Source organism: Bordetella genomosp. 5, from assembly GCF_002261315.1.
Taxonomy (GTDB): Bacteria; Pseudomonadota; Gammaproteobacteria; order Burkholderiales; family Burkholderiaceae_B; genus Bordetella.
The window spans coordinates 1-55,367 of the sequence record NZ_NEVP01000005.1 but is presented as its reverse complement, the minus strand read 5'-3'; the positions used below and the strand labels follow the sequence as shown (position 1 = coordinate 55,367).

57 protein-coding genes (1 of these 57 running past the window's edge) are annotated in these 55,367 nt (G+C 67.3%); 29 read left to right on the top strand and 28 right to left on the bottom strand.

What is annotated here, in order from left to right; translation table 11 throughout:
• A protein-coding gene (gene ppsA / locus CAL25_RS08520; protein ID WP_094799547.1) for a phosphoenolpyruvate synthase crosses the window boundary here: on the bottom strand, positions 1 to 1,150 show its 5' portion. It extends 1,214 nt beyond the left edge of the window; the window shows 1,150 of its 2,364 coding nt (coding positions 1–1,150); the start codon lies at positions 1,148 to 1,150; its stop codon lies beyond the left edge, outside the window.
• Positions 1,151 to 1,332: 182 nt separating this feature from the next.
• Between ppsA and ppsR the strand changes: the two genes are divergently transcribed.
• The gene (gene ppsR / locus CAL25_RS08515) at positions 1,333 to 2,157 is read left to right on the top strand and encodes a posphoenolpyruvate synthetase regulatory kinase/phosphorylase PpsR (protein WP_094799546.1); all 825 of its coding nucleotides are present in this window, start codon (positions 1,333 to 1,335) and stop codon (positions 2,155 to 2,157) included.
• Positions 2,158 to 2,326: 169 nt separating this feature from the next.
• Here ppsR and CAL25_RS08510 read toward each other — a convergent pair whose 3' ends face one another.
• The 17 genes from CAL25_RS08510 to rpsB all read right to left on the bottom strand — a co-directional run bounded on the left by CAL25_RS08510 (position 2,327) and on the right by rpsB (position 18,911).
• Positions 2,327 to 2,731: a hypothetical protein gene (locus CAL25_RS08510; RefSeq protein ID WP_094799545.1), complete on the bottom strand. Its 405-nt coding sequence runs from the start codon at positions 2,729 to 2,731 to the stop codon at positions 2,327 to 2,329.
• Positions 2,732 to 2,832: 101 nt separating this feature from the next.
• On the bottom strand, positions 2,833 to 3,612 hold the full coding sequence (locus CAL25_RS08505; protein ID WP_094799544.1) for a TrmH family RNA methyltransferase: 780 nt from the start codon (positions 3,610 to 3,612) through the stop codon (positions 2,833 to 2,835).
• Positions 3,609 to 4,283 carry a ribonuclease HII gene (rnhB, locus tag CAL25_RS08500; RefSeq protein ID WP_432759232.1) on the bottom strand — a complete coding sequence of 225 codons (675 nt, stop codon included), beginning with the start codon at positions 4,281 to 4,283 and terminating at the stop codon, positions 3,609 to 3,611. Before rnhB ends, CAL25_RS08505 begins: the two co-directional genes overlap by 4 nt.
• Entirely contained in the window at positions 4,270 to 5,466 is a 1,197-nt protein-coding gene (gene lpxB / locus CAL25_RS08495) for a lipid-A-disaccharide synthase (protein WP_094799543.1), read from the bottom strand. Before lpxB ends, rnhB begins: the two co-directional genes overlap by 14 nt.
• Complete coding sequence (gene lpxA, locus CAL25_RS08490; protein ID WP_094799542.1) at positions 5,463 to 6,257, bottom strand: acyl-ACP--UDP-N-acetylglucosamine O-acyltransferase; 795 nt, start codon at positions 6,255 to 6,257, stop codon at positions 5,463 to 5,465. Before lpxA ends, lpxB begins: the two co-directional genes overlap by 4 nt.
• Positions 6,258 to 6,713: a 3-hydroxyacyl-ACP dehydratase FabZ gene (fabZ, locus tag CAL25_RS08485; protein WP_094799541.1), complete on the bottom strand. Its 456-nt coding sequence runs from the start codon at positions 6,711 to 6,713 to the stop codon at positions 6,258 to 6,260.
• 109 nt (positions 6,714 to 6,822) lie between these two features.
• Entirely contained in the window at positions 6,823 to 7,914 is a 1,092-nt protein-coding gene (lpxD, locus tag CAL25_RS08480) for a UDP-3-O-(3-hydroxymyristoyl)glucosamine N-acyltransferase (protein ID WP_094799540.1), read from the bottom strand.
• 6 nt (positions 7,915 to 7,920) lie between these two features.
• Positions 7,921 to 8,505 (bottom strand): OmpH family outer membrane protein, encoded by a 585-nt coding sequence (locus tag CAL25_RS08475; protein ID WP_094799539.1) that lies wholly within the window; start codon positions 8,503 to 8,505, stop codon positions 7,921 to 7,923.
• A gap of 149 nt (positions 8,506 to 8,654) precedes the next feature.
• Positions 8,655 to 11,018 carry an outer membrane protein assembly factor BamA gene (bamA, locus tag CAL25_RS08470; RefSeq protein ID WP_432759231.1) on the bottom strand — a complete coding sequence of 788 codons (2,364 nt, stop codon included), beginning with the start codon at positions 11,016 to 11,018 and terminating at the stop codon, positions 8,655 to 8,657.
• 52 nt (positions 11,019 to 11,070) lie between these two features.
• On the bottom strand, positions 11,071 to 12,405 hold the full coding sequence (gene rseP / locus CAL25_RS08465; protein ID WP_094799537.1) for an RIP metalloprotease RseP: 1,335 nt from the start codon (positions 12,403 to 12,405) through the stop codon (positions 11,071 to 11,073).
• A 243-nt stretch (positions 12,406 to 12,648) separates the two neighbouring features.
• Positions 12,649 to 13,848, bottom strand: a complete 1,200-nt coding sequence (locus CAL25_RS08460; RefSeq protein ID WP_094799536.1) for a 1-deoxy-D-xylulose-5-phosphate reductoisomerase — start codon at positions 13,846 to 13,848, stop codon at positions 12,649 to 12,651.
• A complete protein-coding gene (locus CAL25_RS08455; protein WP_094799535.1) occupies positions 13,845 to 14,702 on the bottom strand; it encodes a phosphatidate cytidylyltransferase in 858 nt (285 codons plus the stop codon). The genes CAL25_RS08460 and CAL25_RS08455 overlap by 4 nt, the downstream gene beginning before the upstream one ends.
• A gap of 24 nt (positions 14,703 to 14,726) precedes the next feature.
• Entirely contained in the window at positions 14,727 to 15,488 is a 762-nt protein-coding gene (gene uppS, locus CAL25_RS08450) for a polyprenyl diphosphate synthase (RefSeq protein WP_094799534.1), read from the bottom strand.
• A 172-nt stretch (positions 15,489 to 15,660) separates the two neighbouring features.
• Positions 15,661 to 16,221, bottom strand: a complete 561-nt coding sequence (frr, locus tag CAL25_RS08445; RefSeq protein ID WP_094799533.1) for a ribosome recycling factor — start codon at positions 16,219 to 16,221, stop codon at positions 15,661 to 15,663.
• A gap of 16 nt (positions 16,222 to 16,237) precedes the next feature.
• Positions 16,238 to 16,954, bottom strand: coding sequence for a UMP kinase (pyrH, locus tag CAL25_RS08440; RefSeq protein ID WP_094799532.1), 717 nt, complete (start codon positions 16,952 to 16,954; stop codon positions 16,238 to 16,240).
• 104 nt (positions 16,955 to 17,058) lie between these two features.
• Entirely contained in the window at positions 17,059 to 17,937 is an 879-nt protein-coding gene (tsf, locus tag CAL25_RS08435; protein ID WP_094799531.1) for a translation elongation factor Ts, read from the bottom strand.
• A 224-nt stretch (positions 17,938 to 18,161) separates the two neighbouring features.
• A complete protein-coding gene (rpsB, locus tag CAL25_RS08430) occupies positions 18,162 to 18,911 on the bottom strand; it encodes a 30S ribosomal protein S2 (protein ID WP_094799530.1) in 750 nt (249 codons plus the stop codon).
• 783 nt (positions 18,912 to 19,694) lie between these two features.
• Between rpsB and map the strand changes: the two genes are divergently transcribed.
• From map to CAL25_RS08410, 4 genes are all read left to right on the top strand, one after another.
• Entirely contained in the window at positions 19,695 to 20,516 is an 822-nt protein-coding gene (map, locus tag CAL25_RS08425) for a type I methionyl aminopeptidase (RefSeq protein ID WP_094799529.1), read from the top strand.
• Between the two features lie 28 nt (positions 20,517 to 20,544).
• The gene (locus CAL25_RS08420; RefSeq protein ID WP_094799528.1) at positions 20,545 to 23,142 is read left to right on the top strand and encodes a [protein-PII] uridylyltransferase; all 2,598 of its coding nucleotides are present in this window, start codon (positions 20,545 to 20,547) and stop codon (positions 23,140 to 23,142) included.
• A gap of 51 nt (positions 23,143 to 23,193) precedes the next feature.
• Positions 23,194 to 23,910: a MarC family protein gene (locus CAL25_RS08415; protein WP_094799527.1), complete on the top strand. Its 717-nt coding sequence runs from the start codon at positions 23,194 to 23,196 to the stop codon at positions 23,908 to 23,910.
• A gap of 74 nt (positions 23,911 to 23,984) precedes the next feature.
• On the top strand, positions 23,985 to 24,467 hold the full coding sequence (locus tag CAL25_RS08410) for a disulfide bond formation protein B (RefSeq protein WP_094799526.1): 483 nt from the start codon (positions 23,985 to 23,987) through the stop codon (positions 24,465 to 24,467).
• A gap of 100 nt (positions 24,468 to 24,567) precedes the next feature.
• Here the strand turns inward: CAL25_RS08410 and purF are convergent, their stop codons facing one another.
• The 4 genes from purF to folC form a co-directional block, all read right to left on the bottom strand.
• Positions 24,568 to 26,088 (bottom strand): amidophosphoribosyltransferase, encoded by a 1,521-nt coding sequence (gene purF / locus CAL25_RS08405; protein WP_094799525.1) that lies wholly within the window; start codon positions 26,086 to 26,088, stop codon positions 24,568 to 24,570.
• Between the two features lie 56 nt (positions 26,089 to 26,144).
• Positions 26,145 to 26,633 (bottom strand): CvpA family protein, encoded by a 489-nt coding sequence (locus tag CAL25_RS08400; RefSeq protein ID WP_094799524.1) that lies wholly within the window; start codon positions 26,631 to 26,633, stop codon positions 26,145 to 26,147.
• Positions 26,630 to 27,496, bottom strand: a complete 867-nt coding sequence (locus tag CAL25_RS08395) for an SPOR domain-containing protein (protein ID WP_094799523.1) — start codon at positions 27,494 to 27,496, stop codon at positions 26,630 to 26,632. Before CAL25_RS08395 ends, CAL25_RS08400 begins: the two co-directional genes overlap by 4 nt.
• A gap of 97 nt (positions 27,497 to 27,593) precedes the next feature.
• Positions 27,594 to 28,901, bottom strand: coding sequence for a bifunctional tetrahydrofolate synthase/dihydrofolate synthase (gene folC, locus CAL25_RS08390; protein WP_094799522.1), 1,308 nt, complete (start codon positions 28,899 to 28,901; stop codon positions 27,594 to 27,596).
• A 163-nt stretch (positions 28,902 to 29,064) separates the two neighbouring features.
• Between folC and CAL25_RS08385 the strand changes: the two genes are divergently transcribed.
• The 4 genes from CAL25_RS08385 to CAL25_RS08370 all read left to right on the top strand — a co-directional run bounded on the left by CAL25_RS08385 (position 29,065) and on the right by CAL25_RS08370 (position 32,996).
• A complete protein-coding gene (locus tag CAL25_RS08385) occupies positions 29,065 to 29,448 on the top strand; it encodes a cupin domain-containing protein (protein ID WP_094799521.1) in 384 nt (127 codons plus the stop codon).
• Positions 29,449 to 29,603: 155 nt separating this feature from the next.
• The gene (locus tag CAL25_RS08380) at positions 29,604 to 30,590 is read left to right on the top strand and encodes a Bug family tripartite tricarboxylate transporter substrate binding protein (RefSeq protein ID WP_094799595.1); all 987 of its coding nucleotides are present in this window, start codon (positions 29,604 to 29,606) and stop codon (positions 30,588 to 30,590) included.
• Positions 30,587 to 31,816 (top strand): CaiB/BaiF CoA transferase family protein, encoded by a 1,230-nt coding sequence (locus CAL25_RS08375; RefSeq protein WP_094799520.1) that lies wholly within the window; start codon positions 30,587 to 30,589, stop codon positions 31,814 to 31,816. The genes CAL25_RS08380 and CAL25_RS08375 overlap by 4 nt, the downstream gene beginning before the upstream one ends.
• 13 nt (positions 31,817 to 31,829) lie before the next feature.
• Positions 31,830 to 32,996: an acyl-CoA dehydrogenase family protein gene (locus CAL25_RS08370; protein WP_094799519.1), complete on the top strand. Its 1,167-nt coding sequence runs from the start codon at positions 31,830 to 31,832 to the stop codon at positions 32,994 to 32,996.
• Between the two features lies 1 nt (position 32,997).
• On the opposite strand, the gene CAL25_RS08365 is transcribed toward CAL25_RS08370, so the two are convergent.
• A complete protein-coding gene (locus CAL25_RS08365; protein WP_094799518.1) occupies positions 32,998 to 33,735 on the bottom strand; it encodes an IclR family transcriptional regulator in 738 nt (245 codons plus the stop codon).
• 182 nt (positions 33,736 to 33,917) lie between these two features.
• Between CAL25_RS08365 and CAL25_RS08360 the strand changes: the two genes are divergently transcribed.
• The 7 genes from CAL25_RS08360 (at position 33,918) to CAL25_RS08330 (ending at position 38,764) form a co-directional block, all read left to right on the top strand.
• On the top strand, positions 33,918 to 34,301 hold the full coding sequence (locus CAL25_RS08360) for a flagellar protein FlaG (RefSeq protein ID WP_094799517.1): 384 nt from the start codon (positions 33,918 to 33,920) through the stop codon (positions 34,299 to 34,301).
• A gap of 131 nt (positions 34,302 to 34,432) precedes the next feature.
• Positions 34,433 to 35,809 carry a flagellar filament capping protein FliD gene (fliD, locus tag CAL25_RS08355; RefSeq protein WP_094799516.1) on the top strand — a complete coding sequence of 459 codons (1,377 nt, stop codon included), beginning with the start codon at positions 34,433 to 34,435 and terminating at the stop codon, positions 35,807 to 35,809.
• Between the two features lie 9 nt (positions 35,810 to 35,818).
• Complete coding sequence (gene fliS, locus CAL25_RS08350) at positions 35,819 to 36,247, top strand: flagellar export chaperone FliS (protein ID WP_094799515.1); 429 nt, start codon at positions 35,819 to 35,821, stop codon at positions 36,245 to 36,247.
• A 47-nt stretch (positions 36,248 to 36,294) separates the two neighbouring features.
• On the top strand, positions 36,295 to 36,645 hold the full coding sequence (locus tag CAL25_RS08345) for a flagellar protein FliT (protein ID WP_094799514.1): 351 nt from the start codon (positions 36,295 to 36,297) through the stop codon (positions 36,643 to 36,645).
• Complete coding sequence (locus CAL25_RS08340; RefSeq protein WP_094799513.1) at positions 36,642 to 37,982, top strand: flagellar hook-length control protein FliK; 1,341 nt, start codon at positions 36,642 to 36,644, stop codon at positions 37,980 to 37,982. The genes CAL25_RS08345 and CAL25_RS08340 overlap by 4 nt, the downstream gene beginning before the upstream one ends.
• A 13-nt stretch (positions 37,983 to 37,995) precedes the next feature.
• Positions 37,996 to 38,337: an EscU/YscU/HrcU family type III secretion system export apparatus switch protein gene (locus CAL25_RS08335; RefSeq protein ID WP_094799512.1), complete on the top strand. Its 342-nt coding sequence runs from the start codon at positions 37,996 to 37,998 to the stop codon at positions 38,335 to 38,337.
• Positions 38,338 to 38,350: 13 nt separating this feature from the next.
• Positions 38,351 to 38,764, top strand: a complete 414-nt coding sequence (locus tag CAL25_RS08330; protein WP_094799511.1) for a hypothetical protein — start codon at positions 38,351 to 38,353, stop codon at positions 38,762 to 38,764.
• A 177-nt stretch (positions 38,765 to 38,941) separates the two neighbouring features.
• Here the strand turns inward: CAL25_RS08330 and fliE are convergent, their stop codons facing one another.
• A complete protein-coding gene (fliE, locus tag CAL25_RS08325; protein ID WP_094799510.1) occupies positions 38,942 to 39,292 on the bottom strand; it encodes a flagellar hook-basal body complex protein FliE in 351 nt (116 codons plus the stop codon).
• 297 nt (positions 39,293 to 39,589) lie between these two features.
• Here fliE and fliF point away from each other — a divergent pair, with 297 nt between their 5' ends.
• The 13 genes from fliF (at position 39,590) to fliR (ending at position 50,930) form a co-directional block, all read left to right on the top strand.
• Positions 39,590 to 41,269, top strand: coding sequence for a flagellar basal-body MS-ring/collar protein FliF (gene fliF / locus CAL25_RS08320; RefSeq protein ID WP_094799509.1), 1,680 nt, complete (start codon positions 39,590 to 39,592; stop codon positions 41,267 to 41,269).
• The gene (gene fliG / locus CAL25_RS08315; RefSeq protein ID WP_094799508.1) at positions 41,259 to 42,272 is read left to right on the top strand and encodes a flagellar motor switch protein FliG; all 1,014 of its coding nucleotides are present in this window, start codon (positions 41,259 to 41,261) and stop codon (positions 42,270 to 42,272) included. Before fliF ends, fliG begins: the two co-directional genes overlap by 11 nt.
• On the top strand, positions 42,265 to 43,011 hold the full coding sequence (fliH, locus tag CAL25_RS08310; protein ID WP_094799507.1) for a flagellar assembly protein FliH: 747 nt from the start codon (positions 42,265 to 42,267) through the stop codon (positions 43,009 to 43,011). Before fliG ends, fliH begins: the two co-directional genes overlap by 8 nt.
• 35 nt (positions 43,012 to 43,046) lie before the next feature.
• Positions 43,047 to 44,480 carry a flagellar protein export ATPase FliI gene (fliI, locus tag CAL25_RS08305; RefSeq protein WP_094799594.1) on the top strand — a complete coding sequence of 478 codons (1,434 nt, stop codon included), beginning with the start codon at positions 43,047 to 43,049 and terminating at the stop codon, positions 44,478 to 44,480.
• Entirely contained in the window at positions 44,473 to 44,922 is a 450-nt protein-coding gene (gene fliJ, locus CAL25_RS08300) for a flagellar export protein FliJ (protein ID WP_094799506.1), read from the top strand. Before fliI ends, fliJ begins: the two co-directional genes overlap by 8 nt.
• A gap of 26 nt (positions 44,923 to 44,948) precedes the next feature.
• On the top strand, positions 44,949 to 46,331 hold the full coding sequence (locus CAL25_RS08295) for a flagellar hook-length control protein FliK (RefSeq protein WP_094799505.1): 1,383 nt from the start codon (positions 44,949 to 44,951) through the stop codon (positions 46,329 to 46,331).
• A gap of 143 nt (positions 46,332 to 46,474) precedes the next feature.
• Entirely contained in the window at positions 46,475 to 47,086 is a 612-nt protein-coding gene (fliL, locus tag CAL25_RS08290; protein WP_170948439.1) for a flagellar basal body-associated protein FliL, read from the top strand.
• A 2-nt stretch (positions 47,087 to 47,088) separates the two neighbouring features.
• Positions 47,089 to 48,099, top strand: coding sequence for a flagellar motor switch protein FliM (gene fliM, locus CAL25_RS08285; RefSeq protein WP_094799503.1), 1,011 nt, complete (start codon positions 47,089 to 47,091; stop codon positions 48,097 to 48,099).
• Positions 48,092 to 48,634, top strand: a complete 543-nt coding sequence (gene fliN / locus CAL25_RS08280) for a flagellar motor switch protein FliN (RefSeq protein WP_094799502.1) — start codon at positions 48,092 to 48,094, stop codon at positions 48,632 to 48,634. The genes fliM and fliN overlap by 8 nt, the downstream gene beginning before the upstream one ends.
• Before the next feature lie 2 nt (positions 48,635 to 48,636).
• Complete coding sequence (gene fliO, locus CAL25_RS08275; RefSeq protein WP_094799501.1) at positions 48,637 to 48,969, top strand: flagellar biosynthetic protein FliO; 333 nt, start codon at positions 48,637 to 48,639, stop codon at positions 48,967 to 48,969.
• A gap of 51 nt (positions 48,970 to 49,020) precedes the next feature.
• On the top strand, positions 49,021 to 49,833 hold the full coding sequence (fliP, locus tag CAL25_RS08270; protein WP_432759230.1) for a flagellar type III secretion system pore protein FliP: 813 nt from the start codon (positions 49,021 to 49,023) through the stop codon (positions 49,831 to 49,833).
• 16 nt (positions 49,834 to 49,849) lie between these two features.
• On the top strand, positions 49,850 to 50,119 hold the full coding sequence (gene fliQ, locus CAL25_RS08265) for a flagellar biosynthesis protein FliQ (RefSeq protein WP_094799499.1): 270 nt from the start codon (positions 49,850 to 49,852) through the stop codon (positions 50,117 to 50,119).
• Positions 50,120 to 50,141: 22 nt separating this feature from the next.
• Positions 50,142 to 50,930 (top strand): flagellar biosynthetic protein FliR, encoded by a 789-nt coding sequence (gene fliR / locus CAL25_RS08260; RefSeq protein ID WP_094799498.1) that lies wholly within the window; start codon positions 50,142 to 50,144, stop codon positions 50,928 to 50,930.
• A 36-nt stretch (positions 50,931 to 50,966) separates the two neighbouring features.
• Here fliR and CAL25_RS08255 read toward each other — a convergent pair whose 3' ends face one another.
• The 4 genes from CAL25_RS08255 to CAL25_RS24310 form a co-directional block, all read right to left on the bottom strand.
• The gene (locus CAL25_RS08255) at positions 50,967 to 52,565 is read right to left on the bottom strand and encodes a methyl-accepting chemotaxis protein (RefSeq protein WP_094799497.1); all 1,599 of its coding nucleotides are present in this window, start codon (positions 52,563 to 52,565) and stop codon (positions 50,967 to 50,969) included.
• 178 nt (positions 52,566 to 52,743) lie between these two features.
• Positions 52,744 to 54,477: a methyl-accepting chemotaxis protein gene (locus CAL25_RS08250; protein ID WP_094799496.1), complete on the bottom strand. Its 1,734-nt coding sequence runs from the start codon at positions 54,475 to 54,477 to the stop codon at positions 52,744 to 52,746.
• A gap of 156 nt (positions 54,478 to 54,633) precedes the next feature.
• Positions 54,634 to 55,077 carry a hypothetical protein gene (locus CAL25_RS08245; protein WP_094799495.1) on the bottom strand — a complete coding sequence of 148 codons (444 nt, stop codon included), beginning with the start codon at positions 55,075 to 55,077 and terminating at the stop codon, positions 54,634 to 54,636.
• 80 nt (positions 55,078 to 55,157) lie between these two features.
• Positions 55,158 to 55,367 (bottom strand): hypothetical protein (locus CAL25_RS24310; protein ID WP_212590885.1); only part of this gene is annotated, 210 nt, incomplete at its 5' end.

Below are 55,367 nucleotides of genomic sequence, written 5' to 3'. Positions count from 1 at the left end.
GCTGGACCTTGTCCATTTCGGACACGTCGGCCACGATGCGGACCGGACCCGCGCCGATCTTCTGGCCGATCGCGCGGCCGGTGATCAGCACCTGGCCCGTCGCCTTCAGGCGATAGCGCAGTTGCACGTCGTTGACGCCCTGCTGCGACTTCACGGTTTCGGGACGAGCCTGCAGGATGTAGATCTTGCCGTCGACGCCGTCACGGCCCCACTCGACGTCCATCGGACGCTTGTAGTGCTGCTCGATGATCACGGCGTAGCGCGCGAGTTCGGCGACCTCGTCGTCGGTCAGCGAATAACGGTTGCGCTCGGACACGGGCACGTCGACGGTGCGCACGGCGCGGCCTTCGGTGCGCTCGGGATCGAACTCCATCTTGATGAGCTTGGAGCCGATGCGGCGGCTGACGATCGGGTAGTGACCGTTGGCGAGCGAGGGCTTGAAGACGTAGAACTCGTCGGGGTTGACGGCGCCCTGCACGACGGTTTCGCCCAGGCCATACGACGAGGTGATGAACACGACGTCCTGGAAGCCCGACTCGGTGTCGATGGTGAACATCACGCCGGCGCTGCCCTTGTCGGAACGCACCATGCGCTGGATGCCGGCCGACAGCGCGACGTCGGCGTGGGCGTAGCCCTTGTGCACGCGATAGGAGATCGCGCGGTCGTTGTAGAGCGACGCGAACACGTGGCGGATCTTGTCGAGCACGTCGTCGATGCCGACGACGTTCAGGAAGGTTTCCTGCTGGCCGGCGAACGAAGCGTCGGGCAGGTCTTCGGCCGTGGCGGACGAGCGCACGGCGAACGAGCCCTTGCCGTCGGCGTCGAGCGCGGCAAAGGCAGTGCGGATGGCGGCTTCGAACTCGGCCGAGAACGGCGCGTCGATCAGCCACTGACGGATCTCGGCGCCGGCCGAGGCCAGTTCGCGTACGTCTTCGGGGTTGAGGGTGGAGAGACGATCGGCGATGCGCTTGTCCAGACCGCTATCCTTCAGGAAGTCGCGGAACGCATCGGCGGTGGTCGCGAAACCACCCGGCACGCGCACGCCGGCGCTTGCCAATTGACTGATCATTTCACCCAGTGATGCGTTCTTGCCTCCTACCGAGTCCACATCCGTCATGCGGAGCTGCTCGAACGAAACGACGTACGACATTAAAGTCACCTTTTACAATGGAAAGAAAGCGAGTTTGGTAAGTGCAGCGAGGACGCGGTTTTGACCGCTCCGACTGCGCTGACCAAACTGGCCTTGGACCGCCCTTGGGGTGACTCTTACAGGGGAGGAATTGTACCCGCTCGGGTAGACCCGAACCCTGATCTGGTTGGAATTTTTTACATATGACGCAAACGCCCATCGAACGCACCGTCTACATCGTTTCGGACAGCACCGGCATCACGGCTGAGACCTTCAGCCACTCGGTCCTGTCCCAGTTCGATCAGGTGCAATTCAAGCCGGTCCGCCTGCCCTATATCGACACCCTCGAGAAGGCCAACGAGATCGCCGCCCGCATCGACCGCAACGCCCAGGAAACCGGGGTGCCGCCGATCGTCTTCAGCACGCTGGTCAACCCCGAAATCCTGGCCCGCGTGCGGCAGGCCAACGGCGTGTTCCTGGACCTGTTCGGCACCTTCGTGAGCCACATCGAACAGGCCCTGGGTCTGAAATCGAGCCACTCGATCGGCCGCTCGCACATGGCCGCCAACTCCGAGAAATATAGGAACCGGATCGACGCGATCAACTTCAGCCTGGCCCACGACGACGGCCAGTTCGTGAACCAGCTCGATCAGGCCGACGTGATCCTGGTGGGCGTGTCTCGCTGCGGCAAGACCCCGACCAGCCTCTACCTGGCGATGCAGTACGCCATCAAGGCGGCCAACTTCCCGCTCACGCCGGACGACTTCGAGCGCGGCACGCTGCCCAAGACCATCGCGCCGCATCGGGCCAAGCTCTTCGGCCTGTCGATCCAGCCGGAGCGCCTGGCCGAGGTGCGCAACGAACGGCGTCCGAACAGCGCCTACGCGCAGCTCGAACAATGTCGCTACGAGGTCGCCGAGGCCGAACGCATGATGCGCCGCGAGGGCATCTCGTGGCTCTCGAGCACGACCAAATCGATCGAAGAGATCGCCACCACCGTGCTGCAGGAAGTCGGGCTGGGCCGCTGATGGCCAGGTGGTGGGGCCGCTGACGCCCCGCTGAGTGGCCGCTGAGTGGCCGCTGAGGGGCCGGCTGATGGGCCGCTGAGGGCCCGCTGAGTGGCCGCTGGAAGCCCCAGACGGGCCGCTGATCGGGAGCTTTCAGGCGGGCGGCGCCGTCGGGCGCCGCCCGCCGGCCCTATTGGCGCATCTCGACGGGCAGCGCCACCGGTGTCTTCAGCGGCGCGAACGCCTGCTCGCCGGGCAGGTAAAAGCCGACCAGCCTGGCGCGGGCGATCACCAGCCAGGCCTCGACCTGGCGTGCGCCCTGCAAGGTGAAACCGCGGTCCAGCGGGCGATACACGTCGCCCTGCACGATGGCACCCACGCGGCGCCACTGCGAGCCGGAGGCAATGGTCTGCACCGCGCCGCCGGACAGCGTCGCCGTCACTTCGCGCGAGACCGCGATCTGGCCGCGCGAATCCAGGTCCGCCACCGGGATCAGGCGCGCACGCTGCGTGTCGAGCGAAATGCATCCGCTCAGGGCCACCAGGCCCGTCAGCGCCAGCACCAGGCGCGCCACAAACAACGAAGATCCACGCATGCCAACTCCTGGGGACGGAACGCCGCCAGTATAGGCGGACTGTTGCGCGAAGGGATCGGATTTCTGATCCGCGGACCATCCGGCCCGTGCCGGAGCCGCCGTCAGCCCGCCAGACGCTGGCGGCGCTGCTCGAACAGACAGATGGCGGCCGCCGCGCCGACGTTGAGCGACTCGACCGCCTCGGTATCGTGGGGGATATAGACCTTCAGGCCCGCGCGCGCCAGCAGGGACGCCGCGACGCCCTGCCCCTCGTGACCGAACACCCAGGCGCAGGCGTCGGGCAGCGCGGCGCGGTACAGGCTCTGGCCGCCGTCCAGGGCCGTGGCCACCAGCGGCGCGGCGAGGCGATCCAGCACCGCATCCAGATCGAGATGTTCGTGGATGTCCAGCGCGAAATGTGCGCCCTGGCCGCTGCGCAGCACCTTGGGCGACCAGGCCGCGGCGCAGCCCGTGGCCAGCAGCACGCGCCGGATGCCGGCGGCCGCGCAGGTGCGCAGCAAGGTGCCGACGTTGCCGGGATCCTGGATGCGGTCGAGCAGCACGCAGTCGCCCTCGATGCGCTCGGGCAGATCCGGAGCCGGGGGATCGACCACGAACATGACGCCCTGCTCCGCTTCGACCGTGGCGACCGCGTGCAGCAGGCGCGTGTCGAGCGCGAGACAGCTTTCGGGCGGCACGGCGTGCGCCAGCTTCGCCAGCGCGGGCTGATCCAGCCGCGCCACATCGAAGATCGCCTGACGCGGCATGCCGACCTGGGCGAGCCAGGCTTCGCACAGATGCACGCCGTCGAGGATCGCGGGCGCGCCGCGCTTGCCCGCGCCCTGCGCGAGCTTGGCGAGCGCCTTGACGGCGGGATTGTCGCGCGAGGTGATGTGTTTCATGCGGGCAGCACGGCGGATTCGCCGGTGAGCACCGTCACGACCGGCGCGCCCGGGATCAGGCAGGCCTTGATCGGCGCGAAGCTGCGGCGGTGCGCGGGACACGGGCCGTGCTCGCGCAGGCGCTCGAGATGCAGCGCCGTGCCGTAGCCCTTGTGCTGATCGAACGCGTATTGCGGATACTCGAGATGCAGACGCAGCAGATCGGCGTCGCGCGCGGTCTTGGCCAGGATGGAGGCCGCCGAAATCGCGGGCACCAGCGCATCGCCTTTGACTACGGTCTGGATCGCGCAGCGCAGCCGCGGCGACTGATTGCCGTCGACCATGGCGAGCTCGGGCGCATGCGCCAGACCCAGCACCGCGCGCTCCATCGCCAGCATCGTCGCCCGCAGGATGTTCATCGTGTCGATCTCGTCGACCGTGGCGCTGGCGATGCACCAGGCATGCGCGTGCGACTGGATCTCGGCCGCGAGCGCCTCGCGCCGCGCGGCGTTCAGCACCTTGGAATCGGCCAGCCCGTCGATCGGGCGGTCGGGATCAAGAATCACCGCGGCGGCGTAGACGGCGCCCGCCAGCGGGCCACGGCCCGCCTCGTCGACACCGGCGACCGCGCGCGGCGCGAACACCGGCGCGCCGAACATATCCGCCTGGACGGTGACCTCAACGCGCGCCATGGGCGACCTCGAGAATGGCCTGGGCGGCGAGTTGGGGCGTGTCGCGCAGCAGCTCCTGGTGCATGGCCGTGAAACGCGCCTCGACCCGGTTGCGGTTGGCGTCGTCCGTCAGCGCGATCCAGGTGGCGTCGGCCAGCGCCTGCGGCGTCGCGTCGTCTTGCAGCACCTCGGGCACGGCGAAATCACGCAGCAGCACGTTGGGCAGGCCGACCCAGGGCAGATACGGGCGCTGCTGGCCGGACTTCCAGGCCATGATGCGCCGCATCCACGGCGACAGCACGTAGGAAATGACCATGGGACGCTTGTACAGCGCGGTCTCGAGCGTGGCGGTGCCGCTGGCCACCAGCACCGCGGTGCTGGCCTCCATGACGCTCCACGCGACCGGCGCACCGCCTCCGCCCTGGCCATCGGCCAGATCGTCGGACGTCACGACGCGCAGATTCTTGACGGGATGCTCGGCCAGCAGCGCCTCGAACTCGGCGCGGCGCTGGGCGTTGACCATGGGCACCACGCACTGCAGGGCCGGATCGCGCGCCTGCAGCAGACGCGCGGCCTCGAGAAAGCGCGGCGCCAGCAGCCGGATCTCGGAAGAGCGGCTGCCGGGCAGGATCGCGAGAATCCTGGCGTCGGCATCGAGGCCGAGGCGGCGGCGCGCGGCGGCGCGGTCGGGTTCCATGGGAATGGCGCCCGCGAGCGGATGCCCGACGTAGGTCACCGGTATGCCTTCCTTGCGGTAGATCTCTTCCTCGAACGGAAAGAGCACCAGCATGTGCGACACCGATGCACGGATCTTGTGGATGCGCTCGTAGCGCCAGGCCCAGATCGAGGGCCCGACGAAATGCACCGTGGGCGTGCCGGCCTCGCGCAACTGCTGCTCGAGGCGCAGGTTGAAATCGGGTGCGTCGATGCCGACGAACACCGACGGCGGCTCGGCCAGCCAGCGCTTCTTTACGTTGCCATAGATCGAGAGCAGGCTCGGGATGCGCTTGAGCGCGTCGACGTAGCCGAACACCGTGAGCGCGTGCATCGGATGCCAGGCCTCGAAGCCACGTGCCAGCATCTGCGGCCCGCCGATGCCCGCGCAATGCACATCGGGGGCTTGCGCATGCAGGCCCCCGATGATCCGACCGGCCAGCAGATCGCCCGAAGGCTCTCCGGCCACCATGCCGATGCGCAGACTCATGGCCGGATGATGCCCCGGTTGGACGAGTCGAGGAAGTCGAGCAGCGTCTGGAGGTGCTCGGCCACGGCGGGCTCGGCTTCCTGGCGCGCACGCAGTTCGGCGCGGGCCAGATCGAGCGACAGCCCGCGGCGGTAGATGATCTTGTAGGCGTCGCGCAGCGCGGAAATCTGCGCCGGCGTGAAGCCACGGCGCTTGAGGCCTTCGGTATTGATGCCCACCGGCCGGCACGGATTGCCCGCGCCCAGCACGAACGGCGGCGTGTCCTGCATGAGCGAGCTGTTGCCGCCCGTCATGCTGTGCGCGCCGATCTTGGAGAACTGATGCACGCCGGTCAGGCCACCCACGATCGCCCAGTCGCCCACGTGCACGTGGCCGCCCAGCTGGACCGAGTTGGCCAGGATGGTGTTGCTGCCGATGTGGCAGTCGTGCGCGATGTGCACGTACGCCATGATCCAGTTGTCGTCGCCGACCGTGGTCAGTCCGCCGTCCTGCACCGTACCGGTGTTGAGGGTGGTGAACTCGCGCACCGTGTTGCGGTCGCCGATCACCAGACGCGTGGGCTCGCCCGCGTACTTCTTGTCTTGCGGCATGCCGCCGATCGAGCAGAAGCGGTAGAAGCGGTTGTCGCGACCGATGGCGGTCACGCCGTCGACCACGCAGTGCGGACCGATCTCGGTGCCGGCGCCGATCGTGACGTTCGGCCCCACCACCGCGTACGCGCCGATGACTGCCGAGCTATCGATTTGCGCGGCGGGATCGACCACCGCGGTGGGATGGATGTTTCCTGACATTTACTCTTCCAGGCTACGGATCGCGCACATCAGCTTGGCTTCCGCCACGAGCTGGCCATCGACCAGTGCACGGCCCTGGTACTTGCAGATCGCACGCGAGAGGCGCTCGGCTTCGACTTCGATGCGCAGCTGATCGCCGGGCACCACCGGGCGACGGAAACGCGCGCCGTCGACACCCACCAGATAATACGCGGTCTTGGCGCCGTCGCATTTCAGGCCGCCGTTTTCATCGGTGAACGAGAACAGCGCGGAGGCCTGCGCCATCGCTTCGATGATGAGCACGCCGGGCATCACGGGGTGATGGGGGAAATGGCCTTCGAAGAACGGTTCGTTGATCGAGACGTTCTTGAGCGCCACGATGGACTTGCCGGGCACCATTTCGAGCACGCGGTCGATGAGCAGCATCGGATAGCGATGCGGCAGACGTTCCATTATCCCCTTGATGTCGAGTTCCATTTTCTTTCCTGCGATATGAGTAAAGTGATGGCGCGAATCGTCAGACGCACGTCCTCTCGGCCCGGCCTGCTCGGCACGGACTGCGGACGTGCTTCCGGCGCCTCGCGCCTTATTCCTGTTCCAGCGTCCGCACGCGGCGGCGCAGTTTTGACAGCTGTTGTATCACGGCGGCGTTGCGCTGCCATTCGCCGTGGTCGGCGTAGGGATACACGCCGGTGTAGCGGCCGGGCTTGTTGATGTTCGAGGTCACGGCCGTGCCACCCGAAATGTGCACGTCGTCGACCAGGACCAGGTGACCCGAAAGCATAGCCGCCCCGCCGATGGTGCAGCGCTCGCCAATACTCGTGGAACCGGCCACGCCCACGCACGCGGCAATCGCCGTGTGCGCGCCGATTCGCACGTTGTGCGCGATCATGATCTGGTTGTCGAGCTTGACGCCGTCGGCAATGACGGTGTCGTCGAGCGCGCCGCGATCGATCGTGGTGTTGGCGCCGATCTCGACGTCGTTGCCCACGCTGACCGCACCGAGCTGAGGAATCTTGCCCCAGGCGCCCTTGCCCAGCGTGGGATCGGGCGCGAAGCCGAAACCATCGGCGCCGAGCACCGCGCCGCTGTGCAGAATGCAGCGCTCGCCCACCTTCACGCCCTCGTACAGCGTGACGCGCGGGTGCAGCACGGTGTCCGCGCCGATCTGCGCGCCCCGGCCGATCACACAGGCCGGACCGATACGGGCATCACGACCGATGCGGACGCCGGCTTCGATGACGCATTGCGCCGCGATGCTGGCACCCGGCTCGATCACCGCGTCGGCGGCCACGATGGCACTGGGATGCACGCCAGGCGGCGCCGGCGGACGACGCGCGGCGTCGAACCACTGAGCCAGGCGGGCGTAAAGCAGATAGGGATGCTTGCAGACGACACGGACGAACGCCGCGTGGCCCTCTTGCTGGAGGGCCGCGGCGACATCGGGTGAGACGATCACCGCGCCGGCGCGCGTCGCGGCCAGCTGGCTTTGATAGCGCGGGTTGGACAGGAAGCTGATTTCCTGCGGACCTGCGCCGGACAGCGTGCCCAGGCCAAGGATCTGCGGGAGATCGCCAGCCTGGGAGGCATCGAGCTGCCAGTCCAGCCCTTGGGTGTTGGCCCCGGCGAGCAAAGCGTCAAGCTTGGGCGCCCGGGCGATATCCAGCAGAACCGGCATGGGCGATTAGCGACCCAGGCTCTGGATGACCTTGTCGGTGATGTCGACACGCGGATTGACGGTGACGGCATCCTGGACGATCAGGTCGTAGTTTTCCTGCTCGGCGATACGCTTGATGGCGTCGTTGGCCTTCGTGACGATGCCCGAGAATTCTTCGTTGCGGCGACGGTTGAAGTCTTCCTGGAATTCACGGCGCTTGCGCTGCAGGTCCATGTCGAGGTTCGACAGTTCGCGCTGGCGCTTGACGCGATCCGATTCGGACAGCACGGGGGCGTCCTTGTCGAAACGCTCGGCCTGGCTGCGCAGCTTCGAGGTCAGGCTGTCGAGCTCGTCGCTGCGACGCTTGAACTCGGATTCGATCTTGCTCTGGGCGGCCTTGGCCGGGCCCGACTCACGCAGGATCCGTTCCGTGTTCACGAAGCCGATCTTCGTGGCTTGCGCTTGCGCATGCGCCGTCGAGACGACGGCGGCCTGGCCGAGCACCAGCGCACCCATCAGCGCCAGCGAAGTGCCCAGCTTGCGACCGGCGCGCGTACCGGCGACGGCAGCGCGCATGGAACCCGAGTTGTTGAGTGCGAAATCAGACATCATGAAAATCTCACCTTCGAATGAGGTAAAGCAAAACAATATTGTGCCACTAAACCACGATGGAGCCAGTCCAGGGCCCAAATCGCGATGTTTCAGGCGTAACCAATCCAGGCAAACGCGCGGCGCACCGAAGTGCGCCGCTGCGAGTCAGATCAGAAACCGGTACCGATCTGGAACTGGAAAGCCTGGGTATCGTCGCCCGGCTTCGAATTGAGCGGACGGGCATACGACAGCTGCAGCGGGCCCAGCGGCGATTGCCACGACAGGCCGACACCGGCCGAGTAGCGCCAGCCGCAAGGATCCTCGACCTCGGAGTTGTTCTTGCCGGCCGTGCAGGCCATGCCGCTGCCCGCGGACACCTGACCCGCGTCGGCGAACACGAACCAGCGCAGCGTGCGATCTTTGGAAGCACCCGGGAACGGCAGGTAAAGCTGCGCGTTGGCCACGATACGGCGCGAACCGCCGAGGTAGTCGCCCGTGAGCGAGTCGCGCGGACCCAGCGAGGCGCCTTCGTAGCCACGCACGGTACCGATGCCGCCGCCGTAGACGTTCTTGATGACCGGGTAGTCGAGGCTGCCGTAGCTGCGGCCGTAATCGATCATGCCGTTGAGCGCGAGCGTGTAGGCGCGGCCCAGCGGGAGGTAGTACTGCTGCTGCGCGGTGAGCAGGTAGTACTTCAGGTCCATGGTCGACAGGTCGCCCTTCAGGCGCGTGTACGAACCCTTGGTCGGGGCCAGCGCGCTATCACGGGTGTCCTTGGACCAGCCCGTGTTGAAGATGAACGCGTTGGTCGAATCGCCGTACTGGTCGACGAAGTTGCGATACGCGAGCGGCGAGTTGTTGTACAGGTCGATCTGGTTGCGCTCGAACGTGCCGCCCAGGAAGATCCGGTCGTATTCCGAGATGGGCACGCCGAAGTTCATGCCCAGGCCCATGGCCTTGACGCGGTAGTCGCCGTCGTTGTTGTTCCAGGGCTCGGTCACGCGGTAGTAGGCCGACGTGGTGCGGCTGATGCCGTCCGTGGTGAAGTACGGATCGGTATGCGAGAGCACCACCGCGCGGTTGGTCTTGCTGGTGTTGAGCTGCAGCGTCAGGTTGGTGCCGCTGCCGAACACGTTGTCTTCGCTGATACCGGCCGACAGAATCGCCTTTTCGGAGGAGCCGTAGCCCACGCCGAGGTTGATCATGCCGGTGGGCTTTTCCTTCACGTCGACGTTGACGTCGACCTGGTCGGGCGAACCCGGCACCGGATCGGTCTTGACGTTGACTTCGTTGAAGTAGCCCAGGCGGTCGACGCGATCGCGCGAGACCTTGATGTCGCCCGCGTCGTACCAGGCGGCTTCCTGCTGGCGCACTTCGCGGCGCACGACTTCGTCGCGCGTGCGGGTGTTGCCGCCGATCTGGATGCGGCGCACGTACACGCGGCGGCTCGGGTCGACGTAGAACGTGACGTCGGCCTCGTGCTTGGCGCGGTCGAGCTGCGGGTTCGGGTTGACGTTGGCGAACGCGTAACCGAGCTCGCCCAGGTAGTCGGTGATGGCCTTGGCGGAGTTGTTGGCCTTGGCGGCCGAGAACGTCTCGCCTGCCTTGAGCTCCACCAGCTTGTTGATCTCGCCGTCGAGGCCGAGCAGGTTGCCCGCCATCTTGATGCTGCGAACCTTGTAGGGCTCGCCTTCATGCACCGTGACGGTGATGTAGATGTCCTTGCGGTCGGGCGAAATCGTGACTTGCGGCGGCTCGACGGTGAACTCGAGGTAGCCCTGGTCGAGGTAGAACGAACGCAGGCGTTCGATATCGCCTTCGAGCTTTTCGCGCGAGTACTTGTCGGTGTTGGTGTACCAGGTCAGCCAGCCCGGCGTGGAGAGGTCGAACTGATCCATCAGCTCGCTCTCGGAGAAGGCCTTGTTGCCGACCACGCGGATCTCGCGGATCTTGGCGACTTCGCCTTCGAACACGTCGAAGCTCACGCCCACGCGGTTGCGGGGCAGCGGCGTGACGGTCGCGGTGACTTCCACGCCGTACTTGCCCTTGCCCAGGTATTGTTCCTTGAGCTCGTATTCGGCGCGCTCGAGCATCGACTGATCGAAGATGCGGCCTTCGCCGAAGCCGACCTGCGCCAGCGACTTGGTGATGTTCTTGGAATCGAACTCACGCATGCCGTTGAAGCTGATCGACGCGATCGTGGGGCGTTCCTGGACGACCACGACCACGACGTTGTTGTCGGTCTGGATCTGGACGTCGCTGAAGAAGCCCGTGCCGTACAGGCGGCGCACCGCTTCGGTGGCGTCCTGTTCGGTGAACTTCTCGCCCACTTTCACGGGCAGATAGCCAAAGACGGTACCGGCATCGGTACGTTGAATGCCTTCGACGCGGATATCGCGCACGACGAAGGGATCGAAGGCATGGGCAAGCGCCGGCAAGAGCAGAGCGGCAAGCAAGCTCGGCAGTTTGGCCTTCTTGAAGAGACCCTTTTCTTGCATATCGCTCCTGGAATTCATCATCCGGCGAAAAAACATCCTTGGCTTTCCTCGGTCGTGCAAATGGCGGGGGATTTTATTCGATTCGCGTCTAAGTGAATAGCCGCGCAAAATCATTGAAAAGCGCGAGGCCCATCAGGCAGGCCAGCAAACCGACGCCGGCGCGTTGGCCGATGTCGATCCACCGATCAGGCACGGGACGCCCTCGTACGATTTCGACGAGATAGTACAGCAGATGCCCTCCATCCAGCATGGGAATGGGAAGCAGATTCAGGACACCCAGGCTGATGCTGATCAGCGCGAGATAGGCAATGTAGGCTTCGAGGCCGATACGCGCGGTCTGGCCAGCGTAGTCGGCGATGGTGACGGGGCCGCTCACATTGCGCCACGACACGTCGCCGGTGACCATGCGGCCCATCATGCGCAGCGACAGCCAGGCGGTGTCCCAGGTGCGCTGGGCGCCACGGGCGATGCTCTCGAAAAAGCCGTAGCGCTGCGTGACCATGGGCACGTCGCCGCCAAGTTGCACGCCAATGCGGCCGATCTGCTTGCCCTGCACCTGCTCGGCGCGCGGCACGATCTCGAGCGAGACCTGGGCGCCGTCGCGCACCACGGTGATCGGCATGGCCTGATCGGGATGCTGCTGAATGAGTGCGACGAGCGCGCCGGCATCAAGGCCCTGGGCGTCGCCCGCGCGCACGATCAGATCGCCCGCGCGCAGGCCGGCGGCCTCCCCTGCCCCGCCCGCGATCACTTCGCGCACGATGGGCTTGGCCTGTGCCAGGCGCAGACCGAGCGCCACGAGCGGATCGCCGTCGGCGGGATCCATGCGATTGCCGGCCGGCGCGGTCAGGCGCAGCTCGCGTTCGCGGCCGGCCTCGTCGCTCACCCGCACATCGGTGCTGCCGCCCGACGAGAGCAGGTCCAGCAGGCGCCAGCGCGCGTCGGACCAGGATTCGATCTGCTGGCCACCCACCGACTGAATGCGATCGCCGGCGCTGAAGCCTGCCTGGGCCGCCGGGGTATCGGCGACGGGCGCGCCGACGATGGCGGCGGGCACCTGCGTGCCGACCATGTTCAGGCCGGCATAGAGCGCGATGGCGAGGATCAGATTGAAGATGGGGCCGGCGGCGACGATGGCGATGCGGCGGCCGACCGGTTGCGCGTTGAAGCTGCGCTTGACCTCGGCCAGCGGCGCGCCCGGCGGCGCGTCGTCCTGCATCTTGACGTAGCCCCCCAGCGGAATGGCGGACAGCGCCCACTCGGTGCCGTTGCGATCGTAGCGGCGCAGCAGCACGCGGCCGAAGCCCAGCGAGAAACGGAGCACGCGCACGCCACACAGGCGCGCCACCCAGTAATGCCCCAGCTCATGGAAGGTGATCAGGGTGCCCAGCGCGACCACAAAGGCCAGCAAGGTGAAAATCATGGTGCGAAAGCCTACTCAGATGCCGGCGCGCGCCTGCCGGAGAAACCGAGGCGGCGCATGCCGTGAGCCGATCGCATGCCGGGTGGACGATGCATCGGGTACCGTGTTTCGGGAGCGAGGCGTAGGGGCGGAACGGGCCGGCCAGGCGCAAACGGATGCGCGGCAGGCCAGGCGCCACACCGGGCCGCGCTTGCCTGGCCGACGTGGGGCGGCGCCGGGCGCGCATCGCGCGCCGGCGGCTGCTCAGGCGGTGCCCAGATCGCCGGCAAACCGGCGTACGGCCACGTCCAGTGCAAGCACGTCGTCCAAGCCGGCGAGCGTAACAGATGACAGCCCGGCCTGCCACTCCAGCGCGGCGGAGATCACGCGCGGAATCCAGGTGTAGGGCAGCCGTCCTTCGAGGAACGCGGCGACCGCGACCTCGTTGGCCGCGTTCAGCGTGATGCAGGCGGCCTGCCCGGCCCGCAGGGCCTGGAACGACAGGTCCAGACAGGGAAAGCGTTCGAAATCGGGCTTTTCGAAGTCGAGCCGCCCCCAGCGGGTCAGGTCGAGCGGGCCGACCCCGCTTTCGAGGCGCTCCGGAAAACCGAGGCCATACGAAATCGGGGTGCGCATGTCGGGCTGGCCGAGCTGGGCCAGGACCGAACCGTCGTCGTACTCGACCATCGAGTGCACGACGCTCTGCGGATGGATCACCACCTCGATCCGGTCGGCCGGCATGGCGAACAGCCAGTGCGCCTCGATGACCTCCAGGCCCTTGTTGAGCATGGTGGCCGAATCGACGGAGATCTTGCGGCCCATGCTCCAGTTGGGATGGGCGCACGCCTGCTCGGGCGTGACGTTTTCGAGGTCCGCCGGATCGTGGCGGCGGAACGGCCCACCCGACGCGGTCAGGATGAGCTTGCGCACGCCGCGCGCGGGCGCTTGCGGCGCACCGGCACGCCCGCCGTGCGGCAGACACTGGAAGATGGCGTTGTGTTCGCTGTCGATCGGCAGCAGCTCGGCACCGGCGTCGCGCACGGCGGCCATGAACAAGGCGCCGGCCGCGACCAGGGCTTCTTTGTTGGCCAGCAGCACGCGCTTGCCGGACCGGGCGGCGGCCAGCGCCGCGGGCAACCCGGCCGCGCCGACGATCGCCGCCATCACCGTGGTGCACTCGGGGGCCGCGGCCACCTCGGCCAGGGCCTCGCTACCCACGCGCACGTCGGGCTGGCGCGCCGCCGCCGGCCACGCGGCCAGAAAACGCGCACGCGCATCGTCGGACGGCACGACCACGACGGCGGCGCCGGTCGCCACGGCCTGCTCGGCCAGGCGCTCCATGCGGCTGTAGGCCGACAGCGCGTAGACCCCGAGCCGGTCGGGATGACGCGCGATCACGTCCAGGGTACTTTCGCCGATCGAGCCCGTGGAGCCCAGCACGGCGATGCGTTGAAAACCGGTCAAAACAACACTCCAGTCAAGAGCAGCGCGATCGGTGCCACCGGCAGGATGGCGTCGATGCGGTCATAGACGCCGCCATGGCCCGGCAGCAGCGCGCTCGAATCCTTGACGCCCGCGCGGCGCTTGAGCAGCGACTCGAACAGATCGCCGACGATCGACACCACGCCGAGGATCACGCCGGCGGGCAGCGCGAGCAGCCACGATCCGCGTGCGAACAGGTCGGCCGCATAGGTGCCTTGATACTGGCCGGAGATCACGATCCAGAGTACCGCGCCGCCGACGCCGGCCACGGCGCCCGCGATGGTCTTGCCGGGACTGACCTTGGGAGCCAGCTTGCGCTTGCCGAACGCACGACCCGCGAAATAGGCCGCGATGTCGGCGATCCAGACCAGCGCCAGCAGCGAAATCACATACAGGCCGCCGCGCGTCATGAACCACAGCGCCAGCACCGACCAGGCGGCGAACACGGCCAGCACCGAAAACACCGACCAGCCCAGGCTGGCGGGAGGCGCGTCGGAGCGCCCGCGATAGACGGCCGTCCAGGCGCCGACCAGCCACACCAGCGCGACCACCGGCACCAGGCCCTGCAGCAGCCAGACCGCCACCTGGGCGCCGGCGGTGGCGCCGCCGAGCCAGAGATGGGTGAGACCGAGCATGAGGCCGAACAGCACGACGGGCACGCCCACGGCCACCGCCTTGCTGGGCGGGCGCGGCAAGGTCAGGCGCAGCCACTCCCAGTTGGCGCAGGCGGCGCCGAGCGCCAGCAGCGCAACGAACCACCAGGGGTTGGGCGCGGCGAGCGCGCCGGCCAGGATAGCGAGAAGAACGATGGCGGTGACGATACGCTGGCCGAGCATGAGGCGGACTCCGATGAAAGAGGTTTAACGCTTGGCGTCGCGCAACTGCGCGCTGGTGCGGCCGAATCGGCGTTCACGGGTGCGATACCACTCGAACGCGGCATCGAGCGCTTCGGCGTCGATGTCGGGCCAATACTTATCGGTGAAGAACAGCTCGGTATAGCTGAGCTGCCAGATGAGGAAGTTGGAGATGCGCTGCTCGCCGCCGGTGCGGATGAACAGGTCGGGCTCGGGAGCCCATGCCATCGAGAGATGCTCGGCCAGCGCGGCTTCGTCGATCGCGTCGGGATCGGCGGCGAGCTCGGGCCGGGCGCGGAGCATGGCGCGGGTGGCCTGCAGGATGTCCCAGCGGCCGCCGTAGTTGGCGGCCACGGTCAGGTGCAGGCGGTCGTTGCCGGCGGTGCGGTCCTGCGCCTGAGCGATGAGTTCGCGCAGACGCGGCTCGAAGGGCGAGAGATCGCCCACCACGTGCAGCCGCACGCCCTGCTCCTGCAGCTTGTCGACTTCGCGCTCGAGCGCCTGAACGAACAGGCGCATCAGCAGCGAGACCTCGTCGGCCGGCCGGCGCCAGTTTTCGGAGCTGAACGCGAACAGCGTGAGATAGCGCACGCCGCGGCGACCGCAGGCCTCGACGGCGCGGCGTACCGCCTGCACGCCCTTTGCATGGCCCGCCGTGCGCGGCAGATGCCGACGCGTGGCCCAGCGCCCGTTGCCATCCATGATGATGGCAACGTGTTGCGGTACGGCCTCGGTATCGGGAATCGCCTGGGTGGAACTGATTACCATGAATGAAAGCCTAGCGGAGTGACGAACGCTGGCGCTCGGGATAAGGCCTGCAAAAAACTGCGCCGTCCCGGTGTCGCGCACCGCCGGGCCTGGCGGCAGCGCGGCGGTGACGGCGCCTGGGCAGTAATCACGGCGTCGGTCCCGCCTGGGCGGGACAGACGCCAGTCCGCAATTATACGGTCATGATTTCCGCTTCTTTGGTCGTCACGAGCTTGTCGATGTCGGCCACGAAACGGTCGGTCAGCTTCTGCACGTCGTCCTGGGCGCGACGCTCGTCGTCTTCGGAGATGGTCTTGTCCTTGACCAGCTTCTTGAGCGTTTCGTTGGCTTCACGACGCAGGTTGCGCACGGCGACCTTGGCGTCTTCGCCTTCGCTCTTGACGACCTTGGTGAGGTCACGACGACGCTCTTCGGTCAGGGCGGGCATCGGCACGCGGATGGTCTCGCCCATCGAGATGGGGTTCAGACCCAGATCCGATTCGCGGATCGCCTTTTCGATGGGGCCGGCCATCTGCTTCTCGTAGGGCTGCACGCTGATCGTGCGGGCGTCGACGAGGTTGACGTTGGCGACCTGGCCCACCGGGACCGGCGAACCGTAGTACTCGACCTGCACGTGGTCCAGGATGCCGGTGTGAGCCCGGCCGGTGCGGATCTTGGACAGGTTGGTCTTGAGCGTGTCCAAGGACTTGCTCATCCTGGTCTCGGCGGATTTGCGGGTTTCTGCAACGCTCATGGCTATTTCCTTTTTCTCAAACGTGTACCAACGTGCCTTCGTCTTCGCCGCCGACCACGCGCTTGAGCGCGCCCGACTTGTTGATCGAAAACACCTTGATGGGCAGCTTCTGGTCGCGGCACAGCGCGAAGGCCGTGGCGTCCATCACCTCGAGACGGCGCACGATGGCTTCGTCGAAGCTGATGCGCGCATAACGCGTGGCGGTCGGATCCTTGTTGGGATCCGCGCTATAGATACCGTCGACCTTGGTGGCCTTGAGCACGATCTCGGCACCGATCTCGGCGCCACGCAGGGCGGCGGCGGTGTCGGTGGTGAAGAACGGATTGCCCGTGCCCGCCGCGAAAATCACGACCTTGCCCTCTTCGAGGTAACGCAGGGTCTTGGGACGGATGTAGGGTTCGACCACCTGGTCGATATTGAGGGCCGACTGCACGCGGGTGTCGACACCCTTGTGCTTGAGCGCGTCTTGCAGGGCAAGCGCGTTCATGATGGTGGCCATCATGCCCATGTAGTCGGCGGTGGCGCGGTCCATGCCCTGCGCACCGGGCGCGACGCCACGGAAGATGTTGCCTCCGCCGATGACAATGGCCAGCTCGACGCCCATGGCGGCGACCTCGGCGATTTCATCGGTCATGCGGACGATGGTGGAGCGATTGATGCCGAAAGCATCGTCGCCCATCAGCGCCTCGCCGGAAAGTTTGAGAAGAACCCGTTTATATGATCTGCTGCTCATAGGTGATATCCCGAGGAACGATCCGACGAAAGTGTAAGACAAGAAATAGGCCGGTCACAGGGGTTTCAGGCAACCCTGCGCCGGCCCGTCATCACGATAACGCTTTATGCGCGGCCAGCGGCGGCGGCAGCGACTTCTGCGGCGAAATCAGTGGTCTTCTTCTCGATGCCTTCACCAACGACGTACAGAACGAATTGCTTGATCGACGCGCTCTTTTCCTTGAGCATCTGTTCGACCGTCTGCTTGTCGTTCTTGACGAAGGGTTGCGACAGCAGGGTCACTTCCTTCAGGAACTTCTGCACCGAACCTTCGACCATCTTGGCGACGATGTCGGCCGGCTTGCCCGATTCGGCAGCCTTCTGCTCGGCAACCGAACGCTCGGTGGCGATGTCGGCGGCGCTCACGCCCGATGCGTCCAGAGCCTTGGGCTTGGTCGCGGCGATGTGCATGGCCAGGTCCTTGCCCACTTCTTCGGCGCCGGCGAATTCGACCAGCACGCCGATGCGGCCACCGTGCACGTACGAAGCCAGTGCGTCGGGGGTCTGGATGCGCTGGAAGCGGCGGATCGAGATGTTTTCGCCGATCTTGCCGACCAGAGCGGTACGGGTGGTTTCGACGGTGCCTTCACCGAAGGGCAGCTCGGACAGCGCGGCGACGTCGGCCGGGTTCTTCGAGGAGACCAGTTCGGCCAGGGCGTTGACGTAGGCGACGAAGTCGGGGTTCTTGGCGACGAAGTCGGTTTCGCAGTTGACTTCGATCACGGCGCCTTGCTTGCCATCGGCAGCAATGAACAGGCCGATCAGGCCTTCGGCGGTCACGCGGGCAGCGGCCTTGCTGGCCTTGTTGCCCAGCTTGACGCGCAGGATTTCCTCGGCACGATCCAGATCGCCTTCGGCTTCCGTCAGGGCCTTCTTGCACTCCATCATGGGTGCGTCGGTCTTTTCGCGCAGTTCCTTGACCAGGGCAGCGGTAATTTCAGCCATGTTAGCTCCAGTTTCGCTTATGACATGCCCCGACAGGGCCGGGGCAATGATATGAATTCAGTGTGACACCCGGGCGATGCGCTGGCGCGGACGGCCCGCTGGGGTCGTCGCCGCGTCAGGCCATGAGGCCACGGGCTGCGGGACGCGAGCTGCGCGCGTGCGCCCGACTTGGGAATGGGCGCGGCGCGGCGGCTCGAGGCCGGCGCGCGCCGCGCAGCCTGGCTTTAGGCCTGGCCGTCTTGCACTTCGACGAACTCTTCCTGACCTTCGCCGATCTCTTCGACCAGACCGTTCAGGTTTTGTTCGCGGCCTTCCAGCACGGCGTCAGCGATGCCCTTGGCGTACAGAGCGATGGCGCGAGCCGAGTCGTCGTTGCCGGGGATCACGTAGTCGACGCCGTCGGGCGAGTGGTTGGTATCAACCACGGCAACCACCGGGATACCCAGGGTGCGGGCTTCGGCCACGGCGATCTTGTGGTAACCCACGTCGATCACGAACAGAGCGTCGGGCAGACCGTTCATGTCCTTGATGCCGCCGATCGACTTGTTCAGCTTGTCGAGTTCGCGTTGGAACAGCAGGCCTTCCTTCTTGATCAGACGCTCCATGCCGCCTTCGGCGACAACGGCTTCCATATCCTTCAGGCGCTTGATCGAGCTCTTGACCGTCTTGAAGTTGGTCAGCATGCCGCCGAGCCAGCGGGCGTCGACGTAGGGCATGCCGCAGCGGGCGGCTTCGGCGGCGACCAGTTCACGGGCGGCGCGCTTGGTGCCGACGAACAGGATCGAACCACCACGAGCGGCCAGTTGCTTCACGAACTTGGTGGCGTCTTGGTATTGGGCAACCGTCTTTTCGAGGTTGATGATGTGAATCTTGTTGCGCTGGCCGAAGATGTACTGCGACATCTTGGGGTTCCAGTAACGGGTCTGGTGACCGAAGTGGACGCCGGCTTCCAGCATTTCACGCATGAGGGACATAATGACTCCAAGGGTTGGGTCTTGCATTACGCCTGCATCGAATTCATCGACACCCTGGGTGGCATAACGCGCGATTGCCGCTGCGGGAACACCCCGCGCGGGGTACTGCGATACAGAAATCAAGCCAGCCGACACGACCGAAGCCGTGATGAACCCAGACGACCGGCAAGGCACGCGGCCTGCCGATGTATGTCGGCGCTGCTCGGTCTGGCGCGCTGTTCGATCTGCCGCGCTGTTCGATCTGTCGTTTTGTTGGCGGCGGAATCTGGCTGCATGAATCAGGTTCCGGGGCATTTCATCCAATCGGCCGCGGGTGCTGCGCACCTGCCAACCGACGAGAAATTAACCGGACGCCCACACCGCGCCTACACCGCCGCTCAAAAACGTGGATCGAGCAGCTCGGCAAGCCCGTGAGCGCCGCCCGCGGGGTGCCTGCCCGGGTGCAACACCCTCGCCTGGCCTCCCGGCGGACCGCGAACATCGATGATGCCGCCTGTCCCGATTTCCGTGCCCGGCCTCGCGGCCAGACCTCGCCTCGATACGTGGCGCCTATCGGCTCGGAAACCCGGTGCTGCGCGCGGCAGGCCTGTGCGGCCCCACCCGGTATCCTTCGCTGCCTTGCACACCACGTCCCTTCGCGACGCGCGCACCAGATGCTCCGGCTACCGGCAGGCTGCTCGAGCCTGCCATGCACAGCCCCGAAATCCGGGCGTGATATGCACACGGTTTTCAAGGCAAGCCTATAATTCTACTATTTTTCGACCAGGATACTCAAGCAGATACATGGGCATTGTTACCGACCCCGCCGATCTGGCCAAAATGCGCGCCGCCTGTCAGGACGCGGCCCGGATTCTCGATTACCTCGCGCCTCACGTGAAGCCGGGCGTCACCACGGCCGCCCTGGACAAACTCGCGCTCGAGTACCTCACCGACGAGCTCAAGGTGAAGTCGGCCACGGTAGGCTACGCCCCGCCCGGCTACCCGCCGTTCCCGGGCGCGATCTGCACCTCGGTGAACCACCAGGTCTGCCACGGCATTCCGGGCGACAAGGTCCTCAAAAACGGGGACGCGCTCAATATCGACGTGACCATCATCAAGGATGGGTGGTTCGGCGACACGAGCCGCATGTACCTGGCCGGCGAACCGTCGATCCTGGCGCGCCGCCTGACCGACATCACCTTCGACTGTATGTGGAAGGGCATCGCCGCCGTGCGCAATGGCGCCACGCTCGGCGATATCGGCCACGCGATCCAGAAGTACGCCGAAGCCCAGGGCTTTTCGGTGGTGCGCGAATTCTGTGGCCACGGCATCGGCCAGCGCTTTCATGAAGACCCGCAGGTGCTGCACTACGGCAAGCCCGGCACGGGCCCGACGCTCGAAACCGGCATGCTGTTCACGGTCGAGCCGATGATCAACGCCGGCCGCCGCGAAATCCGCCAACTGGCCGACGGCTGGACGGTCGTGACCCGCGATCATAGCCTTTCGGCGCAATGGGAACATACCATCTGCGTCACCGAGACCGGCTGCGAGGTGCTCACCGTGTCGCCCAACATGCCCGCCGCGCCGGCCTTCGTGCCCGACACGGTCGTGATCCCCCAGGTCTGACCCCTTCCCTCTCTCCAGGCCCGTCTGCATGACCCAGCTCGATCTCGCCCCCCTCAAAGCACGCATGCAGACCGCCCGGGCGGCGGCGATCGCGCAGTTCCGGACCCACCACCGGCCCGACACGCTGCTGCATGAGTTGCGCCGCATCGTCGACCAGGCGCTGCGCGAGCTGATCAAGCTGGCGCCGCTGCCGGCCGGCGCCACGCTGGCCGCGGTGGGCGGCTACGGACGCGGCGAGCTCTATCCGCATTCCGATGTCGATCTGCTGATCCTGCTGCCGCACGAGCCCGGCCCGGCCGACGAGAGCGCGATCGAGGCGCTGGTCGCCTCGCTCTGGGACCTCGGCCTGGAACCCGGCCACAGCGTGCGCACGCTCGAAGACTGCGAAAACGAAGCCCAGGCCGACATCACGGTCGAGACCGCGCTGCTCGAGTCGCGCTGGCTCGCGGGCAGCCGCTCGCTCATGAAGCGCTTCGAAACCGCGATGCGGGCCCGCCTCGACGCGGCCGCCTTCTTCCGCGCCAAGCGCGTCGAGATGCAGCAGCGTCATGCCCGCTACCAGGACACGCCCTACTCCCTCGAACCCAACTGCAAGGAATCGCCCGGCGGACTGCGCGACCTGCAGGTGATCCTGTGGATGGCGCGGGCGGCCGGCTTCGGCCAGGCCTGGCGCGAAGTGGCGCAGGCGGGGCTGCTGACGGCCTCGGAGGCGCGCGACCTGCGCCGCGCCGAACAGGCCTTCAAGCGCCTGCGCATCGAGCTGCACCTGCTCACCGGCCGCCGCGAAGACCGCGTGCTGTTCGACCTGCAGCCCTCGCTGGCCGAGGTCTACGGCATCACGTCCACGGCCACGCGGCGCGCGAGCGAACTGCTGATGCAGCGTTATTACTGGGCGGCCCGCCTCGTGACGCAGCTCAACGCGATCCTGGTGCAGAACATCGAGGAGCGCCTGTTTCCGCGCCCCGAAAGCGATGCCCGCGCGATCGACGAAGACTTCCGCAAGCTGCACGAGCGGCTGGACATCATTCGCGAAGACTGCTTCGAGCGCAATCCGACGCTGCTGCTGCGCGCGTTTCTCGTGATGCAGCAGCATGCCGACCTCACCGGCATGTCGGCGCGCACGCTGCGCGCCATCTGGCACTCGCGCCACCGCATCGACGCGCAGTTCCGCCGCAACCCGGTCAACCGCAAGCTGTTCCTGCAGATCCTGCAGCAGCCGCGCGGCGTGGTGCACGAGATCCGCCGCATGACCATGCTCAACGTGCTGCCGCGTTATCTGCCGGTGTTTCGCCGCATCGTGGGGCAGATGCAGCACGACCTGTTCCATGTCTATACGGTCGACCAGCACACGCTGGCGGTGATCCGCAATCTGCGGCGCTTCACCATGCCGGAGCACGCGCAGGAGTACCCGCTGGCCAGCCAGCTCATGACCGACCTGGACCGGCACTGGCTGCTGTACGTGGCGGCGCTCTTTCATGACATCGCCAAGGGCCGCGGCGGCGACCACTCCGAGCTCGGCGCACGCGAAGTGCGCCGCTTCGCCACCGAGCACGGCCTGGACGCCGCCGATGGCGAGCTGGTGGAGTTCCTGGTGCGTCAGCACCTGCTGATGTCCAACTTCGCGCAAAAGCGCGACATCTCCGATCCCGAGGTCGTCAACGAGTTCGCCCGCAAGGTGGGCGACGAGCGCCACCTCACCGCCCTCTACCTGCTCACGGTGGCCGACATCCGCGGCACCAGCCCCAAGGTGTGGAACGCCTGGAAGGGCAAGCTGCTCGAGGACCTGTACCGCCTGACGCTGGCGGCGCTGGGCGGCACGCACGACGCCAGCACCGTGCTCACCGAGCGCAAGGAAGAGGCGGCACGCCTCACGCGTCTCGCGGGCCTGCGCGACGACGCGCGCGAGGCCTTCTGGAAGCAGCTCGACGTGGCGTACTTCCTGCGGCACGACGCCTCCGAGATCGCCTGGCACACGCGCCACCTCTACTATCAGGTGGAGCCCGCCGAGCCGGTCGTGCGGGTGCGCCCCACCGAGGAAGGCGGCGGCCTGCAGGTCATGCTCTATACCCGCGACGCGCCCGACCTCTTCATGACCACCTGCGGCTATTTCGACGGCAAGGCGATGTCGATCCAGGACGCCCGCATCCACACCACCCGCCACGGCTGGGCGCTCGACAGCTTCATCGTGCTGCCGTCCGACGGCAGCTTCGACCTGCGGGCGCAGGCCACGCTGGTCGAGCACGAGCTGGGCGAACGGCTGCGGGCCGCCCGCCAGGGCGAACGCGCCCCCGCGCGCGGCGGACAGCATCGCAATCGTCAGTCGCGGCTGTCGCGCGTGTTTCCCGTGATGCCCCAGGCCGAGCTGCACCCCGACGAGCGCAGCCAGTCGTGGCGCCTGTCCGTGACCGCCACCGACCGGCCCGGCCTGCTGTACGCGCTGGCGCGGGTATTCGCCGACACCGGGGTGGACCTCATCATGGCCAAGGTGATGACGCTCGGCGACCGCGTCGAAGACGTGTTCATCATTTCCGGCGCGGCGCTGGAGCGGCCCCGCACGCAGATGCAGTTCGAGCGCAGCGTGCTCGATGCGCTGGCGGGCGACGAACCGCAGCAAAAGGTCGCTTAAGCACCGCGCCCGCTTACAATCGCGTTTTCATATCGGGCGCGGCTCACCTCCATGGCGATCGACGAATACTTGCTGGTCTTCGGCCGCAGTTTTTTCTTTGCGCTGGCCACCCTGCTGCCCTTCCTGAATCCGCCCGCGATCGCGCCGATTTTCTGGAGCCTCACGGAGGGCGCGTCCGCCTCCACGCGCACGGCGCTGGCCAAGCGCGTGTCGATCAACGTGGCGCTGATGCTCACAGTGGCCATGCTGGCGGGGCATATCGTGCTGAGCTTCTTCGGCATCTCGCTCGCCATCGTGCGGGTGGCCGGCGGCATCCTCGTGATGTACAACGCGTGGCTGCTGGTGAATTCGCCCGATGCCGGCACCAGCCGCGTGGCACGCATGGCCGAGTCGTTCACGCCCGAAATGGCGCAGGCCCGCGCCTTCTACCCCCTCACCTTTCCGATCAGTTGCGGCCCGGGATCGATCGCGGCGGCCCTGACGGTCGGCGCGTCCCTGCGCGACCAGACGGATCAGCTCGCGAGCGTGGTGCGGCTGGCGGGCTCGCTGCCCGGCGTCGCGGTGGTGTCGTTCGTGCTCTATGTCTGCCTGCGCTTCGCCGTGCAGCTGCTCCACCGCCTCGGCGAAAACGGCACCGCCGTATTCATGCGCCTGTCCGCCTTCATCATGCTGTGCCTGGGCGTGCAGATTTTCTGGGACGGCGCGCGCGAGCTGCTGCTGGCACTTTTCGAGCAGGCGCTGCAACTAATGCCGAAGCCGCCGGCCTAAGCTTGCAGCCGCGGCGTCCGCACCGCCCCGTTCACCCCATCACCCTCACCCGCTTCGGCAAGCCTGGAATCACCATGTATCCGCAACGCAAACGCCTGCTTCTCCTGATCGCGCTGCTGTGCTTCGGCGCCTTGGGCGTCGCCCTCATTTCCCAACACCTGCTCGAGATGCCGCCCTGCGCCTGGTGCGTGATGCAGCGTCTGATCTATCTGGTGATCGGCGTGATCGCCCTGGTCACCGCCTACGCGGGTCCGCTGGCCTCGCGCATCGGCGCGGCACTGGCCGCGCTGCTCGCCATCGCCGGCGTGGTGGCGGCGTGGTACCAGTACACGGTCGCCTCGAAGATGCTGTCCTGCGACCAGACCTTCGCCGACCGCTTCATGAGCGGCACCGGGCTGGACAGCGCGATCCCGTCGGTCTTCGGCATCTATGCCACCTGCATGGACGCCGCCGTGCCGCTGCTGGGCATCGAGTACGCGCTCTGGAGCCTGGGCCTGTTCGTGGTGCTGGGTGTCATCGCCCTGCGCGCCGCGTTCGCCGGCCGCCGCGCCGCCTGAGCCGAGCGACACGCCTCGCCCCAATGAAAAGAGCCCGGCGCCGTGATGGCGCCGGGCTCTTTGACATGGACGGCGCGAAGCGCCGCTGTCAGCGACCGACTCAGTTGTCGTTGACGCCGTAACCCATGTTGAACTGCAAGCCACCCGCGGCTTCGTCATCGGCGCTGGTCTCGCGCGACTGACCGAGGCGTGCGAGGTACTCCGGCGTGATGTCGCCCGTGATGTACTCGCCATCGAAACACGAGGCTTCGAAGCGGGTGATCGACGGGTTGATGTCGCGCACGGCCTGCTGCATGTCGGCCAGATCCTGGTAGACGAGCGAATCGGCGCCGATCGCGCGGGCGATTTCTTCGTCGGAACGGCCGGTGGCGATCAGCTCCTTCTGGGTCGGCATGTCGATGCCGTACACGTTGGGGAAGCGCACCGGAGGCGCGGCCGAGGCGAAGTAGACCTTGTTGGCGCCGGCGGCGCGCGCCATGTCGACGATCTCGCGCGAGGTGGTGCCGCGCACGATGGAGTCATCGACCAGCAACACGTTCTTGCCCTTGAACTCCTGGCCGATCGCGTTGAGCTTCTGGCGCACGGACTTACGGCGCACGGCCTGGCCCGGCATGATGAAGGTGCGGCCGACGTAGCGGTTCTTGATCAGGCCTTCGCGGTAGTCGAGGTTCAGGCGCGACGCGAGCTGCATGGCGGCCGGACGCGACGAGTCGGGAATCGGCATGACCACGTCGATGTCGCCGATACGCATGTTGCGCGCGACCTTGTCGGCGAGGTACTCGCCCATGCGCAGGCGGGCGTCGTACACCGACACGCCGTCGATCAGCGAATCGGGGCGGGCGAAGTAGACGTATTCGAAGATGCAGGGCACGAGGCGCGCGTCTTCGGCGCACTGGCGGCTCACGAGGCGGCCGTCGAGGTCGACGAACACGGCCTCGCCCGGCAGCACGTCGCGCACGAAGGCGAAACCGCTGCCTTCGAGAGCGACCGACTCCGAGGCGACCATCCACTCGACGCCTTCGTCGGTTTCCTGGCGGCCGATACAGAGCGGGCGGATGCCGTACGGATCGCGGAAGGCCAGCATGCCGTAGCCCGAGATCTGCGACACCACGGCGTAGGCGCCGCGCACGCGCTTGTGCAGCTGAGCCACCGCGCGGAACATCGCGTCTTCGTCGAGCGACACGCCGTTGGCCGCGAGCTGCAGCTCGTGCGCCAGCACGTTGAGCAGCACTTCGGAGTCGGAGTTGGTGTTGATGTGACGGCGGTCGACGCGATAGAGCGCCTCGCGCAGCTCGCGCCAGTTGGTCAGGTTGCCGTTGTGGGCGAACGTGATGCCGAACGGGGCGTTCACGTAGAAGGGCTGTGCCTCTTCTTCGCTGGAGCTCGAACCCGCCGTGGGGTAGCGCACCTGGCCCACGCCGCTCTGACCCGGCAGGGAGCGCATGTTGCGCGTGCGGAACACGTCGCGTACAAGGCCGTGCGCCTTGTACATATTGAAGTGATTGCCGTGGGAGGTGGCGATGCCTGCGGCGTCCTGGCCCCGGTGCTGCAACAACAGCAGGCTGTCATACAGCAGCTGGTTAACCGGCCCGCGCCCGATAACCCCGACGATTCCACACATGGTGAGTTCCTGTAGATGTAAAACGAGTGAAGCAGTAGTGAATCAATAAGGACGCATCAATACGGCACCCAGGTCCCGAGGGACTCAGGCAGCATCGACTTGACCTTCAAGACGGCCTGCGTGGCCGAATGCGAAAACATGGCGTCCTGCCACCAGGGCTCTTGCGGCAGCGGCGTATAACCCGCCAGGCCAACCAGCACGAGCACGATCAACAGACCGCGCGCCAGACCGAACATCCCGCCCAGGCCATGATCGGCCGGCGACAGGCCGGTGGTGCGGATCAGCGCGCCCAGGGTCATGTTGACCAAACCCACGCCCAGCAGAACGATGATGAATACGGCCGCATAGGACACCCCCATGCGCAGCACCGTGGTTTCGATATAGGGTTCGAGCCAGCCGTAGACGGTCGGGCCCCACCAGATCGCCGCCACGAAGGCGAGCACGTACGCGACCAGCGACAGCAGCTCTTTGAGCAGACCGCGCACCAGACCGAGCACGGCCGAGACCGCCAGGATCGCCAGAACGACGAAGTCGAAACCGGTCACTGTGCGGCGATGAAACCGTTGTCGTAGCCCAGCGTGCGCAGACGCGCCTGGGCAGCCTGCGCCGCCTCGCGCGAGGGGAACGGTCCCACGCGCAGCCGGAATTGCTGCTTGCCATTGATGCTCGCCTGTTCGACGAATGCGTTGGTCACGCCGGCCTGATGGAGCTTGCCGCGACGGGCATTGGCATCGGCCTGCGTGGTATAGGAGGCCACCTGCAGCACGAAGTTCCCGGAGGCGGCCGGCTTGGCCGTGGACGGGGCCGGGGCCGGGGCCGGCGCGGCGCGGCCTTCGAGCAGCGCGAGCGCGCGGGCGCCGTCGTCGGAGCGCGTGGGCTCGGGCTTCTCGGCCGGCTTGGGCGTGGGCGTCGGGGTGGGCTTGGCTTCGGGCGGCTTGGGCGGCGGCGTCGTGGCGGCCACCGGCGGCGGCGTGACGGGCTGGACCGCGGGCGGCGCGGCGCCTGCCTGCGGACCCGGCTGGCCGGGCGTGACCGCGGGGGCCGGCGTCTGGCCGGCGGGCGGCTGCGCCGTGCTCAGATCGGGCGGCACGGCCGGCTCGCCGGGGGTGGCGCTGCCCGGGGTGGCGCCATTCTGCGCGACCGGGGCCTGCGGCTCGGAGACCGGCGGCTGGTACGGGGTGCCGCGCTCGGGGATACGGATGGGGATGTCGTCGGAGACCGGGACGGGCTCGGAATCGAGGATCATGGGCAACACGATCACGGCGGCCAAGACCAGCGCGACCGCGCCGGCCAGACGCCGGCGCGCGCGTGCGCGCAGTTCGGCCGCCTGGGCCTCACTCGACACCATCGGCCGGGACCGGGTGGAGGGGGCCTCGGAGGCAGAATCTTTGCGACTGAACAAACCCATGGAACTCAATCCCCAGCGGATGAAACGAGCCAGGCGGCGGAGAGCGCGAACCGGCCAGCATGCCGGTGGTGTCGCGCCGCTCGCCCTGGCCGGCGGGTCATGCCTTGCGGCCTAGCGCCTGCAGCACCGCGGCTACGGTCAGAAATGATCCGAACACGACGATTCTATCATTCTCCCCTGCCTTTTCGCGGGCGGCGGCATAGGCCGCGGCGGGGTCGGCGAACGCCGCCACGCTCGGGCCTTCGGCCCCGGCGGCCACCTGCGGAAGCTGTGCCTGAACCTGCTCGGCCAGGCCCTCGCCCGAGTTGCCGCGCGGCCCGGGCAGCCCGGCGCAATACCAATGATCGACACGGGTGCCGAACTTGGCCACCACGCCGGCGAGGTCCTTGTCGTTGAGCATGCCGAACACCGCGTGGGTGTACGGATGAAAGCCCATGTTGTCGAGGTTTTGCGCCAGCACAGCGGCGGCGTGCGGATTGTGCGCGACGTCGAGAATGACGGCCGGCTGGCCGGGCAGGATCTGGAAGCGGCCCGGCAGCGACGCCTGCAACAGCCCCAGGCGCACGGCCTGCTGCGGCACCGGCAGGCGGTCGCGCACGGATTCGAGCGCGGCCAGCGCGGCCGAGGCGTTCAGCAGCTGGTTCGCGCCGCGCAGGGCCGGATAGGCCAGCGACGGGCGTCGTACCGAGCGCCCGCCGTAAGCCCATTGCTGGCGGTCGCCGGAATAGTTGAAGTCGCGTCCGAAGAGCCACGCGTCGGCGCCGATCTCGGCGATGTGATCCAGCAGGCTCTGCGGCGGCACGGGATCACTGCAGATGGCGGGCCGGCCGGCACGATAGATGTGGGCTTTTTCGAAGCCGATCTTCTCGCGGGTGTCGCCCAGCCAGTCGGTGTGATCGATATCGACGCTCGTGACGATGGCGCAGTCCGCATCGACAATATTGACGGCGTCGAGGCGACCACCCAGGCCGACCTCGAGCACGACGGCGTCAAGGCGCGACTGCGAGAAGAGGCGCAGGATGGCCAGCGTGGTGAATTCGAAATAGGTGAGGCTCGTGTCGCCCCGCGCCGCTTCGACGGCCTCGAACTGCTCGACCAGGGCGGCGTCGGTGGCGATTTCGCCGTTGACGCGCGCGCGCTCGTTGAAATCGATCAGGTGCGGCGAGGTGTACAGGCCGACCTTGTAGCCGGCGGCCAGCAGAATGGCCTCGAGCATGGCGCAGGTGGAACCCTTGCCGTTGGTGCCGCCGACCACGAACTTGACCGCGTCGAGTTGCAGATCCAGACGCTGCGCGACTTCCTTGACGCGGTCCAGACCGAGATCGATGGCCTTGGCGTGGAGGGATTCCAGGTACTGCAGCCAGTCGGACAAGCCGGACGTGGCATCGGGGCGGACAACGGACATGGCGGCGCGCTTGATGGAGAACGACGCGATTCTACCAGCCACCCCTGGTGTTTACCCCGATCGCCCCTGGGAGACCGGGGGTATCCCGCGCCTCGAAGGCTTGCCATCGTTTTTCCTGTATGTGAATATGTTTTCACACACAAAAAATACTACGGAGACAAGCATGCGCAGCAAACCTCAATGGCTGGTCCGGCCCAGCGAAGTGGCGGGCTATCACCCGGCGAACCACACCGGCACGCTCAATCGTCGCCTGATCAGTCCGGAGACGGTCGGCTCACGGCACGTCGAGGTGCTGCTGGGCGAGATCGAACGCGGTCAGGGCGCACTGCCCCACGCCCACCCGGGCATCGAACAGGTCTGTTATCTGCTCGAGGGCACGGCGCGCGCGCAGGTGGGCGACGAAAGCGCGGACATGGTGGCGGGCGACTGCTGTTATTTTCCGGCAGACATCCCGCACGTCTTCACGGTGACGAGCGACACGCCGGCCAGGCTGCTGGTGATCTACACCCCGCCCTATGAAGAATCGCCCGATCGCGTGATTCGCTGAGGCGCAAAGCGCGCGAGGGCATGCGCGATGCGTCTGCCGCGGCCGTTGGCATCGCCGCCGGCCGATGCGGCCGCCCCCCGCAAGACCGCGAGCGGCCGCGCCGCTCGCGCGAGTTCCATACCTATACCTATATGAATATCCACCAGGAGACACTGATGACACTGCATCGCTACGCGCGCGCCGCGACGGCCGCTCTGCTCGCGGCCGGCACGGCCTGGGCCCTGCCCGCCGCGCACGCCGCCTCCGGCACCTATCCCGACAAACCGATCTCGCTCGTGGTGCCCTTCCCGGCCGGTTCGGGCACCGACGCCGTCGGCCGGATCTTCGCCAATGAACTGTCGCAGCGGCTGGGCCAGCAGATCGTGGTCGAAAACAAGCCGGGCGCCAACGCGACCATCGCCGCCAACTATGTGGCGCGCGCCAAACCGGACGGCTACACCCTGTTCGTCACCACCAACACCTCGCACTCGGCCGCCCCCTGGCTGATGAAAAACGTGCCCTACGACCCGGTGAAAGACTTCACGCCGGTGGCGCGCGGCGGCAACCTGCCTTTCATCCTGGTGGTGAACCCCAAGTTGCCGTACAAGACGGTGGGCGAGCTGATCGCCGCGGCCAAGGCGGCCCCCGGCCGCATCACCTACGCCAGCGGCAACAGCACCGGCATCGTGGCCGGCGCCACGCTGGCCCGCCGCGCGGGCATCGACCTGCTGCACGTGCCGTACAAGGGCACGCCGCAGGCGATGACCGATCTGGTCGGCGGCCAGGTGGACTTCATGTTCACCGACCTGGCATCGGGCCTGCCGTTCGTGCAATCCGGTCAGGTGCGCGCGCTCGCGGTGTCCACCGCCACGCGCAGCGCCATCGTGCCCGAGCTGCCGTCCATGAAGGAAGCGGGCGTGCAAGACTTCGACCTCAACTCCTGGAACGGCTTCTTCGGACCCGCGGGCCTGCCGCCGGAAGTCGTGACCCGGCTCAACACCGCCATCAACCAGATCGTCGCCGACCCCGCGATCAAGAAACGCCTCGCGGACCTGGGCTTCGACGCCTTCAGCGGCACGCCGCAGGACTTCGGCCAGTTCGTGGCCGGCGAACGCGACCTGTGGGGCCGTCTCATCCGCGACGCCAACATTCAGCCCCAATGACCGACGCCTCTCTTCCCGCCTCCGCCCCCGCCGCCGGCCCGCTGGCCGGCGTGCGCATCCTCGATCTCAGCTCCGTGGTGATGGGGCCCTATGCGACCCAGATCCTGGGCGACCTGGGCGCCGACATCATCAAGGTCGAGTCGCCCGTGGGCGACAACATGCGCGCGGTCGGCCCCATGCGCAATCCGGGCATGGGGCATCTGCACCTGCACCTGAACCGCAACAAGCGCTCGGTGGTGCTCGACCTCAAGAGCGAGGCCGGCCGCCGGGCCTGCCTCAAGCTTGCCGAGGGCTGCGACGCCCTGCTCTACAACATCCGGCCGCAGGCCATGGCGCGTCTGGGCCTGTCGTACGACGCCGTGGCGGCCCACAATCCGCGCATCGTGCATGTCGGCGCCTATGGCTTCTCGGAGTCGGGCCCCTATGCCGGCCGGCCCGCCTACGACGATCTGATCCAGGGGCAGGTCGCGATCGCCGACCTGGCCGCGCGCCAGAGCGGCGACGTGCCGCGCTACGCGCCGCTGACGCTGGCGGACCGCAGCGTCGGCCTGCAGGTCGCGGTGGCGCTGCTGGCCGCGGTGATCAACGCCCGCGCCACCGGCCACGGCCAGGCGGTCGAGATCCCGATGTTCGAAGGCATGGCGCACATGGTGCTGGGCGACCATCTGGGCGGCCACAGCTTCGAGCCGCCGCTGGGGCCCCCGGGCTACGCGCGGCTGCTGGCGCCGCACCGGCGCCCCTACGCCACGGCCGACGGCTATGTCTGCCTGCTGATCTACAACGACAAGCACTGGCGCAACTTCTTCGCCCTGATCGAACGCCCCGATCTGCTGGAGGATCCGCGCTTTTGCAGCCATACCGCGCGGGCCCGGCACATCGACGAGGTGTATGCCTTCGTGGCCGAGGTGATGCTCACGCGCGACAGCGCCAGCTGGCTCGCGCTGCTGGGCGAGGCCGACATTCCGGCGTCACGGCTGTACGGCATCGACGATCTGATCGAAGACACGCATCTGCACGCGACCGGCCTGGTGCGCGAGATCGACCACCCCACCGAAGGACGCCTGCGCACGACGGGCCCGCTCGGCCGCTACAGCGCCACCCCGACCGACCTGCGCCGCCCGGCGCCCCGTCTGGGCGAGCACACCGAAGAGGTCCTGCGCGAAGCCGGCGTGGCCGAGGCCGACATCGCCGCCCTGCTCCCGCCCGGATCCGCCCCTCAACGCTAAAGGACACGCACCGATGGATTTCGAATTCAGCCCCGACCAGCTCGCGCTGCGCGACGCGGTCAACCGGGTCTGCGCGCAGTTTCCCGATGATTACTGGCTCGAGCGCGACCGCGACGGCGGCTTTCCGCACGACTTCCACGCCGCCCTGGCGCGCGACGGCTGGCTCGGCATCGCCATGCCCGCCGACCACGGCGGCGCCGGCCTCGGCATGACCGAAGCGGCCCTGATGATGCAGACCATCGCGGCGTCCGGCGCGGGCTTCGCGGGCGCGTCTGCCGTCCATATGAACATCTTCGGCCTGAACCCGGTGGTGGTGTTCGGCAACGACGCGCAGCGCGCGCGCTGGCTCGAACCCCTGATCGCCGGCCGGGAGAAGGCCTGCTTCGCCGTGACCGAGCCCGATGCCGGCCTGGACACGACGCATCTGAAGACGCGCGCCGAGCGCGACGGCGACCACTACGTGGTGCACGGCCGCAAGATCTGGATCTCGACGGCGCAGGTGGCGCACAAGATGCTGCTGCTGGCCCGCACCACGCCGCTCGCCGACGTGGCCAAGCCGACCCAGGGGCTGTCGCTCTTTTATACCGACCTCGATCGCGAACGCGTCGAGGTGCGCGAGATCGAGAAGATGGGCCGCAAGGCGGTGGACTCCAACATGCTGTTCATCGACGGGCTGCGCATTCCCGAGCAGGACCGCGTGGGCGAGGAAGGGCGTGGCTTCGAGTACATCCTGCATGGCCTGAACCCGGAGCGCATCCTGATCGCCGCCGAGGCGGTGGGCATCGGCCAGGCCGCGCTGGCGCGGGCCGTGCAGTATGCCGGCGAGCGGGTGGTGTTCGGCAGGCCCATCGGGCAGAACCAGGGCATCCAGCACCCGCTGGCCCAGGCCTGGATGCAGCTGGAGGCGGCCAACCTGATGGTGTTCAAGGCAGCCAGCCTGTACGACGCCGGCCTGCCCTGCGGGCCCTATGCCAACACGGCCAAGTATCTGGCGGCCGAGGCCGGCCACAACGCCTGCCAGACCGCCGTCCTGACACTGGGCGGCATGGGCTACGCCAAGGAGTACCACGTGGAGCGCCTGCTGCGCGAGAGCTACATCCCGCGCATCGCGCCGGTGAGCCCGCAGCTCATCATGTGCTTCATTGCCGAGAAGGTGCTGGGCCTGCCCCGCTCGTATTGAGTCAGTGATCCTGCTCGAGCGCGGTGCAGGCCGCGCGCAGGATGCTGGCGTAGGCCGCCTGATTGGGCTCGATCCGGTAGATCGGCCCGCCCACCGAGATCGCGTAGACCTCGCCGGAGAGCCGCAGCGGCCAGGCGATGGCGCCCACGTCGGTGATCGACTCGCCCATGTTCGAATACCAGCCCCGTTCGCGCGACTGGGCCAGGTCGGCCTCGACCTGCGCCGGCGTGGTCAGCGTGAGCGGGTTGTAGCGCGTGAGCGGCGTGCGGGCGAGCAGCTCGGCGCAGGCCTCGGCCGGCAATTGGGAGATGAGCGCCTTGCCCAGCGAATTGGCGTGGATGGGCTTGAACTCGCCCGCCACCGGCGCGTAGCGGATGGTGTGCGGCGAATCCAGGACATCGAGATAAACGACCCGATGGTCGGCATCGAGCTTGGCGAACACGATGGTTTCGCGGGTAGCCTCGCGCAGGGCCACCAGGCTGGGATAGACCCGGTCCAGGACCGGATCGGCGCGGGCGATGCGCTGCGCCATGGCCAGCAGCCGCCCGGTCGGGTAGTAGCCCTGACGGCGCCCGGTTTCGTACAGATAGCCCTGGGCCGCCAGGGTGCGGATCAGGGCCAGGCAGCTCGAGACCGGCACGTCGAGCAGACGGGCCAGCTCCGTCAATGACAACGCCCGCTTCTCGCGGGCGTAGGTTTCGATGATTTCGATCACGCGCAGGGCGGTTTTGACACTCATCGTGAGGCGGTAACAGGGTTCTGGTAGGGAAGCGGGGCAAGGTCGAACCGGGGTCGAATCGACGAATTAAAGCCCTTTGTGGCCCTAAAGTTCGGTTTAAGGTTGCCGTTATGGTAGCTGAGAAACACCCTTAAAAACCGTTGCGTCCCCGAAGACGCCGATATCTCCAGCCGGGAGTGATCATGGCCGTAAGTCCTATCAGCACCGCTACGCAAATCCTGCCGTCCGTCAGCCCTGCCCCGCAGCCGGTCGACGCCGCAGCCGTGTCTCAGGCAGTCCCTCCCTCGGGTCAGGGTCAGAGTGCCAAGAACGACACCCAATCCGATGCCAATCAATCCGGCGGCAAGCTGCCGATGGAAAAGGCGCTGGACGATATCAACAACCAGCTGCGCGCCTGGTCGACCGAGCTTCAGTTCGAGATCGATCCGGATGTCCATGCCGTCGTCGTGTCCGTGCTGGACTCGGAGAGCGGCGAAGTGTTGCGAACCATCCCGTCGGAAACCGTTCTGCGCATCGCGAAAATGATCGTGAAGATGCAGGGCAATGCCGTGGAAACCACGGCCTGACGTTGCATCAGGCGCCAGGGCTGGACCTGACTGGCGCCAAAAACCTCGAAGTAGCCCGACCTTGTGCCCTTGCCCGGTCAATAGGCGGCATCAATTTTTGACAGAATCGCATTGCTAGGAAGGAGTATCACATGGCCGGAACCATCACGTCCCTGGGCTCATCGGGTTTCCCCTTACAAGAAACCCTGGATAAGCTGCAGAAGGCTGAAGAACAGCGTTTGACGCTGATCTCGAACCAGCAGTCGAGTTACCAGACCAAAATCTCGGCCTACAGCAAGCTGCAAAGCTCGATTGAAGCGGTCCAGAAAGCCGCCGCCGCGATCGGCACTGACGCCCTGAATGCCGTGAAATCGACCGTGAGCGACGACAAGTCGATCACGGTGCGTACGGCTGCCGGCGCGGTTCCTGGCTCCTACAACATCAAGGTCAACAGCCTTGCCACCGCGCAGACGCTGCAATCGTCGGCGTTCGCCAGCCGTACCGACCAGATCGGCACCGGCGGCACGATCGAGCTCAAGCTCGGCGACGGCACGACCAAGAAGCTCGAGATCGGTTCGGACACGTCGCTCAACGGCATCGTGTCGGCCATCAACAAGTCGGACTCGCTGGGCCTGAGCGCCACGGTCATCAACGATGGCAATGGCAACAACTTCCTGATGATCACCAGCAAGACCGAAGGCACGAATGCCGCGGTCGCCGAGCTCAGGGTCACCGGCAACGACGCGCTGGCCGCCAAGCTGAACTTCGACAGTGCCGACCTGGCGAATTCCAAGCTGACGGTGCAGACCGAGGCCGCCAACGCCCAGCTCGAGATCAACGGCGTGGCCGTCACGAGCCAGACCAACACCGTGGACAAGGTCGTCGACAACGTCACCTTCGTGCTGAACAAGGTGCCGGACGCCGACGTGAAGGTCACCGTGACGGCGGACAACAGCGCCGCCGCGAGCGCCGTGGACGCCTTCGTCAAGGCCTACAACGCGCTGCAGACCACGATCTCGGATCTGACCAAGTTCGACGTGGGCGCCGAAACGCAGAGCGCCCTCACCGGCGACGGCACGACGCGTTCGATCCAGAACAGCATCGCCGGCGCGCTGCGTGTGGTGGCGGGCGAAGGCACGCTGCGCACGCTGAGCGCGATCGGCCTGACGACGGACGTCAAGACCGGTCAGATCACCGTCGACAAGACCAAGCTGGACAAGGCGCTGTCGGAGAATCCCGCCGACGTGCGCCGCATCTTGAGCGGCCCCGAAGGCCTGACCGAGAAGATGAAGGACGTGACCGAGACCATTCTGGGCTCGACCGGCGCCATCAAGACCCGCACGACCGGCCTGCAGGAAACGATCGACACCCTGAAGAAGCGCTATGACGCGACCAAGGCCTCGATCGCGCTGACCATGGAAGGCTATCGCGCCCAGTTCGTCAAACTGGACGCCATGGTCGTACAGATGAACGGCACCAGCTCCTACCTGCAGCAACAGTTCGCCAACATGACGAAGTCCAACAACTAACTTTCATCAATGACATACGCCGCACGCCGCCCCACCGGATCCTCTTCCGTCCGTTCGTACAGCGATATCGGCCTGGAAACCCAGGTCATGAGCGCCCCTCCGGAGCGACTCATTACGCTGCTGTACAACGGGGCGCGCGCGGCGATCGCGCAGGCCCGCATCCATATGGAAGCGGGCCGCACGGCCGAACGCGGCCAGGCCATCTCCAAGGCCGTGCGCATCGTGGACGAAGGTCTCAAGCTGGGCCTGAACATGGAGGCCGGCGGCGAGATCGCCGCCAACCTGTCCGAGCTCTACGACTTCATCATCCGTACCCTGCTCAAAGCCAATCTTCATGCGGACGCCGACCAGCTCGACATCGCCGACCGCCTGCTGACCGATCTCGCGCAGGCCTGGCAAACCGCCAACGACCAGCCTGCCGGCAACGCGCCTGCGTGATGCAAGCGTCATCTACACCGCCACGGCGCGATACGCGCGAGACATTTATGACGGCCCTAACGCAGCAAGCTCCGGTAATCGAGCTTTACCAGCACATCGCCACCGTGACCGGCGACATGCTGGCGGCGGCCCAGGACGGGGATTGGACCCGCGTCCTCGGCCTCGGTCACATGTACATCGACCTGGTCGAACGCCTGCGGCTCATCGAGCCGCGCCAACCGCTCGACGATTCGAGCCGGGCGCTCAAGCATGACCTGCTGGTCCGCATCCTCGAGAACGACGCCGCCGTGCGCGAACTCGCCATGCCGCAGCTGTCGCGCCTGGGTGATATGCTCGGCCGCATGAAACGTCAGCAATCCCTGCTCGCCACCTACGGCGCCAAGGCGACCGGCACATGAGCGTCGGCCCGCCCGCGCTAGGCAATGTCCTGGTTCAGCGTCTGGATGCCGTGCTCGGCACCAGCATGGCGGCGCACGCCAATTTGATTCCCGGCGCCCGTCCGGGCACCGTTCCGCAACCGGGCGAAGGCGTCCGCCCCGGCCAGGACGGCCGACGCGGACTCGATCAGCTCGGCGGCAAGGGCGGCCAGACCGCCGTCCTGGATGCCAAGACCGCCGCCGCGCTGGCCCTGGCCGCGCGCGGCACCGTCACCCGCAACGACACGACCTCGTCGGCGCCCACGACGCTGGGCTCGACCGCACGCACCATCCTGGCGCTGCTGGCGTCCTTCCCCGATCAGGCGCCCCCGATTCAGGGGCGCGCGCCGCTGTTCACGCCCCAGCCGCAGCCGAACGCCGGCGGCGGCGGCGGCGCGGCGGCGCAGCCGCAGGCACAGGCGCCGGCCCAGCCGGGCGCCCCCGCGCCGGCCGCACCGGCCCAGCCGACCGCGCAAGCTGCTCAGCCCGCCGCACAAACGGCGACGCCGGCCGCGACGGCCGCGGCCACCGCGGCCGCCCTGCGCGGCACGCCGCAGCCGACCGGCGCGGCGCCGGCCCACGCACATCAGGGCGCCGGACCGGTCCAGGCCTCGCATGCCGGCATTTCGCCGGCGCAGCTGGCCCAGACCCTGCGCCAGACCCTGGCCACGAGCGGGATCTTCTACGAATCGCACCTGACCGAGATGGTGTTCGGCAAGCGCACGCCCGCCGAACTGCGCAACGAGCCGCAGGCCAGCCTGCCGCAGGCGCGCGAGGTGGCGCAGAGCGCCGAAGGCCAGAAGGCCACGCAGGCGGCCCAGGCCGCGCGCAGCGCCACGCCGCTGCCGCCCGGCGCGCCCGATCTGCCCGACACCACGCAGTCGCTGCTGCCGCAGAACTCCGGCCTCAACCCCGACACCACCGCGCTGGTGCGCCAGCAGCTCGAAGCGCTGGCCAACCAGATGGTGAGCTGGCGCGGCGAAGCCTGGCCCGGCACGCCGATGGAATGGGAAGTCCAGCGCGACCCGTACGGCGAAGACCAGCCGGGCGATCCCGACGGCCACTGGTCGACGCGCCTGACGCTCGAACTGCCCCGCCTGGGCCAGGTCGAAGCGCGCATTTCGCTGGCGGGCTCGCAGCTCGTCCTCAATATCGTGGCGCCCCACGGCGCCGTCGAACTGAATCAGCAATCCGAACACCTGCGTCAGCGGTTGGGTTCGGCGGGCATCACGCTGTCGAACCTGTCGATCGACGCGATGCCGCCGCAGCTCATCATGCCGCCGGGCCTGTACCCGTTCTCGCCGCCGTTCCCGTTCTGATTTCCGCACCGTCATGATCCGCTATGCAGGCCCGCCGGCCGAGCCCTCCCCTCCTGGCCCGAACGACGGTCGCAATGCCGCCGTCGCCCTCTCCTACGACGAAGGGGACGATGCGCCGCGCGTCGTCGCCAAGGGCTACGGGCAGCTGGCCGAGACCATCGTGCGCAACGCGCAGGAACACGGTCTGTACGTCCACGAATCGCCCGAACTGGTCGGCCTGCTGATGCAGGTCAACCTCGATTCGCACATCCCTCCGCAGCTTTACACGGCCGTGGCCGAACTGCTGGCCTGGCTATACCGCCTCGAGGCCCGCGAGGTTCCCGCCTTGCCCGTGCCGCCCGCACGAATCCCCTGAGCCCGCCGCCCGCATGGCTACCCTGACGCAGCCGCCCGCGCCGCTCGTGTATTACACCGAGCTGCTGCGGCGTTCCGACGAGATCCGTACGGCGCTGGGCGATCTCATGCATCCCGATACCGTGGCGCATGCCTGCGACGGCCAGGGCAATGAATGGCCCGTGCTGATCATGGGCACCGACTGGCAGACCAAGCTGCTGTTCTGGCGCCCGCTCGATCTGGCCGCGCTCGAAACGGCGGCCGGCGGCCGCGCGCTCATCGGCGGCACGCAGGCGGTCGAGTTGCGCGCGTTGCGACCCGACGGCTGCCGGGTCCAGCTGCATCTGGGACGGCCGCACGTGGTCCGCTTCGGCGATGACAGCGTGACGATGATTTCGGAGTTTCCCGCGGAACTGCGGATAGACACGCCTTACGTGGCCGGCAACTGAGCGAGGGAAGGTCGGACCGCGTAGGTTGTGCCACGCAGGCTGGCCTTACAGGCCGTGCCTGGGGTCGAGCCGCAGGCTGGGCTGCACAGGTGGGGCCGCACAGGCTGGGCCGTGCAGGCCGGGCCGCGCACCTTGCGCGCGCGGCGGGCGATACGCCGGCGGCCGCCGGCGCTCGCGTCAGATCGACATCGACGAGATTTCTTTGTAGGCCGCGACGAGGCGGTTACGAACCTGCAGCGTGGTCTGGAAGCCCAGGCTGGATTTCTGCAGATCGATCATCACGTCGTTGAGCGAGACGTTCGGGGCGCCCAGCTCGAACGCCTTGACCTGCGCAGTGGCGGCATTCTGCGCCGCCGACACACGCTTGACGGAGCGGGCCAGCTCGTCGGCGAAGCTCACCGCGCGGGTGGCATCGCCCGCCTTCGGGCTCAGATCGGAAGCCGACACGCCGCCGCTCTGCGCGGCACGCACGACGGCGCGCATCTGCGAGAGCATGTTTTCGATGCCGGACAGGCCAGAAACTGCCATTGTCACAATCCTTTCTGGGAATCAGGGTGAGTCTGGACGTAAGCGTACCGGCCTCGTGGCGACTTCATAAAGCCTATAAACCGCCATTTATCCCGCCTGTTCGGCCGTTGCCGCGGCCGGACCCCGGCGCCTCGATACATAGGGGACAAATAACCCCGAAAACCCCCCGTTTTCATCGATTGGGATTGCGCGCCCCCCCGCCATAATCCAGCCTCCCCTAGCCGAAGCACGTTGCATGTGTAACTTGCCCTTTCCCATGTCGTCTGTATACCTGGACCGCGCTCGCGGGAGCCGCCGATGAATCAGCAGGCTACCCTGAGCTCCTCGCTCTTGGCCAAATTTCCCGCGCTCGAGAAAGTTCGTGCGCTCCCCAAACCCATGCTGCTTGGCATCGCGGCCGCGCTCGTCGCCGTGATCGTCGCGCTGACGATGTGGAGCCGGGAACCGGACTACAAGGTCCTTTTCTCCAATCTCGATGACCGCGACGGCGGCGCCATCGTGACCGCGCTCGGCCAGATGAACGTGCCCTATCGCTTCAGCGAGAACGGGACCGCGCTTCTGGTGCCGGCCAACCGGGTCTACGACACGCGCATGCAGCTCGCGGGCCAGGGCCTGCCGCGCGGCGGCTCGGTAGGCTTCGAGCTGATGGACAACACCCGCTTCGGCGCCAGCCAGTTTGCCGAACAGATCAACTACCAGCGCGGCCTCGAAGGCGAGCTGGCCCGTTCGATCGAAGCGATGCACACGGTGCAGAGCGCGCGTGTGCATCTGGCCATGCCGCGCCAGTCGCTGTTCGTGCGCGACCGCCAGCCGCCCACGGCGTCGGTGCTCATCAATGTGCACCCCGGCCGCAGCCTGAGCGACTCGCAAGTCTCGTCGATCTCCTGGCTGGTGGCCTCGAGCGTGCCCGAGCTGACCGCCGAGAACGTCTCCATCGTCGACCAGAACGGCCGCCTGCTCTCCTCGCCCACCGGCGAAGGCCGCGGCATGGACGCCGACCAGACGCGCTATATCCGCGATGTCGAGCAACGCACGGTCGAACGCATCCTCACCATCCTGAATCCGCTGGTCGGCCCGGGCAACGTGCATGCACAGGCCAGCGCCGAAGTCGACTTCGCGCGCCGCGAGGAAACCTCCGAGGTCTACCGCCCGAACCAGGACCCCAACCAGGCCGCGGTTCGCAGCAAGCAGACCAGCGATGCGCACCAGACCGGCGGCGCCGCCGCGATCGGCGTGCCGGGCGCGCTGTCGAACCAGCCCCCCGCCGCGACGCAGGCGCCGGTCGTCAATCCGCCCGCCCAGAACCCGCAGAATCCGCAGCAACAGCAACAGCAGCAACAGAACGCGCAAGGTCAGACCACGGGCACCAACGGCAACGCCGCCGCCCAGGCCGGCCCGGTCAACGACCGCCGCGACGCCACGATCAACTACGAAGTCGACCGCACGATCAGCCACACCAAGCAATCGGTGGGTCAGGTCAAGCGCCTGTCGGTGGCCGTGGTCGTGAACTACATGACGGACAAGGACGGCGAGCCGCAGGCCCTGCCGGAAGAAGAACTGACCAAGCTGACCAATCTGGTTCGCGAAGCCATGGGCTACTCCGAAGCCCGCGGCGACACGCTGAACGTGGTCAACAGCCAGTTCAACGATCAACCGCCGACGCTGCCGATCTGGCGCGATCCGGAAATGATCGCCCTGTTCAAGACGATCCTGGCATGGCTGATCGGCGCCGTGATCCTGCTGTGGCTGTACCGCAAGATCCGCCCGGCCGTCACCGACTACTTCTACCCGCAGGTCGACCCCGAGGAAGAAGAGCAGCGCCGTGTCGACGCCGAGCGCGAAGCCATCGCCGCCGCCCGCGCCAAGGAAGTGGACCGTTACGAAGACAACCTGCAACGCGCTCGCGACATGGCCACCAAGGATCCGCGCGCCGTTGCCATGGTTCTGCGTGCATGGATGACCAAAGATGAAAAATGACGCCTCCAAGCCGCTCGACGGCATGACCCGTAGCGCGGTGCTTCTGATGTCGCTGGGCGAGGACGCCGCCGCCGAGGTCTTCAAGTACCTGACCGCGCGCGAAGTCCAGCAGGTCGGTGGCGCCATGGCCGGCCTGAAGCAGGTCACCCGCGGCGACGTCGCGGTGGTGCTGGAAGAGTTCCGCCAGGAAGCCGACCAGTTCATGGCCGTCACGCTGGGTTCGGACGATTACATCCGCACCGTGCTGACCAAGGCGCTCGGCAGCGACCGCGCCGCCGGCCTGATCGAAGACATCCTGGAAGCGGGCGAAGGCGGCAGCGGCATCGACGCGCTGAACTGGCTCGATGCGCACACCGTGGCCGAACTCATCGGCGACGAACATCCGCAGATCATCGCGACGATTCTCGTGCACCTGGAGCGCGACCGCGCCGCCGGCGTGCTGGCCATGCTGACCGACCGCCTGCGCAACGACGTCATGCTGCGTATCGCCACCTTCGGCGGCGTGCAGCCTGCCGCCCTGTCGGAGCTGACCGAAGTGCTGAACTCCGTGCTGGCCGGCCAGGGCGCCAAGCGCAGCAAGATGGGCGGCGTGCGCACCGCGGCCGAGATCCTGAACATGATGAACTCGACCCAGGAAGAAGCCGTGGTCGAGAGCCTGCGCGAACGCGACGCCGATCTGGCGCAGAAGATCATCGACGAGATGTTCGTGTTCGACAACCTCATCGACGTCGAGGATCGCGGCATCCAGCTCATCCTCAAGGAAATCGACAACGACACCCTCATGGTCGCGCTCAAGGGCGCGCCCGAGGAGCTGCGCAACAAGTTCCTGCGCAACATGTCGAGCCGTGCCGCCGAGATGCTGCGCGAGGACCTGGAGACCCAGGGCCCCATCCGCATGTCGAAGGTGGAAGGCGAGCAGAAGAAGATCCTGCAGATCGCCCGCCGCCTGGCCGAGAGCGGCCAGATCACGCTGGGCAACCAAGGGGACGACGCGTATGTCTGATACGCCCGTGCTCGACACGAAGCCTCTGCCCCGCAGCGCCGCCTGGCGCCGCTGGCAGATGCTGTCGTTCGACGAGCCGGTTGCCGAGCCCACGCCCGCCCCTGCCCCGCCGGTGGACCCGGGTCCGAGCCCGCAGGAGCTGCGCAAGCGCTGGCGCAACGAAGCCCGCGCCGAAGGTCTGGTGCAGGGCCGCGAACAGGGCCGTGCGGAAGGTCATCAGGAAGGCCTGGCCCAGGGCCAGGAAGAAGGCCGCGCCGCCGGTCACGCCGAGGGCTATGCCCAGGGCCTGGCCGAAGGCCGCCAGCAAGGTCTCGAAGAAGCGCAACGTCTGCGCGCGCTGGTCGAAGCCAGCGCCAGCTCGTTCGCCGAAGTCGAAGCCCGCATGGGCCAGAGCCTGCTGACGCTGGCACTGGACATCGCCGGTCAGATTCTGCGCACCACCCTGGCCGAACAGCCGGAGTCGATGCTGCCCGCGATCCGTGAAGTGCTGCATCTGAACCCGACCAACGGCGGCGTGATGCGCCTGTGGGTGCATCCCGACGACCTCGAACTGATCCGTCTGCACCTGGACGACGAACTGCGCGACGGCAACTGGCGCGTGCTCGCCGACGAATCCATCACGCGCGGCGGCTGCCGCGCCGAAACGCCTTACGGTGACATCGACGCCACGCTGCAGACGCGCTGGCGCCGGGTGGCCGCCTCGATCGGCCGCAGCGCGGCCTGGGAGGAAGGCGCGTGAGCCAGGCCGCCGCCGCTCCGGTCATCGATACGGGCGTGCCCGTCATCGACCGTTGGGAAACGCAGCTGCAGATCGGGTCGATCCGCGCGGCGTCGACCGAGCCGCTGCTGGCCAGCGGCCGCATCACGCGCGCCACCGGCCTGGTGCTGCACGCCACCGGCCTGCGCCTGCCCGTCGGCGCCGCCTGCCGCATCGAAATCGCCCGCGGTCACGACCACTGGGCCGATGCCGAAGTGGTGGGCTTCGATGGCCACACGCTGTATCTGATGCCGCAGGCCGATATCTCCGGCCTGCCCCCGGGCGCGCGTGTCGTGCCCGCCGAACCCGCCGTTCAGCGTGCCGTGCCGCTGCCGCGCAAGGCCGAACTGAACGGTAATGCCAAGCCGCAGCTGGGCCGCCACCTGCCGGTCGGCAACGCCATGCTGGGCCGCGTGGTCGACGGCGCCGGCCGCCCGCTGGACGGGCTGGGTCCGCTGACCTCGACCGAAGCCGCGCCCCTGTCGGCGCAACCGATCAATCCGCTCTCGCGCGCCCCGATCGACTCGGTGCTGGACGTGGGCGTGCGCGCCATCAACGGCATGCTGACCGTCGGCCGCGGCCAGCGGATGGGCCTGTTCGCCGGCTCCGGCGTCGGCAAGTCGGTGCTGCTGGGCATGATGGCCCGCTATACCCGCGCGGACGTGATCGTCGTCGGCCTGATCGGCGAACGTGGCCGCGAAGTGAAGGAATTCATCGAGCACAACCTCGGCCCCGAAGGCCTGGCGCGCTCGGTGGTGGTGGCCGCGCCCGCCGACGTGTCGGCGCTGCTGCGCCTGCAGGGCGCCGCGTACGCCACCCGCCTGGCCGAGCACTTCCGCGACCAGGGCCTGGACGTGCTGCTGATCATGGACTCGCTGACCCGCTACGCCATGGCGCAGCGCGAGATCGCGCTGGCCATCGGCGAGCCGCCCGCGACCAAGGGCTATCCGCCGTCCGTGTTCGCCAAGCTGCCCGCGCTCGTGGAGCGTACCGGCATGGGCGCGCCCGGCCCGAACGGCAAGGCCGGTTCGATCACCGCTTTCTATACCGTGCTGGCCGAGGGCGATGACCAGCAGGATCCGATCGCCGACTCGGCGCGCGCGATTCTCGATGGCCACATCGTGCTGTCGCGCACGCTCGCCGAACAGGGCCACTACCCCGCGATCGACATCGAAGCATCGATCTCGCGCGCCATGACTTCGCTGATCACGCCCGAGCAGTTCGGCCTGGTCCGCCGCTTCAAACAAGTGCTGTCGCGCTACCAGCGCAACCGCGACCTGATCTCCGTTGGCGCGTACGTCGCCGGCGCCGATCCTCAGCTCGACGATGCCATCGCGCGCTACCCGCGCCTGGAAGCGTTCCTGCAGCAGAACATCGAGGAAAACGTCGGCTACGACGACGCGATCCATCAGTTGAGCGCCACCTTCGAGACGAGGAACGCATATGCCTAGCCAACTCCCCCTGGACCTGCTGATCGGGCTGGCCAAGGACGCGACCGACGATGCGGCCCGCGCGCTGGGCAAGATCAGCGCCGAACGCAACAACGCCGAGCGCCAGCTGCAGATGCTGCACGATTACCGCGGCGACTATCTCGAGCGGCTGTCGCAGGCGATGCAGAGCGGCATGTCGGCCTCGGATTGCCACAACTATCAACGCTTCATCGGCACGCTCGACGATGCCATCAGCCAGCAAGCGAATGTGCTGAAGGACATCGAACAGCAGTTGTTGGCCAGCCGCCTCGCCTGGCAGGCCGAGAAGCGCAAGCTCAGCTCATTCGACACGCTCGCCCAGCGCCGCGAACAGGCGCGCCAGGTGGTCGAGAACCGCCGCGAACAGCGTGTCACCGACGAATTCTCTGCCCGCCTGGTCCAGCACCGCGCGGGCATGCATTGATACCGGATACCCGAAGGAACGCCGCCATGACGACCTCCGCCCTCCCCCTGCCCGCCCTCGCGATCGCGCCGGTACAGGCGCCCGCGTCCGCGCCGGCCCCGGCCCCGTCGGCCGCGGAAAAGAGCGGTCCGAGCTTCTCGCAAGTGCTCGCGCGCCAGAAAGACAGCGGCGCCGACAGCTCGGCCAAGGACAAGCCGCAAGGCAACGACAAGAACGCGACCGCGCCGTCCGGCAGTCAGGACGGCGCCGCCAAGCCCGCCAGCGGCTCGGAAGCGACCGCCAAGGTCGACGCACCGGCCGGCACCGACGCAGGCGGCGATGACGCCGCCCAGGATCAGGCGCAGACGCAGGCCCAGGCCGAACTGGCCGCCCAGGCCGCGCTGCTGGCTCAGCTCGTGAATCAGGCCCCCGTGCCGGTGACCGCGCCGGCCCAGGCCGAAGCCGCGCCCGCCGCGGCCCTGTCGCTGCCGCAGCAGGCGCTGCAGATCGCCGCCGGCGTGGCGGATGTGCAAGCCCGCGTGGCCGCGGCCAACGCGCCGGCGGCCCCTGCCGTCGTCGCCGCGCAAACCCAGGCAGACGCACCGGCCCTGCCCCTCGTGGCTGGCGCCGACGCGCCCGTCGACGCGCCGTTGACGCGAGAGGCCGCCGCGCCGAAGCCGCTCGCGGCCGCGCCCGAGCTGCCGCTCGCCGCGGCACAGCCGCGCGCGGAGCTCGCCGCGCAACCCGCCGTGGCCCGTGCGACGCTGCCCGCCCAGCCGGCGCCCGTGCAGCCCGAGCTGCTGCCCGTGGCTCAGGCGGTCGCCGTCGAGCAGCCCGTGCTCCAGCACACGCCCGACGCGCCGCCGGCCCACGTGGCCGACCTGGCCAACGCGCTCCAGGCCGCCGTGCAGCAACCGCTGCATGCCGCCATGGCCCGCCCGGCCGTGGCCACCCCCGTCATCGATCCGATGGCCGTCTCGCTGAGCGTCAACACGCCGGTCGGCGCGACGCAGTGGGGCCAGGACCTGGGCCGCCAGATGATCACCATCACGCAAGCCGCCGGCCGTCTGCCGCAGACGGCCGACCTGCGCCTCGATCCTCCGGATCTGGGCCCGCTGCGCGTCACCATCTCGGTGACCGACGGCGTGGCCAGCGCGAGCTTCGTGTCCGCGCATGCCGCGGTCCGCACCGCCGTCGAATCGTCGATGGCCCAACTCCAGCAGGCGCTGGCCCAGTCGGGCATCTCGCTCGGCCAGACCAGCGTGAGCGACCAGGGCAACCAGCAGGCATTCGATATGCAAGGCCAGGGCCAGGGTCAGCGTCAGGGTGGTCAGCAGCAGGCCGGCAATGAAGCCGACGGCGCTGCCACGACGGTGGAAGTCGCGTTGCCCACGCGCAACAGCAATGCCTTGGTCGATACCTTCGCCTGAGGCCGCAGCGCAACGCAGCAATAGCCTGAGATACCCCGCTTTCGCCCTGTTTATCGGCTGCAAGGCGAGCGGGCAATTCCGGCAGAATGCTTGAATTCCATACGAACCTTTTTATTCAGCCGCAACCACGCATCGAATCAGAGATGGCCACTTCAAAAACCGCTCCCATGCCGTCGCGCAGCACCTTGCCCAAGGGCAAAGGCGGCGCGGGCGCCCTTCTTCGCCCCCTTCTGGCGCTGTTGGTATTGCTGATCGTGGCGGGCGCCAGCGTGGCCGTAACGTGGTACCTGACCACCCGCAACATCCAGCAGAACGCCGCTCAGGTGCAGCTGGGCGTGGGTCAGGGCGGCGCCGCCGGCGCGCCGGGTGCGCCTGCCGCCCCGGGCACCCCGGTCCAGGCCACGTTCGTGCCGCCGCCGACCACGCCGCCCGTCGTACCCGCCCCGATCTTCATTCCGCTGGAAGCCTTCACGGTCACGCTGCAAAGCCCCGAGACCGAGCGCATCCTGCACGTGGGCCTGACCCTGCGCGTGAGCGACGACCAGACCCGCCAGCGCATCGAAAAGTACATGCCCGAGGTGCGCAGCCGCATTCTGATGACGCTGTCGGCGCAATCGCCCCAGGCCGTGCAGACCGCGCAAGGCAAGAACGATCTGGCCGCGGCCATCGCCCAGACCGTCAATCGTCCCTTCTCTCCCCTGCCTGATGGGCAGTACGTCACCGACGTGTTGTTCACGGCGTTCGTGGTGCAATAAGCATGGCCTACGAGGCATTTCTTTCGCAGGATGAGGTCGATGCGCTGCTGGCTGGCGTCACCGGCGAGAGCGATGAGAGTAAATCCACCGCCAGCGTCCCGGATGGCACGCGGCCTTACGATCTCAGTTCGCCGGACCGCGTGGTGCGCCGGCGGATGCAGACGCTGGAGCTGATCAACGAGCGCTTCGCCCGCAATATGCGGCACGTGCTGTTGAACTTCATGCGCCGCAACGCCGACATCACGGTCGGATCGATCCGCATCATCAAGTACGCGGATTTCGAACGCAACCTGCCCGTGCCGTCGAATCTGAACATGATTCAGATGAAGCCGCTGCGGGGCACCGCGCTGTTCACCTACGATCCCAACCTGGTATTCCTGGTGATCGACAGCCTGTTCGGCGGGGATGGTCGCTACCACACCCGCGTGGAAGGCCGCGACTTCACCACGACCGAGCAGCGCATCATCCGCCGCCTGCTGAACCTGACCCTCGAGAGCTACGGCAAATCGTGGGATCCGGTGTACCCGATCGAATTCGAGTACGTGCGCTCGGAGATGCACACGAAGTTCGCCAGCATCACCGGCGACAACGAAGTCGTGGTCGTCTCGTCGTTCCATATCGAGTTCGGCGCCACCGGCGGCGATCTGAACATCTGCCTGCCCTACTCGATGATCGAACCGGTGCGCGACCTGCTCACGCGGCCGCTGCAGGACACCGCGCTCGAGGAAGTCGATCAGCGCTGGTCGCATCAGCTCTCGCGTCAGGTGCGCAGCGCCGACGTGGACCTGATCGCCGAGTTCGCGCGCGTGCACTCGAGCATCGGCGAACTGATGCGCCTGAAGGTCGGCGACATCCTGCCGGTCGAAGTGCCCGACAACATTACCGCCCACGTGGACGGCGTGCCCATCATGGAATGTGGCTACGGCGTGCACAACGGGCAGTACGCGCTGCGCGTACAGAACATGCTCAATTACGAAGAATCCGATCTCAACGAGGCCCCCGACCATGACTGATACGAACGAGCGGCCCGATCCGACCGGTACCGGCACGCCCGCCTCCGCGGCCGATGACTGGGCCGACGCGCTCGCCGAACAATCCCGCACGCCGCCGACCCAGGCCGATGGCCTGAAGCAGGAAGACGACTGGGCCAGCGCGATGGCCGAACAGGCCGCCGTCCCCGAAGCGCCGGCCGCCGCCGCGCCCGCGCCCGCCAAGCCGGCGGCGCAGCCCGCCGCCCAGTCCGTGTTCAAGCCGCTGGCCAGCAAGGAAACCGTGAGCGGCGCCGACATCGACCTCATCATGGACGTGCCCGTCCAGCTGACGGTGGAACTCGGCCGCACGCGCCTGACCATCAAGAACCTGCTGCAACTCGGCCAGGGTTCGGTGGTCGAGCTCGACGGTCTGGCCGGTGAGCCGATGGATATTTTCGTGAACGGCTACCTGATCGCTCAGGGCGAAGTCGTGGTGGTGGAAGACAAGTACGGCATCCGTCTGACCGACATCATCACCCCGTCCGAACGCATCAACCGCTTGAATAACCGGCGCTGAGCATGGAAGACGGTGCCGTCATGCGTGTGATCGTGGGCCTCGCACTGGTCGTGGCCGCGATCCTGCTCATGGGCTGGCTGGCGCGCCGCGCCGGCCTGGTCCAGCGCGGTGGCGGCAACCTGCTGCGTCAGGTCGCCAGCATGCCCGTGGCGCCGCGTCAGAGTGTCGTGGTGATCGAAGTGGAAAACACCTGGCTGGTGCTCGGTGTCACGCCCAACCAGATCACCACCCTGCATACCCTGCCGGCGGGCGAACTGCCCGCCGCGCAACCCATCGCCGGCGCAACCGCCAGCGCATTCGCCCAGAAACTCGGCCAGGCGCTCAAGCGGCGCTGACCCGGGTCGGCCGCCATGTTTTCGTTTCGCCCCTCCGCTCGCCGCTCATCCATGACTGTCTCTTCCGGCACCACGCATATGCGCCGTCTCGGCGCCTGGCTGGCCGCACGGCCCGGCCTGCGGGGCGCGCTCGGCCTGGGCGCGCTGCTGGCACTGGCCGGCTGGCCCGCGGGCGTGATCGCCCAGGCCACCCTGCCCGCCCTGACCACGACGCCGGGCCCCGGCGGCTCGGAGACCTACTCGCTCAGCATGCAGACCCTGCTGCTGATGACGTCGCTGTCGTTCCTGCCGGCCGCCCTGCTCATGATGACGGGCTTCACCCGCATCATCATCGTGCTCGGCCTGCTGCGCAGCGCGATGGGCACGGCGATGTCGCCGCCCAACCAGGTGCTGGTGGGCCTGGCGCTGTTCCTGACGTTCTACACGATGTCGCCGGTGTTCGACCGCATCTACAACGAGGCCTACCAGCCACTGACGGCCGGCAGCATCACGTTCGAGACGGCGGTGGAACGCGCCGCGGCGCCGATGCACACGTTCATGCTGCACCAGACGCGCGAAAACGATCTGACGCTGTTCGCCAACATGGCGAATATTCCGGCGATCGAGGATCCGTCGCAGGTGCCGATGCGCGTGCTGATCCCGGCCTTCATTACCAGCGAACTCAAGACGGCGTTCCAGATCGGCTTCACGATCTTCATCCCGTTCCTGATCATCGACCTGGTCGTGGCCAGCGTGCTGATGGCGCTGGGTATGATGATGGTGCCGCCGGTCACCGTATCGCTGCCGTTCAAGCTGATGCTGTTTGTGCTGGCCGACGGCTGGCACCTGTTGCTGGGCTCGCTGGCCCAGAGTTTCTACCAATAGCCCGCCGGGTGATGCCATGACCGCCGAAGCCGTAATGACCCTGATCTACCAGGCGATGAAAGTCGCGCTGGCGATGGCCGCGCCGCTGCTGCTCGTCATGCTGGTGGTGGGTCTGGTGATCAGCATCTTCCAGGCCGCCACGCAGATCAACGAAATGACGCTGTCGTTCATCCCCAAGCTGTTGGCGATGTGCGGCGTGCTGGTGCTGCTGGGCCCCTGGCTCATGGGCCTGATGGTCGATTACATCCGCCAGTTGATCGGGGGGATCCCGATGCTGGTGTACTGAACCGGCGGACAGGGCTAGGGCTGTGTTCCAGTTCACCGACGCACAGCTCAACTTCTGGCTGTCGCAGTTCCTGTGGCCGTTCGTCCGCATCCTCGCGGTGATCGGCGCGTCGCCCTTCTTCTCCGAATCCTCCGTTCCGTTCAAGGTCAAGATCGGCCTGAGCTTTGCCATCACCGTCGCGCTCGCGCCGACGCTCGGCCCCTTCCCCACCATCCCGCCCGGCTCCTGGGAAGGCCTGATGGTGCTGGTGCAGCAGGTGATGATCGGTCTGGGCATGGCGCTGGTGATCCGCGTCGTATTCGCGGCGGTGCAGACGGCCGGCGAATACATCGGCCTGCAGATGGGTCTTTCGTTCGCCTCGTTCTTCGACCCCGGCACCGGCGCGAACACCGCCGTCCTGGCGCGCTTCCTGAACGTCATGGCGCTGCTGGTCTTCATGGCGCTCGACGGCCACCTGCTCATGCTGGCCGGACTGGTCAAGAGCTTCGAGCTGCTGCCGATCCAGGTCATGTCGCTCGATCGCAACGGCTGGGGCATCCTGACCGAGTGGGGCGGCACCGTCTTCGTGTCGGGCCTGCTGTTCTCGCTGCCGCTGGTGTGCGCGCTGCTGACCCTCAACCTCGCGATGGGCATCCTGAACCGGGCCGCGCAGCAGCTCACCGTGTTCGCGGTCGGCTTCCCGATCATGCTGACGGTGGGCCTGGTGCTGCTGACCGTGAGCCTGCCGCATTCCCTGCCCTTCCTCGAAAACCTGTTCGAGCGAGGCTTTCTCACGATGAGCGACGTGCTGAACGGTCTGGCCGGCCGCTAGCGCGCCGGCCTCGCGCACGAGGCCGGCCCCTCTCGCCTAGACGCGCTCTTCGCCCAGACGGAACACCTGCACGGTCTCGCGCAGCGCCATCGACTGCGCGCCCAGCTGCTGCACCGTGGCGCCCAGCTGCTGCACCAGCCCGGAGTTCTGCTGAGTCATGCCGTCCATCTCGGCCACGGCCTGTTCGACCTGTTCGATGCCGCTGGCCTGCTGGCTCGAGGCCACCGAGATCTCGCCGATGATGTCGGTCACGCGGCGCACGGCGGCTTCGATGTCGTGCATCGTGACACCGGCCGCCTCGGCCTGCGCCGAGCCTTCGCTCACGCGCTGCACCGAATCCTCGATCAGATCCTTGATCTCGCGCGCGGCCTGGGCGCTCTTCTGCGCGAGGCTGCGCACCTCGCCCGCCACCACGGCGAAGCCCTTGCCGGTCTCGCCCGCGCGCGCGGCTTCGACCGCGGCGTTCAGGGCCAGGATATTGGTCTGGAAGGCGATGCCCTCGATGATCGTCACGATCTCGGCGATCTTGCGCGAGCTGCCGGAGATGCCGTGCATGGTGTGCACCACCTGATCCACCGCCGCCCCGCCCTTGCGCGCCACCTCCATGCTGCTGGCGGCCAGCTCGTTGGCCTGGCGGGCGTGGTCGGCGTTCTGCCGCACGGTGGAGGTGAGCTCCTGCATGCTCGCCGCGGTGCTCTGCAACGACGCACCCTGGTCCTCGGTGCGCGAGGAGAGTTCCTGATTGCCGCGCGCGATGCCGAGCGCGGCGTGCGAGGTGCCCTCGATGCCGCGATGAACATCGCTGGCGATGCCGATCAGGCTCTTGCGCATCACGTCGAGCGAGAACGCCAGATTGCCGACCTCGCCTTCTTCGTCGGCATAGACCTGCGAAGTGAGATTGCCCGCGGCCACCTGGCGCGCCATGTCGGCGGCGTCGCGCATGGGCGAGAGCACGGCACGGGTCAGCCAGGTGCCCATGGCCGCGATCAGTGCGACGCCGGCGGTCACGCCCGCCACGCCCAGCGACGCCTGCGCGGTCGACAGCGTGTCCCAGCGTTCGGCCAGCATCCAGCCGGCCGTCACGCCGAACAGGCCCGCCGACACCAGGATGAAACGCAGCAATTGCGGTCGCACGCCCGGCTTGAACGGGAAGGCCAGCACGCGCAGCGCGCGGCGCCAGCCCGTGCGCACCGCGCGCCCGCCTTCGATGCGCCAGCCGCGTGCCGTGCCTTCGCGCATCTGCGCATAGAGCTCGGCGGCCTGCTCGATCTGCTCGTCGCTGGGCTTGACGCGGACCGACGAGTACGCCGTCACCACGCCGTTTTCGAAGATCGGGGTGGCATTGGCCAGCACCCAGTAATAGCCGCCGTCCTTGCGGCGGTTCTTGACCACGCCGAGCCAGGATTCGCCGGCCTGCAGCGTGCGCCAGAGGTCTTCATAGGCCTCCGGCGGCATGTCGGGATGACGCACGATGTTGTGCGCCTTGCCGATCAGCTCGTCGCGCTCGAAACCGCTGACCTCGACGAAGGCCGGATTGGCATAGGTGATGCGGCCCTTGGTGTCCGTACGAGAAATCAGATACTGATCATCGCGCAGCCGGGTCTCGACATCGTAAACGGGTGAATTGACGCGCACTCCTGTCTCCTTGATTGACACAGCACAGCTTGTAATGGGATACGCCGCACCACATGCAGCACGTGGCGCGGCGTCTCGGGTACGTGGCCCGAACAGCTTGTAGGTAGGGGAAAGGCCTCGAGGCCATCCGGTCGCCGGATGGCCTCACCCGCGGCACCGTGCCGCGGGCAGATCAGGCTCAGGTCTGTGCGACCATCGGCGCGTTGTAGCCGCCGGCGAGTTGCTGGGCAGAGACGTCGATGACTTCGCCCGCATTGATCTTGAAGACCGACACCGCTTCGGCCAGGCGCTCGGCCTGGTCCTGCAGCGAGCCCGCGGCCGCGGCGGCTTCTTCCACCAGTGCCGCGTTCTGCTGCGTGACTTCGTCCATCTGCGCCACGGCGCGATTGACCTGGTCGATGCCGCTGGACTGTTCTTCGGACGCGGCCGAGATCTCGCCCATGATGTCGGTCACGCGCTTCACCGAGGCCACGATCTCTTGCATCGTGTTGCCGGCGCGCTCGACCTGCTGCGAGCCCGTGCCCACCTTGGACACGGAATCTTCGATCAGGACCTTGATCTCCTTGGCGGCCTGCGCGCTGCGCTGCGCCAGCGAGCGCACTTCGCCCGCCACCACCGCGAAGCCCTTGCCCTGCTCGCCGGCACGCGCGGCTTCCACCGCGGCATTCAGCGCCAGGATGTTGGTCTGGAACGCGATGCCGTCGATCACCGACACGATCTCGCTGATCTTGCGCGAGCTGCCCGAGATGGCTTCCATGGTGTGCACCACTTCCGACACCGCGGAACCGCCACGCTCGGCCACGTCCGACGCGCTCGCGGCCAGCTGATTGGCCTGGCGTGCGTTGTCGGCGTTCTGCTTCACGGTCGAGGCGAGCTCTTCCATCGAGGCGGCGGTCTCTTCGAGCGAGGCGGCCTGCTGCTCCGTGCGCGACGACAGGTCGGTGTTGCCCGCCGAAATTTCCTGGGCGCCCACGTTGATCTCGTCCACGCCACGGCGCACCTGCGACACCGTACGCGTCAGGCTTTCCTGCATGCGCTTGAGCGCGGCGAACAGCTGACCGATCTCATTGCTGTTGCGCACGTCGACACGCTGGGTCAGGTCGCCGGCGGCGATGCGGTCGAAGTGCTGGCCCGCCTCGATCAGCGGACGCACCACCAGACGGCCGAACACCATGCGCGCCACGATCATCAGGATCAGGGCCAGCACGACGGCGGCGGCCACGGCGATCAGCGCGCGGTCGAAGTTGGTGCGCGCGGAGTCGATGGTCGCCTGCTGCTCGGACTCGATGTACTTCGAGAACTCGCCGATCGCGTCGATGAACGCGGCGCTACGCGGCGTGCCGTATTCGTTGTTGACCATGTAGAACGTGGAATAGTCTTCGCTGCGCAGCGCTTCGACCATCGTGTCCACGCCGTCGTCGATATACGAACGATAGCGGCGGACCAGGTTCATGGAGAGTTGGCGACCCTTGTCGTCTTCCAGCATGTTCTTCTGGAAGTCGGCGAAGCGGGCACGCACGCCGGTCAGCAGATCGGTGGCTTCCTTCAGCGTCTTGGTGGCGGCGGCGCCGGAATTCTCGCCCGAGCCCCAGCCCGATTCCTGCAGGTGACGCGCGGCCACCATCAGGGCCACGCGAGCGCGCAGCATGTCGCTGTTGATGATTTCCACTTCCTTGGCACGGCCGGTCAGGTCATTGACCCGTTGCACCGACTCGTAGTTCTGCTGCAGGAAGAACGCCGCCATCACGCCGACGGCGGCGATCAACACGGCGAAGAAGCTCATGACCCACAACAGCAGCGTACCGACATGCGCATTGCGCAAGGAAAAGGAGCGCTTTTGTTTCTGCTTGGGTGCGCGGGCGCGTTTTTTGGACTTGGCTGTCTTTGCGCCTGATTCGAAACTCGTTTCCATATTTCCCCGTCCTTCAGGATATTCCAACTCTAGTGAGACATGCCATCAGCAAGGGTGCGGCCTTCCTGGTGGCTTCTGGCACCGACCGGTGGGGCGGACAACCCGCCTCGCCGGCCTTCGCGCATCATTCAGCGCGGGTACGGTAGCGATACCCGGTCATCGGGTCCGCGCGGGCGGCGGCACCGTAATCGTGATCACTTCGACTTCTGGCTGCGCCGTCTGCTCGATCACGATCGGCGCAGGCGGCGGCGGGCCCAGCAACTTCTGCCGCTCCCAGGGCTCGAGCAGGATGTTGGTGCTGTCGACCAGACGCACCAGGCGGCCGTCGGGACCAAACTCCAGCCACGCTTCCTTGCGGCTGTAGAGCCCATCGGTCACGAACGTGATCTTGTGCTGCCACAGCACGAGGGCGCTGCCGTCGCGTCGGGCGTACACCGTGGCGGGCTGCGCATTCAGGGCGCGCGCCGCGTCGGGCAAGGTGGACTGGCCGGGCGTCAGCGTGGACAGCTTGCCGGGGTCGAAGTTGTGACCGGTTGCGGCGCAACCCGCCAGCAGCCCGATCGCCACTGTCCAGGACATCAAATGCTTTACGACTCGCATGACACTCCATCCGGCCCGAAGGCCAAAACCATGTTCGACCGGCGGCTCGCGCCGCCGGCACTCAGAAAGACTCCCAGTCGTCATCCGCGGGCGCGCGCCGCGACGGCGCGTGCGAGCCATTCAGGCCGTTGGGTTTGACTGGGGCTGCGCCGGCGCGCGGCACGGCCGCGGCACGGGCCGTTCTCGACGCCGTAGCGGCCGGCTTGGCGGCGGCCGGCCTGGGCGCGGCTGACCGGGACGCGGCCGGCTGCGGCGCGGCAGGCCGCGTCGCGGCCGACGCCCTGCGGGCA

Excerpts from the sequence above, each read along its gene's own strand:
- ppsR (WP_094799546.1), top strand. The coding sequence starts at position 1,333 with ATGACGCAAACGCCCATCGAACGCACCGTCTACATCGTTTCGGACAGC.
- CAL25_RS08510 (WP_094799545.1), bottom strand. The coding sequence starts at position 2,731 with ATGCGTGGATCTTCGTTGTTTGTGGCGCGCCTGGTGCTGGCGCTGACG.
- CAL25_RS08505 (WP_094799544.1), bottom strand. The coding sequence starts at position 3,612 with ATGAAACACATCACCTCGCGCGACAATCCCGCCGTCAAGGCGCTCGCC.
- rnhB (WP_432759232.1), bottom strand. The coding sequence starts at position 4,283 with ATGGCGCGCGTTGAGGTCACCGTCCAGGCGGATATGTTCGGCGCGCCG.
- lpxB (WP_094799543.1), bottom strand. The coding sequence starts at position 5,466 with ATGAGTCTGCGCATCGGCATGGTGGCCGGAGAGCCTTCGGGCGATCTG.
- lpxA (WP_094799542.1), bottom strand. The coding sequence starts at position 6,257 with ATGTCAGGAAACATCCATCCCACCGCGGTGGTCGATCCCGCCGCGCAA.
- fabZ (WP_094799541.1), bottom strand. The coding sequence starts at position 6,713 with ATGGAACTCGACATCAAGGGGATAATGGAACGTCTGCCGCATCGCTAT.
- lpxD (WP_094799540.1), bottom strand. The coding sequence starts at position 7,914 with ATGCCGGTTCTGCTGGATATCGCCCGGGCGCCCAAGCTTGACGCTTTG.
- CAL25_RS08475 (WP_094799539.1), bottom strand. The coding sequence starts at position 8,505 with ATGATGTCTGATTTCGCACTCAACAACTCGGGTTCCATGCGCGCTGCC.
- bamA (WP_432759231.1), bottom strand. The coding sequence starts at position 11,018 with ATGTTTTTTCGCCGGATGATGAATTCCAGGAGCGATATGCAAGAAAAG.
- rseP (WP_094799537.1), bottom strand. The coding sequence starts at position 12,405 with ATGATTTTCACCTTGCTGGCCTTTGTGGTCGCGCTGGGCACCCTGATC.
- CAL25_RS08455 (WP_094799535.1), bottom strand. The coding sequence starts at position 14,702 with ATGCTCGGCCAGCGTATCGTCACCGCCATCGTTCTTCTCGCTATCCTG.
- uppS (WP_094799534.1), bottom strand. The coding sequence starts at position 15,488 with ATGGTAATCAGTTCCACCCAGGCGATTCCCGATACCGAGGCCGTACCG.
- frr (WP_094799533.1), bottom strand. The coding sequence starts at position 16,221 with ATGAGCGTTGCAGAAACCCGCAAATCCGCCGAGACCAGGATGAGCAAG.
- pyrH (WP_094799532.1), bottom strand. The coding sequence starts at position 16,954 with ATGAGCAGCAGATCATATAAACGGGTTCTTCTCAAACTTTCCGGCGAG.
- tsf (WP_094799531.1), bottom strand. The coding sequence starts at position 17,937 with ATGGCTGAAATTACCGCTGCCCTGGTCAAGGAACTGCGCGAAAAGACC.
- rpsB (WP_094799530.1), bottom strand. The coding sequence starts at position 18,911 with ATGTCCCTCATGCGTGAAATGCTGGAAGCCGGCGTCCACTTCGGTCAC.
- map (WP_094799529.1), top strand. The coding sequence starts at position 19,695 with ATGGGCATTGTTACCGACCCCGCCGATCTGGCCAAAATGCGCGCCGCC.
- CAL25_RS08420 (WP_094799528.1), top strand. The coding sequence starts at position 20,545 with ATGACCCAGCTCGATCTCGCCCCCCTCAAAGCACGCATGCAGACCGCC.
- CAL25_RS08415 (WP_094799527.1), top strand. The coding sequence starts at position 23,194 with ATGGCGATCGACGAATACTTGCTGGTCTTCGGCCGCAGTTTTTTCTTT.
- CAL25_RS08410 (WP_094799526.1), top strand. The coding sequence starts at position 23,985 with ATGTATCCGCAACGCAAACGCCTGCTTCTCCTGATCGCGCTGCTGTGC.
- purF (WP_094799525.1), bottom strand. The coding sequence starts at position 26,088 with ATGTGTGGAATCGTCGGGGTTATCGGGCGCGGGCCGGTTAACCAGCTG.
- CAL25_RS08395 (WP_094799523.1), bottom strand. The coding sequence starts at position 27,496 with ATGGGTTTGTTCAGTCGCAAAGATTCTGCCTCCGAGGCCCCCTCCACC.
- folC (WP_094799522.1), bottom strand. The coding sequence starts at position 28,901 with ATGTCCGTTGTCCGCCCCGATGCCACGTCCGGCTTGTCCGACTGGCTG.
- CAL25_RS08385 (WP_094799521.1), top strand. The coding sequence starts at position 29,065 with ATGCGCAGCAAACCTCAATGGCTGGTCCGGCCCAGCGAAGTGGCGGGC.
- CAL25_RS08380 (WP_094799595.1), top strand. The coding sequence starts at position 29,604 with ATGACACTGCATCGCTACGCGCGCGCCGCGACGGCCGCTCTGCTCGCG.
- CAL25_RS08375 (WP_094799520.1), top strand. The coding sequence starts at position 30,587 with ATGACCGACGCCTCTCTTCCCGCCTCCGCCCCCGCCGCCGGCCCGCTG.
- CAL25_RS08370 (WP_094799519.1), top strand. The coding sequence starts at position 31,830 with ATGGATTTCGAATTCAGCCCCGACCAGCTCGCGCTGCGCGACGCGGTC.
- CAL25_RS08365 (WP_094799518.1), bottom strand. The coding sequence starts at position 33,735 with ATGAGTGTCAAAACCGCCCTGCGCGTGATCGAAATCATCGAAACCTAC.
- CAL25_RS08360 (WP_094799517.1), top strand. The coding sequence starts at position 33,918 with ATGGCCGTAAGTCCTATCAGCACCGCTACGCAAATCCTGCCGTCCGTC.
- fliD (WP_094799516.1), top strand. The coding sequence starts at position 34,433 with ATGGCCGGAACCATCACGTCCCTGGGCTCATCGGGTTTCCCCTTACAA.
- fliS (WP_094799515.1), top strand. The coding sequence starts at position 35,819 with ATGACATACGCCGCACGCCGCCCCACCGGATCCTCTTCCGTCCGTTCG.
- CAL25_RS08345 (WP_094799514.1), top strand. The coding sequence starts at position 36,295 with ATGACGGCCCTAACGCAGCAAGCTCCGGTAATCGAGCTTTACCAGCAC.
- CAL25_RS08340 (WP_094799513.1), top strand. The coding sequence starts at position 36,642 with ATGAGCGTCGGCCCGCCCGCGCTAGGCAATGTCCTGGTTCAGCGTCTG.
- CAL25_RS08335 (WP_094799512.1), top strand. The coding sequence starts at position 37,996 with ATGATCCGCTATGCAGGCCCGCCGGCCGAGCCCTCCCCTCCTGGCCCG.
- CAL25_RS08330 (WP_094799511.1), top strand. The coding sequence starts at position 38,351 with ATGGCTACCCTGACGCAGCCGCCCGCGCCGCTCGTGTATTACACCGAG.
- fliE (WP_094799510.1), bottom strand. The coding sequence starts at position 39,292 with ATGGCAGTTTCTGGCCTGTCCGGCATCGAAAACATGCTCTCGCAGATG.
- fliF (WP_094799509.1), top strand. The coding sequence starts at position 39,590 with ATGAATCAGCAGGCTACCCTGAGCTCCTCGCTCTTGGCCAAATTTCCC.
- fliG (WP_094799508.1), top strand. The coding sequence starts at position 41,259 with ATGAAAAATGACGCCTCCAAGCCGCTCGACGGCATGACCCGTAGCGCG.
- fliH (WP_094799507.1), top strand. The coding sequence starts at position 42,265 with ATGTCTGATACGCCCGTGCTCGACACGAAGCCTCTGCCCCGCAGCGCC.
- fliJ (WP_094799506.1), top strand. The coding sequence starts at position 44,473 with ATGCCTAGCCAACTCCCCCTGGACCTGCTGATCGGGCTGGCCAAGGAC.
- CAL25_RS08295 (WP_094799505.1), top strand. The coding sequence starts at position 44,949 with ATGACGACCTCCGCCCTCCCCCTGCCCGCCCTCGCGATCGCGCCGGTA.
- fliL (WP_170948439.1), top strand. The coding sequence starts at position 46,475 with ATGGCCACTTCAAAAACCGCTCCCATGCCGTCGCGCAGCACCTTGCCC.
- fliM (WP_094799503.1), top strand. The coding sequence starts at position 47,089 with ATGGCCTACGAGGCATTTCTTTCGCAGGATGAGGTCGATGCGCTGCTG.
- fliN (WP_094799502.1), top strand. The coding sequence starts at position 48,092 with ATGACTGATACGAACGAGCGGCCCGATCCGACCGGTACCGGCACGCCC.
- fliO (WP_094799501.1), top strand. The coding sequence starts at position 48,637 with ATGGAAGACGGTGCCGTCATGCGTGTGATCGTGGGCCTCGCACTGGTC.
- fliP (WP_432759230.1), top strand. The coding sequence starts at position 49,021 with ATGACTGTCTCTTCCGGCACCACGCATATGCGCCGTCTCGGCGCCTGG.
- fliQ (WP_094799499.1), top strand. The coding sequence starts at position 49,850 with ATGACCGCCGAAGCCGTAATGACCCTGATCTACCAGGCGATGAAAGTC.
- CAL25_RS08250 (WP_094799496.1), bottom strand. The coding sequence starts at position 54,477 with ATGGAAACGAGTTTCGAATCAGGCGCAAAGACAGCCAAGTCCAAAAAA.
- CAL25_RS08245 (WP_094799495.1), bottom strand. The coding sequence starts at position 55,077 with ATGCGAGTCGTAAAGCATTTGATGTCCTGGACAGTGGCGATCGGGCTG.